Source organism: Pseudoduganella flava (genome assembly GCF_007830495.1).
Lineage (GTDB): Bacteria > Pseudomonadota > Gammaproteobacteria > Burkholderiales > Burkholderiaceae_D > Rugamonas > Rugamonas flava.
The window spans coordinates 1-57473 of sequence record NZ_VLKW01000009.1 but is presented as its reverse complement, the minus strand read 5'-3'; the positions used below and the strand labels follow the sequence as shown (position 1 = coordinate 57473).

The 57473-nt window shown below is 67.7% G+C and carries 47 protein-coding genes and 2 rRNA genes (1 of these 49 running past the window's edge); 26 read left to right on the top strand and 23 right to left on the bottom strand.

Translation table 11 applies throughout. The features are described from left to right. A protein-coding gene (locus IP92_RS21240; protein WP_229418898.1) for a hypothetical protein crosses the window boundary here: on the bottom strand, positions 1-138 show its 5' portion. 378 nt of this gene lie to the left of the window's left edge; only the first 138 of its 516 coding nucleotides appear in the window; it begins with the start codon at positions 136-138; its stop codon lies beyond the left edge, outside the window. 115 nt (positions 139-253) lie between these two features. On the opposite strand from IP92_RS21240, the gene IP92_RS21235 reads away from it, so the two are divergent. The 4 genes from IP92_RS21235 (at position 254) to IP92_RS21220 (ending at position 3974) form a co-directional block, all read left to right on the top strand. Continuing rightward, on the top strand, positions 254-1711 hold the full coding sequence (locus IP92_RS21235; protein WP_145878871.1) for an L-cystine transporter: 1458 nt from the start codon (positions 254-256) through the stop codon (positions 1709-1711). A gap of 88 nt (positions 1712-1799) precedes the next feature. Then, the gene (locus tag IP92_RS21230; RefSeq protein ID WP_145878869.1) at positions 1800-2564 is read left to right on the top strand and encodes a histidine phosphatase family protein; all 765 of its coding nucleotides are present in this window, start codon (positions 1800-1802) and stop codon (positions 2562-2564) included. Between the two features lie 9 nt (positions 2565-2573). Then, positions 2574-3518 (top strand): NAD(P)H-hydrate dehydratase, encoded by a 945-nt coding sequence (locus IP92_RS21225; protein ID WP_145878867.1) that lies wholly within the window; start codon positions 2574-2576, stop codon positions 3516-3518. Positions 3519-3623: 105 nt separating this feature from the next. Beyond that, positions 3624-3974, top strand: a complete 351-nt coding sequence (locus tag IP92_RS21220; RefSeq protein WP_145878865.1) for a hypothetical protein — start codon at positions 3624-3626, stop codon at positions 3972-3974. 90 nt (positions 3975-4064) lie between these two features. Here IP92_RS21220 and IP92_RS21215 read toward each other — a convergent pair whose 3' ends face one another. From IP92_RS21215 to IP92_RS21200, 4 genes are all read right to left on the bottom strand, one after another. Continuing rightward, entirely contained in the window at positions 4065-5480 is a 1416-nt protein-coding gene (locus IP92_RS21215; protein ID WP_145878864.1) for an OmpP1/FadL family transporter, read from the bottom strand. 469 nt (positions 5481-5949) lie between these two features. Further along, positions 5950-9171, bottom strand: a complete 3222-nt coding sequence (locus tag IP92_RS21210; RefSeq protein WP_145878862.1) for an efflux RND transporter permease subunit — start codon at positions 9169-9171, stop codon at positions 5950-5952. A gap of 12 nt (positions 9172-9183) precedes the next feature. Further along, complete coding sequence (locus tag IP92_RS21205; protein ID WP_145878860.1) at positions 9184-10326, bottom strand: efflux RND transporter periplasmic adaptor subunit; 1143 nt, start codon at positions 10324-10326, stop codon at positions 9184-9186. A gap of 321 nt (positions 10327-10647) precedes the next feature. Continuing rightward, positions 10648-11070, bottom strand: coding sequence for a divergent PAP2 family protein (locus tag IP92_RS21200; protein WP_145878858.1), 423 nt, complete (start codon positions 11068-11070; stop codon positions 10648-10650). 126 nt (positions 11071-11196) lie between these two features. On the opposite strand from IP92_RS21200, the gene IP92_RS21195 reads away from it, so the two are divergent. Together IP92_RS21195 and IP92_RS21190 are read left to right on the top strand one after the other, a co-directional pair. Next, positions 11197-12231, top strand: a complete 1035-nt coding sequence (locus IP92_RS21195; protein WP_145878856.1) for a DUF475 domain-containing protein — start codon at positions 11197-11199, stop codon at positions 12229-12231. Between the two features lie 41 nt (positions 12232-12272). Beyond that, the gene (locus tag IP92_RS21190; protein WP_145878854.1) at positions 12273-12641 is read left to right on the top strand and encodes a DUF8785 domain-containing protein; all 369 of its coding nucleotides are present in this window, start codon (positions 12273-12275) and stop codon (positions 12639-12641) included. A gap of 94 nt (positions 12642-12735) precedes the next feature. On the opposite strand, the gene IP92_RS21185 is transcribed toward IP92_RS21190, so the two are convergent. After that, positions 12736-14910, bottom strand: a complete 2175-nt coding sequence (locus IP92_RS21185; protein ID WP_145878851.1) for a hypothetical protein — start codon at positions 14908-14910, stop codon at positions 12736-12738. A gap of 160 nt (positions 14911-15070) precedes the next feature. Here IP92_RS21185 and IP92_RS21180 point away from each other — a divergent pair, with 160 nt between their 5' ends. After that, a complete protein-coding gene (locus IP92_RS21180; RefSeq protein ID WP_145878849.1) occupies positions 15071-15640 on the top strand; it encodes a CPBP family intramembrane glutamic endopeptidase in 570 nt (189 codons plus the stop codon). A gap of 3 nt (positions 15641-15643) precedes the next feature. On the opposite strand, the gene IP92_RS21175 is transcribed toward IP92_RS21180, so the two are convergent. Further along, entirely contained in the window at positions 15644-16639 is a 996-nt protein-coding gene (locus IP92_RS21175) for a serine/threonine protein kinase (RefSeq protein ID WP_145878847.1), read from the bottom strand. A gap of 57 nt (positions 16640-16696) precedes the next feature. On the opposite strand from IP92_RS21175, the gene IP92_RS21170 reads away from it, so the two are divergent. After that, positions 16697-17392, top strand: a complete 696-nt coding sequence (locus IP92_RS21170) for a UPF0149 family protein (RefSeq protein WP_145878845.1) — start codon at positions 16697-16699, stop codon at positions 17390-17392. A 31-nt stretch (positions 17393-17423) separates the two neighbouring features. Here IP92_RS21170 and IP92_RS21165 read toward each other — a convergent pair whose 3' ends face one another. Further along, positions 17424-17960, bottom strand: coding sequence for a DVUA0089 family protein (locus IP92_RS21165; protein ID WP_145878843.1), 537 nt, complete (start codon positions 17958-17960; stop codon positions 17424-17426). Between the two features lie 144 nt (positions 17961-18104). After that, complete coding sequence (gene orn, locus IP92_RS21160) at positions 18105-18701, bottom strand: oligoribonuclease (RefSeq protein WP_199271824.1); 597 nt, start codon at positions 18699-18701, stop codon at positions 18105-18107. A 47-nt stretch (positions 18702-18748) separates the two neighbouring features. Between orn and IP92_RS21155 the strand changes: the two genes are divergently transcribed. From IP92_RS21155 to IP92_RS21090, 14 genes are all read left to right on the top strand, one after another. Beyond that, the gene (locus IP92_RS21155; RefSeq protein ID WP_145878841.1) at positions 18749-20035 is read left to right on the top strand and encodes a M48 family metallopeptidase; all 1287 of its coding nucleotides are present in this window, start codon (positions 18749-18751) and stop codon (positions 20033-20035) included. Next, positions 20032-20376 carry a 4a-hydroxytetrahydrobiopterin dehydratase gene (locus IP92_RS21150; protein ID WP_145878839.1) on the top strand — a complete coding sequence of 115 codons (345 nt, stop codon included), beginning with the start codon at positions 20032-20034 and terminating at the stop codon, positions 20374-20376. Before IP92_RS21155 ends, IP92_RS21150 begins: the two co-directional genes overlap by 4 nt. Further along, complete coding sequence (gene rsgA / locus IP92_RS21145) at positions 20373-21269, top strand: ribosome small subunit-dependent GTPase A (RefSeq protein ID WP_145878837.1); 897 nt, start codon at positions 20373-20375, stop codon at positions 21267-21269. Before IP92_RS21150 ends, rsgA begins: the two co-directional genes overlap by 4 nt. A 1-nt stretch (position 21270) precedes the next feature. Further along, a complete protein-coding gene (locus IP92_RS21140) occupies positions 21271-24111 on the top strand; it encodes an ATP-binding protein (protein ID WP_145878835.1) in 2841 nt (946 codons plus the stop codon). A gap of 85 nt (positions 24112-24196) precedes the next feature. Beyond that, positions 24197-25126: an ornithine carbamoyltransferase gene (gene argF / locus IP92_RS21135; protein ID WP_145878833.1), complete on the top strand. Its 930-nt coding sequence runs from the start codon at positions 24197-24199 to the stop codon at positions 25124-25126. A gap of 11 nt (positions 25127-25137) precedes the next feature. After that, the gene (locus IP92_RS21130) at positions 25138-25533 is read left to right on the top strand and encodes a VOC family protein (RefSeq protein ID WP_145878831.1); all 396 of its coding nucleotides are present in this window, start codon (positions 25138-25140) and stop codon (positions 25531-25533) included. Between the two features lie 20 nt (positions 25534-25553). Continuing rightward, a complete protein-coding gene (locus tag IP92_RS21125; protein ID WP_145878829.1) occupies positions 25554-26786 on the top strand; it encodes an argininosuccinate synthase in 1233 nt (410 codons plus the stop codon). Positions 26787-26915: 129 nt separating this feature from the next. Beyond that, positions 26916-28730 carry a methyl-accepting chemotaxis protein gene (locus IP92_RS21120; protein ID WP_145878827.1) on the top strand — a complete coding sequence of 605 codons (1815 nt, stop codon included), beginning with the start codon at positions 26916-26918 and terminating at the stop codon, positions 28728-28730. 18 nt (positions 28731-28748) lie between these two features. Then, positions 28749-29207, top strand: coding sequence for a chemotaxis protein CheW (locus tag IP92_RS21115; RefSeq protein ID WP_145878825.1), 459 nt, complete (start codon positions 28749-28751; stop codon positions 29205-29207). Then, complete coding sequence (locus tag IP92_RS21110; RefSeq protein WP_145878823.1) at positions 29204-30520, top strand: CheR family methyltransferase; 1317 nt, start codon at positions 29204-29206, stop codon at positions 30518-30520. The genes IP92_RS21115 and IP92_RS21110 overlap by 4 nt, the downstream gene beginning before the upstream one ends. Continuing rightward, positions 30517-31185, top strand: coding sequence for a chemotaxis protein CheW (locus IP92_RS21105; protein WP_145878821.1), 669 nt, complete (start codon positions 30517-30519; stop codon positions 31183-31185). Before IP92_RS21110 ends, IP92_RS21105 begins: the two co-directional genes overlap by 4 nt. After that, positions 31182-33470, top strand: coding sequence for a hybrid sensor histidine kinase/response regulator (locus IP92_RS21100; RefSeq protein ID WP_145878819.1), 2289 nt, complete (start codon positions 31182-31184; stop codon positions 33468-33470). Before IP92_RS21105 ends, IP92_RS21100 begins: the two co-directional genes overlap by 4 nt. Further along, the gene (gene cheB / locus IP92_RS21095; protein ID WP_145878817.1) at positions 33467-34495 is read left to right on the top strand and encodes a chemotaxis-specific protein-glutamate methyltransferase CheB; all 1029 of its coding nucleotides are present in this window, start codon (positions 33467-33469) and stop codon (positions 34493-34495) included. The genes IP92_RS21100 and cheB overlap by 4 nt, the downstream gene beginning before the upstream one ends. A gap of 43 nt (positions 34496-34538) precedes the next feature. Beyond that, positions 34539-35552: a diguanylate cyclase domain-containing protein gene (locus IP92_RS21090; RefSeq protein WP_145878815.1), complete on the top strand. Its 1014-nt coding sequence runs from the start codon at positions 34539-34541 to the stop codon at positions 35550-35552. Positions 35553-35567: 15 nt separating this feature from the next. On the opposite strand, the gene murB is transcribed toward IP92_RS21090, so the two are convergent. Beyond that, positions 35568-36632 carry a UDP-N-acetylmuramate dehydrogenase gene (gene murB, locus IP92_RS21085; RefSeq protein ID WP_145878813.1) on the bottom strand — a complete coding sequence of 355 codons (1065 nt, stop codon included), beginning with the start codon at positions 36630-36632 and terminating at the stop codon, positions 35568-35570. A gap of 133 nt (positions 36633-36765) precedes the next feature. Here murB and IP92_RS21080 point away from each other — a divergent pair, with 133 nt between their 5' ends. Next, positions 36766-37251 carry a YajQ family cyclic di-GMP-binding protein gene (locus IP92_RS21080; RefSeq protein ID WP_145878812.1) on the top strand — a complete coding sequence of 162 codons (486 nt, stop codon included), beginning with the start codon at positions 36766-36768 and terminating at the stop codon, positions 37249-37251. Between the two features lie 31 nt (positions 37252-37282). Next, positions 37283-38563, top strand: a complete 1281-nt coding sequence (locus tag IP92_RS21075; protein ID WP_145878810.1) for a nitronate monooxygenase — start codon at positions 37283-37285, stop codon at positions 38561-38563. A 70-nt stretch (positions 38564-38633) separates the two neighbouring features. Here IP92_RS21075 and IP92_RS21070 read toward each other — a convergent pair whose 3' ends face one another. From IP92_RS21070 to IP92_RS21055, 4 genes are read right to left on the bottom strand one after another with little or no spacing between them, the layout of a single operon-like run. Next, positions 38634-39560 carry an AraC family transcriptional regulator gene (locus IP92_RS21070; protein WP_145878807.1) on the bottom strand — a complete coding sequence of 309 codons (927 nt, stop codon included), beginning with the start codon at positions 39558-39560 and terminating at the stop codon, positions 38634-38636. Further along, entirely contained in the window at positions 39544-40974 is a 1431-nt protein-coding gene (locus IP92_RS21065; RefSeq protein WP_145878806.1) for an aldehyde dehydrogenase family protein, read from the bottom strand. The genes IP92_RS21070 and IP92_RS21065 overlap by 17 nt, the downstream gene beginning before the upstream one ends. A 57-nt stretch (positions 40975-41031) precedes the next feature. Further along, complete coding sequence (locus tag IP92_RS21060; protein WP_145878804.1) at positions 41032-42516, bottom strand: DUF3482 domain-containing protein; 1485 nt, start codon at positions 42514-42516, stop codon at positions 41032-41034. After that, positions 42513-43952 (bottom strand): DUF2868 domain-containing protein, encoded by a 1440-nt coding sequence (locus IP92_RS21055; RefSeq protein ID WP_145878801.1) that lies wholly within the window; start codon positions 43950-43952, stop codon positions 42513-42515. Before IP92_RS21055 ends, IP92_RS21060 begins: the two co-directional genes overlap by 4 nt. Positions 43953-44059: 107 nt before the next feature. Here IP92_RS21055 and IP92_RS21050 point away from each other — a divergent pair, with 107 nt between their 5' ends. Further along, the gene (locus IP92_RS21050; RefSeq protein ID WP_145878800.1) at positions 44060-44533 is read left to right on the top strand and encodes a YbhB/YbcL family Raf kinase inhibitor-like protein; all 474 of its coding nucleotides are present in this window, start codon (positions 44060-44062) and stop codon (positions 44531-44533) included. A 108-nt stretch (positions 44534-44641) separates the two neighbouring features. Here IP92_RS21050 and IP92_RS21045 read toward each other — a convergent pair whose 3' ends face one another. Next, positions 44642-45544: a LysR family transcriptional regulator gene (locus IP92_RS21045; RefSeq protein WP_145878798.1), complete on the bottom strand. Its 903-nt coding sequence runs from the start codon at positions 45542-45544 to the stop codon at positions 44642-44644. A 96-nt stretch (positions 45545-45640) separates the two neighbouring features. On the opposite strand from IP92_RS21045, the gene IP92_RS21040 reads away from it, so the two are divergent. Further along, positions 45641-46516, top strand: coding sequence for an aldo/keto reductase family oxidoreductase (locus IP92_RS21040; protein ID WP_145878796.1), 876 nt, complete (start codon positions 45641-45643; stop codon positions 46514-46516). A gap of 4 nt (positions 46517-46520) precedes the next feature. On the opposite strand, the gene IP92_RS21035 is transcribed toward IP92_RS21040, so the two are convergent. From IP92_RS21035 to IP92_RS21000, 8 genes are all read right to left on the bottom strand, one after another. Then, positions 46521-47273 (bottom strand): DUF2135 domain-containing protein, encoded by a 753-nt coding sequence (locus IP92_RS21035; protein ID WP_145878794.1) that lies wholly within the window; start codon positions 47271-47273, stop codon positions 46521-46523. A gap of 3 nt (positions 47274-47276) precedes the next feature. Beyond that, positions 47277-48065 carry a YfaP family protein gene (locus IP92_RS21030; RefSeq protein WP_145878792.1) on the bottom strand — a complete coding sequence of 263 codons (789 nt, stop codon included), beginning with the start codon at positions 48063-48065 and terminating at the stop codon, positions 47277-47279. Then, complete coding sequence (locus tag IP92_RS21025; RefSeq protein WP_229418897.1) at positions 48062-49759, bottom strand: DUF2300 domain-containing protein; 1698 nt, start codon at positions 49757-49759, stop codon at positions 48062-48064. The genes IP92_RS21030 and IP92_RS21025 overlap by 4 nt, the downstream gene beginning before the upstream one ends. 10 nt (positions 49760-49769) lie before the next feature. Next, a complete protein-coding gene (locus tag IP92_RS21020; protein WP_145878790.1) occupies positions 49770-54272 on the bottom strand; it encodes an alpha-2-macroglobulin family protein in 4503 nt (1500 codons plus the stop codon). An 8-nt stretch (positions 54273-54280) separates the two neighbouring features. Continuing rightward, on the bottom strand, positions 54281-54952 hold the full coding sequence (locus IP92_RS21015; RefSeq protein ID WP_145878788.1) for a DUF1175 domain-containing protein: 672 nt from the start codon (positions 54950-54952) through the stop codon (positions 54281-54283). Further along, the gene (locus IP92_RS21010) at positions 54931-56520 is read right to left on the bottom strand and encodes a DUF2138 family protein (protein ID WP_145878786.1); all 1590 of its coding nucleotides are present in this window, start codon (positions 56518-56520) and stop codon (positions 54931-54933) included. Before IP92_RS21010 ends, IP92_RS21015 begins: the two co-directional genes overlap by 22 nt. Before the next feature lie 445 nt (positions 56521-56965). Next, positions 56966-57078 (bottom strand): 5S ribosomal RNA (gene rrf / locus IP92_RS21005). A gap of 112 nt (positions 57079-57190) precedes the next feature. Further along, a 23S ribosomal RNA gene (locus tag IP92_RS21000) occupies positions 57191-57473 on the bottom strand; the annotation flags it as partial.

The window sequence follows — 57473 nt, the reverse complement described above, 5'->3', positions numbered from 1 at the left end:
CATCGTCTCGCTGGAGGCGACGGTGAGCGCCTCCCAGATCTCCCATGCGGACATGCCGACGAGGGCGACGCCGCAGATGAAGAAGAAGCCGGAGACGGCCAGGTAGCCGGCGCCAAACAGTTTCAGCAAGACTTTCATCGCACTCCATGCATAACGATATGCAGCAATAATCGCAGAATCCGCCACGGGCGGTCGCACGTCTTTCGCGCCGGAGCGGTAGAATCCGGCAAGCAATCATTTTTCAAGCATACCGATGACCCTCCCCGTCCTTGCGAATCTCGCCGCCGCCCTCCTCCTGCTGGCCGTCGTGTACCACCTGCAGCGGCGCCACGCGTCGTTCACCGTGCGCGTGTTCACGGCGCTGGGCCTCGGGGTCGTGCTGGGCGCGGCGCTGCAGGCGCTGTACGGCGCCCACAGCGCCGTCGTCAAGACGACCAGCGAATACCTGGACATCGTCGGCACCGGCTATGTGAAGCTGCTGCAGATGATCGTCATGCCGCTGATCATGGTATCGATCGTCGGCGCGATCCTGAAACTGCGCAGCGCCAATTCGCTCGGCAAGATCAGCGTACTGACGATCGGCACGCTGATGATCACGACGGCCGTCGCCGCGACGATCGGCATCCTGATGGCGAAGCTGTTCGGCCTGTCCGCCGTGGGCCTCACGTCCAGCGCCGCCGAAGTGGCGCGCGGCGCCTACCTGGAAGGCAAGCTGGCCGACGCGCAGGCGATCTCGCTGCCGAACATGATCCTGTCGTTCATTCCCGCCAATCCGTTCCTCGACATGACGGGCGCGCGCAAGACGTCGACGATCGCCGTCGTCATCGTCTCCGTGTTCGTCGGCATCGCCGCGATCGGCATCGCCGACAAGAAGCCGGACCTGTTCGTGTCGTTCGACCATTTCGTCAAGGTCGCCCATGCGATCGTGATGCGCATCGTCACGCTGGTGCTGCGGCTGACGCCCTACGGCGTGCTGGCGCTGATGGCGCAGGTCGTCGCCACGTCGTCGTATGCGGACATCCTGAACCTGATCGGCTTCGTGGCCGCGTCGTACTGCGCGCTGCTGCTGATGTTCGGCGTGCACCTGGCCATCGTGGCCGGCACGGGGCTCAATCCCTTGCGCTTCGCGAAGAAGATCCTGCCCGTGCTGACGTTCGCGTTCACGTCGCGCAGCAGCGCCGGCGCGATTCCGATGAACGTGCAGACGCAGGTGCGGCGCCTGGGCACGCCGGAAGGCATCGCCAACTTCGCCGCGTCGTTCGGCGCGACGATCGGCCAGAACGGCTGCGCCGGCATCTACCCGGCGATGCTGGCCGTGATGATCGCGCCGACGGTCGGCATCGATCCGTTCACGGCGTCGTTCCTGCTGCCGCTGCTGGCGGTGATCACGATCGGCTCCGTCGGCGTGGCCGGCGTCGGCGGCGGCGCCACGTTCGCCGCGCTGATCGTGCTTTCATCGATGAACCTCCCGGTCGCTTTGGCGGGCCTGTTGATCTCGATCGAGCCGCTGATCGACATGGGCCGCACGGCGCTGAACGTGTCAGGCTCGATCACGGCGGGCACGCTGACCGCGCGCGTGCTGGGCGAGACGGATGTCGCCGTGTTCGACAGCGACGCCGAGCCGGATGAAAATGCTGACGACGGCGCCGACGACGGCGCCGACGACAGCGGCAACGCCAACGCCAAAAACCGGGCGCAAGCCACCGCCTGAGCCCCCTGCCACGGCTGGCGCGGATGCATGCGCCACTCATCGCCGGATTCGTCTAGTATTCGCACACCGAATCACGAAGACGGACGCGATGGAACAGAAGTGGCCCCAACAGATCTGGATCGTGCGGCACGGACAAAGTGCCGGCAACGTCGCACGCGATGCGGCCGAGGCCGCGTCGCAGTTTCTGATCGATATTGCCGAGCGGGACATGGACGTGCCGCTGTCCGAGCTGGGCCAGCGGCAGGCGGGTGCGCTCGCGCAATGGTTCTGTTCCCTCCCTCCCGAACAACGTCCCAACGTCGTGCTGTACTCGCCTTATGTGCGGGCCCGCGACACGGCCCTGACGGTCGTCGAGAAGCTCGACCGTGACGAATTGCTGACCGTCGTCGCAGACGAACGGCTCCGTGAAAAGGAATTCGGTATCATCGACCGGCTGACGCCGCTTGGCATCGCCGACAAGTATCCGGAGCTGCACGAACAGCGCCGCCACGTGGGCAAGTTTTATTTCCGGCCGCCGGGCGGCGAAAGCTGGTGCGACGTGATCCTGCGGCTGCGCAGCGTGCTCGATACGATCACGCGCGAATACCGCTCGGAAAGAGTGCTGATCGTTGCGCACCAGGTGATCGTCAACTGCCTGCGCTATCTGCTGGAGCGGATGGACGAGTCCGGGATTCTCGCGATCGACCGGGCCAGCGACGTGCCGAACTGCAGCGTGACGTCGTACCGCTTCGACCCGGCCATGGGCAAGCGCGGCAAGCTGGTGCTGGACCTGGAGAATTTCGTGGCCCCGCTGACGTCGACCGGCACGCCGGTGACGAAGGGCAAGGACCAGCCGGCCGCACCGAAATCGTAAGGACGAGCAATGAGCCAGCCAGTCGACATCACGGCCCGCACGTTGCGCGCCTGGGCGCTGCCCGAACCGTCGTTCGACGACGACAAGGAAGGCCGCGGCAGCATCTTGATCGTCGGCGGCTCGCGCGAGATGCCGGGCGCCGTGATGCTGGCCGCGACGGCCGCCTTGCGCTCCGGCGCGGGCAAGCTGACGATGGCCACGGCGGCCAGCGTGGCCCCGCTGGTCGCGACGGCGATCCCGGAATCGCGCGTGATCGGCCTGGCGGAGACGGCTTCCGGCGGGTTCACGCTGGACGCGGCGCGCCGGCTGGGCGATCTGGCGGCGAAGGTCGATGCCGTGCTGATCGGGCCCGGCATGCAGGACGATGCGGCCACGGCCGAGCTGGTGCATGCATTGCTGCCCCGCTTTGCCGGCAAGCCGATCATCCTGGATGCGGCGGCGATGGGCGCGGTCGGCGCCCAGCAGGAAAACGCGGACGAACCGCACCTGCTGGCGCACGTGCTGGACGAGCCGAAGGACATGGAGCATTTCCGCTTCCGCGAGCCGGTGCTGTTGACGCCGCACGCGGGCGAGCTGTCTCATTTGACGGGGCGCGGCAAGGACGAGATCGCCGCCGCGCCCATCGATGCCGCGCTGGCAGCAGCGCGGCGCTGGAATGCGGTGGTGGCCTTGAAGGGAGCCACCACCGTGCTTGCCGCGCCGGATGGCCGGCTGTGGCAACACCAGGGCGGCAATGTCGGCCTGGCGATTTCGGGGTCCGGCGACGCGCTGGCAGGCATCATTGCCGGCCTGGCGGCGCGTGGCGCCACGTTGGAACAGGCCGCCGCCTGGGGGATCGCGCTGCATGCGTCCGCCGGCGAGCAGCTGTCGATCCGATACGGCGTGCTGGGCTACCTGGCTAGGGAGATTTCGGCCGAAGTACCGGCCCTTTTGCGTACGCTTGCCCCAGCCTGAGGGGACACGCGGCAATTACTATCAGGCACATCTCGAACCGGCAACCATCCTGGCGGTCTAACGATACCTAATGGTTTCGCCATCACCCACTTGAAAGGAGTCGAAATGATTAAGCTGAGTAAAACGTCCGCCCTGATCCTGGCAGCAGTCCTTGGCAGCGCAGCGCTGGCAGGCTGCAAGAACCGTGACGCCGACCATCCGGCCGGCGACACCTCCGGCACGGCGACCACGCCTGCCGCCACGCCGGACACGACCACGACGCCTGCCGCTCCGGCCACCCCGCCGGCCAGCGGCACCAGCGGCGACACGGGCACGACTGGTGGCGCAACCGGCGGTGCAACCGGCACCACCCCGCCGGCCGACAGCACCACGACGCCACCGGCCGGCGCGACCGGTACCACCGGCACCACCGGCGGCGACACGTCCGGCACCACCGGCACCACGCCGAACCGCTGATCGGGCAGTTGAAAAAAAGCCGGCACCTTTCGGGTGCCGGCTTTTTCTTTGCCTACGTTCTCTGGCTGCGCGGCGTTGCGCCGCGGCCGATCAGAACTGGTAGTTGTACGCCATGCCGATCAGCTGGAGGTGCGTCTTCCACGTGCCGCGCGTCGTCTCGCCGTTACCCGTGCAGGTCAGCAGGCCAGGACGGCAGTTGTTCGTGTAGTTGCCGCGCGCATCCTTGAAGTCCAGGTACGAGTAGGCGAAATCGAACGACGACTTCGGCGTCACCTTCCAGTTGAAGCCGAACGACAGCTGGTTGCGGTCCGAATCGGGCAGCGCGGCGTGACGCAGCTCGTCGCTACGCACCGGTGCCTCGTCGTGGGCGATACCGGCACGCAGCATCACCTTCTCGTTCAGCTTGTAGTTCGCGCCGAGCGCCACGCGCACGGTGTTCTTCCACTGCTGGCGGATCACTTCGTCGCCGTTGTCGGTGCCCAGGAACTGGATGTCGATGTTCTTCATGCGCGAGTTGCGCGTCCAGGTCACGTCGAACATGCCGGCCAGCTTGTCGTTGAACTCATGGTAGCCGTTCAGCGACAGCGTCTCCGGAGTACGCAGTTCGACCAGCGCGGCCGAATCCTCGTGGTGCGAAGCGGCTTCGATCACGCGGTTGACGACGGCGTCGCTGGTGACCGTGGAGAAGTCCCAGTCCGCGCCGCCGCGCAGCTTGTGCTTGATCGACGAGCGGTAGGTGATACCGAAGCGGGTGCCCTGCATCGGCTGGAACATGTAGCCCACGTTGAAGCCGTAGCCCCAGTCCTTGCCCTCGACGCTCGCATGAGCGTCGCCGACGCGGGCCAGCGCGGCCGGGTTGCCGCCCAGTGCGACGATCTGGCGGATCAGCGCGGTGCCGGTGCCGGCAGCCTGCGCGGCAGCGATGGAGCCCGGCGTATCGACGCCCTGGCCCAGCGTGGCCTTCATGTACTCGGCGTTCAGACCGAAGCCGAACGAGTGCTGTTCGTTGATCTTCCACGCGACGGACGGGTTCAGCGTGATCGACGTCAGCTTGATGTTGGTGAGCGCGTAGCGGCCCGCCCAGTTCCAGTCATACGACAGGTTGGTACCGTACGGTACGAACATGCCGAAGCCGGCCGTCAACTGGTCGTTGATCTTCTGGCTGTAGTACAGCGACGGCGCGGCGACGGCCTTCGGCACGTAGTCGTCCTGGCTCGTCAGGCCGCCGACCGAGGTACCGGTGAAGCGGCGCGAGCCTTCGTCGTTGTAGGTCGAGTGCGGCACGACGGCGGTGATGCCGCCGACGAGCTGCTTGCCCTCGAGGCGGGACATGCCTGCCGGGTTCGAGAAAATCGTGGAGGCATCAGCCGCCTCGGCGCCATTCGCCTCGGCCGTGCCTTGCGACGACACGCTTTGCGAGCCGAAGCGGTAGCCGGATGCGCCGGCGGTCGCGGACACGGTCGCCATGGCGGCCGCAATGATCAGGGTCAGATATTTTTTGTTCACGGTGGTCTCGCTATCTATTCTTACCATTTTTCGACAAACGCCGCCCTCCTACGGCTGGGGCTGGCGGGCGAAGGATACTACACTCCACAAAATTTTGATACGAACGTTCGATTTCTGCACTGCAACATGTATCAAAACAGTTTTAGTAACAATTCCATTGACGAATCCGGTAGACAAACGGTGATTTTTGGTCGCTAAAAATGCCGACCAAACTGCCGAGCTGGTTGCAAAACAACACCGGGGACTGTCCCTGGTTGTTGAAAACAACAGGGACTGTCCCTGGTTTTTGGAAACATATAAGCCCAGCACCAGCCGACATTCGCCTTGCATTCGGCAAGCACCTTGATTTCGCTGCAAGAAGGAAAAAAATTTCCAAAAACGAGGGACAGTCCCCGAATTTTGGAAACTTTTTTGGTGAGTAATAAAAAAGGGCCGCACGCGGCGGCCCAATGGAGAAAGACGGTTGTGATCAGGCGGCTTCGGCCAGTGGCGGTTGCGGCTTGTTGCCGCGGCCGGTGAGTTTCAGCACCAGCGCCTTGATCAGGCGGTAGACGAGGCGTACGAACATCAGCGTCAGGATCGCTTCGATGAACGTCAGCACGCCGGCCACCGCCGCGTTCCAGCGCTCGGCGCGGCGGCCGAACTTGGCGAACATGCGGTCGCGGGCGATTTCGATGCTGTCGTAGAACGTCGGCACCATCAAGAGCGTCAGCACGGTCGACGTGATCGTGCCGCCGATGATCGACACGGCCAGCGGACGGTAGAACTCGCCGCCCTCGCCGTGGCCGATCGCGACCGGCAGCATGCCGGCGATCAGCGCGAACGTCGTCATCAGGATCGGGCGCAGGCGCATGCGGCCGGCGTACATCAGCGCGTCCTCGCGGCCATAGCCCTCCTCTTCGCGCTTCCTTGCCGCATCCAACAGCAGGATCGCATTCTTCGCGACCAGGCCCATCAGCATGATCACGCCGATCAGGCTCATCAGGTTGATCGTGCCCTTGGTCAGCAGCAGCGCGACGACGACGCCAATCAGCGACAGCGGCAGCGACAGCATCACCGCCACCGGCGCCGTGAACGAGCCGAACTGCATCACGAGGATCAGGTACATCAGGCCGATACCGGCGATCAGCGCGATGCCCATCTGCGTGAACACTTCCTGCATGTCCTTGCCCGAACCGGCCACCGCGAGGCCATAGCCCGGCGGGAAGTCCATCGACTTGGCCAGCTTCATCGCGTCGGCCGTCACTTCGCCCGGCGAACGGCCCTGCACGTTGGCCGACACGCTGATCACGCGCTTGCCGTCCTTGTGCTGGATCTTGGCCGGCCCCTTGCTCATCGTGATCGTGGCGATCTGGTCCAGCGGTACCATCTGGTTGGTGCCGGACACGGCGATCGGCAGCCGCTCGATGTTTTCCGCATTCGTGCGGTCCTCAGGCGCCAGGCGCACGGCCACGTCGCGCGTCTCGCCCGTCGGGTCGACCCAGTCGCCCACTTCGATGCCGGCGAACGCCACGCGCAGCGACGCAGCCGCATCGCCGGCGCCGATGCCCATCGAGTTCGCCAGGCCGCGGTTCAGCTCGATCTGCAGCTCGTCCTTCGGATCCTGCTCGGACAGGCTGACGTCGACGGCGCCCGGCACCTTGCGCAGCTCGTCCATGAACTTGCTGGTGATCTGCATCAGCGTACGCGAATCCTCGCCCATGAACTCGATCTGGACGGGCTTGCGGGCGCCGTTGTTCAGGTCTTCCAGCACCGTGTACTCGGCGCCGACCAGCTGCGCCAGCTTGCCGCGCAGTTCCTGCGCCACTTCGGCGATCGAACGGTCGCGTTCGCCCTTCTTGCCGATGTCGACGTAGACGCGGCCGCCCGTCAGGTTCACGTAGGCGCTCGTGTTCTTCGTTTCCTTCAGCGCATGCGCCAGCTCGGCCGCCTTGACGACCTTCATCCGCGAGTATTCCAGGCTGCTGGACGACGGCGTGCGGATGTCCACGGCGAAGGTACCGAAGTCGGACGTCGGCACGAACGAAGCGCCACCGAATTTCGCCTGCAGCATGATGGCGCCCACGAAGGTGGCGATCGCGATCAGCGCCATCGAACGGCGGTGGTGCAGCGCCCACGCGATGACGTTGCCGTAGCGGTCGGCCTGGTGGTCGAACCAGTGGTTGAACTTCTGCAGCAGCTTCTCGAAGCCCTTGCGCGGCGCGTCATGGTGGCCCGGCGGGTCGCCCCAGTAGGCCGACAGCATCGGGTCCAACGTGAACGAGATCAGCAGCGACACGGCCACGGAGGCGGTCACCGTCAGCGCGAACGGCCGGAACCATTCGCCCGTGATGCCCGGCATGAACGCGACGGGGATGAACACGGCCATGATCGAGAACGTCGTGGCGGCCACGGCCAGGCCGATCTCGTTCGTGCCATTGATCGCGGCCGTGCGGCGGTCGGCACCCATCTGCATGTGGCGGACGATGTTTTCCCGCACCACGATCGCGTCGTCGATCAGCACGCCGATCGCCAGCGACAGGCCCAACAGGGTCATGAAGTTCAGCGTGAAGCCGCACAGCCACACGCCGATGAACGCGGCGATGACGGACGTGGGCAGCGACAGCGCCGTGATCAGCGTGGAACGCCACGAATTGAGGAACGCGTACACGACGAAGATCGTCAGGCCGGCGCCCAGCACGAGCGCTTCGATCACGTTGTTCAGGCTCGACTGGGCGTTGTCGCCGCCGTCGTCCGTGATTTCCAACGTGGTGCCTTTCGGCAGCGTCGGTTCGATCTCCTTGACCATCGCATGGACCAGCTTGCCCACGGCCACCGTCGACGCATCGCGCGAGCGGATGATCGAGATACCCACGTTCGGCTGGTTCGAGCGCATCGACAGGCCGTTCACCTCGGCAAAGCCGTCCTGGATCGTCGCGACCTGGCCCAGGCGCACGAGCTCGTCGCCATTGCGCTTGACGACCACCTGCTGGAAGTCTTCCGGCCGTTCGATGCGGCCCACGAGACGGATGCTCTTCTCGTCCAGCGAGCCGCGCAGCTTGCCGACCGGCGCATTCGTGTTCTGCTTCGAGAGCGCGTTCGTCACGTCGCTGATGGAGACGTTGTACTCGCGCAGCTTCTCGGCCTTCAGCAGCACGGACAGCTCGCGGCGCAGCGCGCCATCCACGTTGACGGTGGCAACGCCATCGACACCGCGGAACTTCTCGGCCAGCACGTCCTCGGCCAGGCGCGAAATCTCCGCATGGCTCTGCGTCTTCGACGACAGCGACAGCTGCATGATCGGCTGCGCGGACGGGTCGATCCGCTGCAGCACGGGTTCGCGCATCTCGAGCGGCAGTTTATAGCGCACGGACGCGATCGCGTTGCGGATGTCGTCCGATGCCTCGATCAGGTTCCGTTCGAACGTGAACTTCAGGAAGATCGTCGCCGAGCCTTCGCTCGCGGTACCGTTGATCTCGGTGACGCCCGTGATGCTCTGCAGCGATTTTTCGATGCGGTTCAGCACTTCGCGCTCGACCGTCTCCGGCGACGCGCCCGGATACGGGATCGACACGACGATGAACGGCACTTCCACGTCCGGGTTCTGGTTGACCCGCAGCTTCTTCAAGGCCAGCAGGCCCAGGCACATGATCGCGATGATCAGCACGACCGTCGCGATGGGCCGCTTGATACTGAAATTGGAGAGGAACATGGCTGGTTTTCCTTAGTTGCCCTTGGCCGTGCCGTTGGCGGACGCGACGTTCTTCGGCGTGACCAGCTGCACCGGCTGGCCGTCGTGCACCGTCGAGCCCGGCGCGCGCAGCACCATGTCGCCGGCGGCGAGGCCGCGGGTGACCTGCCACTGGCCGGTGCGCTCATCGCGCGCGCCGACGGCAAGGTTCACCTTCGACAGCTTGTTGTCCTTCACGCGCCACACGTAGCGGTCGTCGCCCGCCTGCACCATGGCCGACGCCGGCAGCATCAGTGCATTCGTCGATTCGGATTCGACGCGGCCCTCGGCGTACAGGCCGGCCACGCGCGGCTGGATCTGGTCGGAAAACGCGACCAGCACCTCGACCTGGCGGGTGACGGGATTGGCGGCCGGGTCGACGCGCTTGACGACACCCTGGAAATTCTGGCCCGGATAGCCGTTCACGCGGAACAGCACGGGCTGGCCGACCTTGACGACGCCGATCTTGTCGGCCGACACCTTGCCTTCGAAGCGCATGCTGTGCGGGTCGATCACCTTGACCAGCTCCTTGCCGATCTGCGCCGTGTCGCCGTTCGACACCTTGCGGTCGCTGACGATGCCGTCGAACGGCGCGCGCACCTGCGTGCGGTCGAGCTGCTGGCGGGCGCTGACGGCACGCGCCTTGGCGGCGGCCAGTTCGCTCTGCGCCGTGTTCAGCCGCACCTCGGCGTCTTCCAGCGCCTGCATCGACGTCATGCCGGACGCGCGCAGCGTCTTGTTCCGCTCCAGCATGCGCTGCGCCTGGTCGACGACCTGGCGCGCATTGCGCACCGCCTCTTCGCTCGACGACAGGCTGTCGCGGATCGACGTATCGTCCAGGCGCACCAGCAGGTCGCCCTTCTTGACGGGATCGCCGTTCTCCTTCAGCACCTGCAGCACGATCGCGGACACCTCGGCGCGCATGTCGGCGCGGCGCTCCGGCTGGATCGAGCCCGTGATGACGGGGCCGGAAGCAAGCGAATTCGCCTGGACTGTCAGCAGATCTTCCGGTGCGACGAGCAACCTCGTTGTCTTCTTGTCGTCACCTTTTCCGGCCTGGTCGGGCCCTTGCGGTGGCTTGCCGCAGGCGACGAGGCTCGTGGCGACGGCGATAGCTAATAAGGTATTTCGCAACATGAAGATCTCCGAGAGTTTTTGGACTGCGCTGCTGGACTGCTTTGTTGTGTGCTTTGTTGTGTGCTTTGAATGCAGGGTACGGCTGCGTTATTTTTTTTGTACCACCAAGAGTCGCCGAGTATGTCGAGAGGCGGGGGCAGTGTCAATTCGTCCAGCGCCAGACTGCGGGAATATGTGGCTGGACTGCTGAAAAACGTGGATAGACTGCAAAAGGCTGCGCCGGATAAAACTACATCACTGAATTAAACGTTGAACCGCACCGGTCCGGGGCGGACGTCCGGCTGCGTCCGCCCGGGGCTCCAGGCCGGGTTGCCGCCTCTGTCAGCCTCGGCCGAACAGGACGTACACCACGTGTCCTATCGCGATGCCCGTCGCCAGGCCGCCGAGGATTTCAACGACCGTGTGGCCCATCCGTTCGCGCAGCCGTTTGTGGTCAGGCTTGCCCTCGGCGAGCCGGTTGATCGCGGCCGCCTGGCGGCCGACGTGCTGGCGCAGGCTGTTGGCGTCGATGATCACGATGAAGCACAGCGTGACGGCCACCCCGAAGGCCGGGTGGCCGATGCCTTCGCGCAGCGCGATCAACGTCGCCATGCTGGACACCACCGCGCTGTGATTGCTGGGAAAGCCGCCATTACCGACGAGATTGAATGCCCATTTGCGGGCCTTGATGCTGTTGATCAGGAATTTGATCGGGCCGACGGTAATCCAGGTAAGCAGCGGCGTGACGAGATAGGCGAGATCCATGGGTGACTTTCGAATTCCATTTTAGCAATCCTCGATTATCGCAGAAGCCGGCACCGCCCTGAAAGCAGGTACAGTAAAATCGCCCGGTTTCGATAACGATATTTCAACAACAATAAAGGATGGGGTATGAAGCATTTCCGGATATCGATCGTCGTCACCGTCGTGCTGATGGTGCTGGCGGGCTGGTGGGGTTACGCGCACGGCGGGCCGCACGGCCTGCTGAACGCGCTGTGGATCACCGGGGTGCTGGGCGTCATGGAGGTGTCGCTGTCGTTCGATAACGCCGTCGTCAACGCGTCGGTGCTGAAGGACTGGAATGCGTTCTGGCAGAAACTGTTCCTGACGGTGGGGATCCTGGTGGCCGTGTTCGGCATGCGGCTGATCTTCCCGCTGGCGATCGTCGCCGTGGCAACGGGCCTGGACCTGCTGCAGGTGTGGGGCATGGCCACGACGACGCCGGACGAGTACTCCCGCCACCTGATGGACGTGCATGCCGAGGTGGCCGCGTTCGGCGGCGCTTTCCTGCTGCTGGTTTTCCTGAACTTCCTGTTCGACGAGGAAAAGGACGTCCACTGGATCGGCTGGTTCGAGGAAAAGGCCGGCAAGCTGGGCACGGAAAGCCTGTCGATCCTGCTGGCGCTGCTGGCCGTGGCCGTGTGCGTCGAGCTGGTGCCGCCGGCCAAGCGCTTCTCGGTGCTGTACGCGGGCGTGGTCGGCATCGCGATCTACGTGGGCGTCGGCTGGCTGTCGAGCCTGCTGGAAGAAGACGAGGAGGAAGCGGCCAGGCTGGGCAAGGCGATCCAGCGCGGCAGCCTGGGCGGCTTCCTGTACCTGGAAGTGCTCGACGCGTCGTTCTCGTTCGACGGCGTGATCGGCGCGTTCGCGATCACCAACGACGTCGTCATCATCATGCTGGGCCTGGCGATCGGCGCCATGTACGTGCGCTCGCTGACCGTCTACCTGGTGCACAAGGGCACGCTGGACGAGTTCATCTACCTGGAGCACGGCGCCCACTACGCCATCGGCATCCTGGCGCTGATCATGTTCGCCAGCGTGAAGTACGAGATTCCCGAGTGGTTCACGGGGCTGTCCGGCGTGGCGTTCATCGCCGTGTCGCTGTACTCGTCGCTGAAGTACCGCAAGCAGATGGTGATGCAGTAAGATCGCCATATTTCCACTCTGCTCATCTTGCCAAAGACACCATGACCCGACGCTTCTCTCCCGTCCTGCTCCTCATCGGCCTCCTCGTCGTGGCCGCCCTGCTCTTCTGGGGCTGGGTGATGGCGACGCTGCATTTCTCGTATTCGGAAGGCGAACGGGCCGGGTACCTGCAGAAGTTCTCGAAGCGGGGCTGGATCTGCAAGACGTGGGAAGGCGAAATCCTCCTGACGTCGATGCCGGGCGCGATCCCCGAGAAATTCGAGTTCAGCGTGCGCGACGACGCCATCGCCCAGCAGCTGACGGCCGCGATGGGCAAGCGCGTCACCCTGTCGTACGCCCAGCACAAGGGCGTGCCGTCCAACTGCTTCGGCGAGACCGAGTACTACGTCGAGCGGGTGCAGATTCAATAGGGTCAGACCCGCCGGGGCTTTGCCGGGGTTTCGGAGAGCATGCTCTCCGCCGGCACAGCGGCGCAGGCTTGCAAGCCTGCGCTCCTTCCTGACCCTATGCTTCCAGCTTGCGCTGCACGGCGGCCAGGCCGCGCTGCGCCACTTCGTAGCGGCGGGTTTCCTGTTCCAGCAGCGCCTGCTTGGCGCGGGCCAGTTCGGCCGTCGTGTCGGCCGCCTTGCGCTGCAGGTCGGCATGGGCGCGGGCTGCTTCCAGCAGCGCTTTCTGGTGCGCGGCCTTGTCGGCGGCCGCGGCGGCGGCTGCCGTTTCAAGCTGTTCGCGCTCGCGCTGCGCCGCGCTGGCGGCCAGCTCGGCAGTCGCCTTCTCGCGCGCCGCCGTGGCGATCGCGATCTCGGCCGCCATCCGCTCTTCCAGTGCGCGCGCCTTCTCTTGCTCGGCAGCGGCGGCGCTGCGCTGTTGCGCGGCCTGTTGTTCCAGTAGCGTGCGGGCCGCTTCCGCCTGGGCGACGAAGGCACGCTCCGCTTCCAGTTGCGCCTGCACGGCGGCGGCCTTGGCCTGTTCGGTACGGGCACGCTCGCGGTGCACCTCGGACAATTCGACAGCCAGGCGGGCTTGCGCGGCGGCGGCTTGCGCGGCCTCCTCTTTCTGCTGTGCTTCGACTTCGTTCTGTTCGGCCATCACGGCCAATGCGGCAGCTTCCTCCCGCAAGGCGTGGGCACGACGGGATTCGGCGGCCGCATTGCGGGCAAATGCCTCGGCTTGCTCGCGCTCGGCGGCGGCACGGGCTTCGGCGGCTGCCGTGGCGCGTTCTTCCTCGGCCAGGCGCTGCTTCAGCGCGGCGATCGCCTGCTGCTCGGCGGCGGCGCGGGCGCGCTCGGCTGCCAGCAGCCGCTCGGCCTGTTCGGCCTTCTGGCGCGCCAGTTCGTTGGCTGCTTCCAGCGCGGCGGCATGCTCGGCCAGGGTGGCCACTTCGGCCGCTTCCGCATCGTTCTTTTCCTTTGCCAGCGCGGCGGTGCTGCGCGCCAGTTCGGCACGCTCGTCGGCCAGGCGCGCGGCGCGCTGCTGCTCCTCGGCGTCCGCCTGGGCCGCCGCGGCGGCGGCACGGTCGGCCTCTTCGCGCAGGCGCGCCTGTTCCGTCGCCACGCGTTCCGCCTCGATTTTCGCGCGGGTTTCGCATTCGGCTTGCTGCTCCGCCTCGGCCCGCGCCAGCGCAACGGCGTGCAGTTCGCGGTCGGCCGCGATGCGCGCTTCGGTGGCGGCCATGATGCGCGCGTCCGCATCGCGGCGTGCCTGCGCCGTCGTCGCGGCCATCGCTTCCAGGCGCTCGCGGTGCTGCGCCGCTTCACGGATTTCCTTTTCCGTCTGCAGGCGCAGATGCAGCGACATCGCCGCGCTGCGGTCCGATTCGGCCTTGGCCAGCGCGATCGCCTCGCGCTCCTGCTCCAGGTGCGCCAGCGCACGGGCTTCCTCGGCCGCGTGCACTTCGGCGGCGGCGCGCGCAAACGCCGATTCCAGCGCCACCTGGTCGGCGCGCTCGCGCTGGCGGGTCGCTTCCAGCGCCTCGGCTTCGGCTTGCGCCAGCTGCTGCGCCGTCTGGCGCGCCGCGAACGCCTGGCGTTCGCGTTCGCGCGCCAGCGTGGCCATGCGCGCATCCGCGGTGGCGATGCCGATCACTTCCTCTTTCGCCGCCTGCACGGCAGCGACCCGCTCGGCCGCCTGCAAACGGGCTTCGTCGGTCTGCTTTTTCAGTTCCTCGGCGGCGCGGGCCGCCTGCTCGGCCAGGTGCGCTTCCGCTTCCATCTGCTCGGCGGCGCGGCGCCGGCTTTCTTCTTCGGTGCGGGCGCGCAGCTCGGCGGCCTGGCGGATCTGGTTGTCGGCGAGAGCGCGGGCGCGCAGCTCGGCCGTCTCCTGCTTGACGGCTTCCAGCTTCGCCACGCTGGCCTGTGCGGCGGCGCGCAGGCTTTCCAGGCGCTCGCGGTTGGCGGCAATGACTTCCTCGGCCGCCTGCGCATTCTGTAACGCGACAGCCGCGGCGGCCGCATCCATCGCGGCGCGGTCTTCGGCCAGCGAACGGGCGCGTGCCTCGGCGTGGGCGCGGCTCTCGGCGGCGCACGCGGCCTTGGCTTCGGCTTCGACCCGTGCGATCGCCTGCTGGATCGCGCGCATCTCCGCTTCGGCGCGGTCCGGCTTGGCGGCGTCGGCCGCCGGCGGCGTGTCCGCCTCATCGGCGGCGTAGGCGACGTGCAGGGATTGGGCCAGTTGTGCTTGCATGACGGGTCTCGCTGGGCAGGTTGCGGGAATTTCGAGCTGTCATTATCGAACTGGACCATGCAATGGCAAGCGTGAAGCAAAGCCGGTTTATGCCGCCAATTCCCCGGTTGACCATTCCACTATGGCAAAATGACAACCCCACCATTCCAGCGTATGCGCCATGGCCGAACAAACCGTCCGCCTGCACCACCAGCTCGCCACCGGCATCGGCATGACAGCCATCGCCGCCCTGCTCTTGCTGCTGTGGCCGGCCGCGCCGGGCGCACTCACGGGCACGCTCGGCCTGCCCGTTGCGGTCCAGCTGGCGCTTGGCCTCGGCCTCGGCGCACTGTACTGGCTGGCCGCGCTGCTGGACTATCGGCGCCATGCGGGCAGCGAGCGGGTGCGCCGCACCGTCGAGAGTTACCGCCAGCTGGACTTGGCGGGCTGGAACCCGTTCTGGATTGCGCTGGGCGCCGGCATCGGCGAGGAGCTGCTGTTCCGCGGGGCGCTGCAGCCGCACTTGGGCGTATGGCTGACGTCGGCGCTGTTCGCGCTGGCCCATGCGAAGGTGTACGACATGGCGCGGCTGGACCGCACGACGCTGATCCAGGCGACGACGCTCTTCGCCGTCAGCGCGGTGCTGGGCTGGCTGGCCCATTACACGGGCTTGCTCACGGCGATCGCCGTGCACACGCTCGTCGACGTGGCCGGCCTGCTGCTGGTGCGCCGCGCCGCCGCTACCGTGTGACGCCTAGACGGGCCAGAGCGGCGGCTCGTCCATCAGCGCCACCTGCTCGCGCAGTTCCAGGATGCGGTCCTGCCAGTAGCGCTGCGTGTTAAACCACGGGAAGGCGGCGGGGAACGCGGGGTCGTCCCAGCGCCGCGCCAGCCACGCGGCGTAATGCATCAGGCGCAGCGTGCGCAGCGCCTCCACGAGGTACAGCTGGCGCGGGTCGAATTCGCAGAAATCCTCGTAGCCGGCCAGGATGTCCGACAGCTGGCGCACCATCTCACCGCGCTCGCCGGACAGCATCATCCACAGGTCCTGCACCGCCGGGCCGTTGCGCGCATCGTCGAAGTCGACGAAGTGCGGGCCACCGTCGGTCCACAGCACGTTGCCGCCGTGGCAGTCGCCGTGCAGGCGCAGCAGCGGCACGTCGCCGGCCCGCTCGTAGCAGCGGCGCACGCCGTCCAGCGCCTGGTCGGCCACGCTGCGGTAGGCGTCGACCAGCTCCGGCGGCAGGAAGCCTTCGCGCAGCAGGTAGTCGCGCGACGTGGTGCCGAACGTATCGATGTCGAGCGCGCCCCGCTCGGCGAACGGCCGGGTGGCGCCGACCGCGTGGATGCGGCCGATGAAGCGCCCCGTCCAGTCCAGCACGGCGGGATCGGACAGTTCCGGCGCGCGGCCGCCATGGCGCTCGAACACGGCAAAGCGGAATTGCTCGAACGTGTGCAAGGTGCGCCCGCCGATCGCCAGCGGCGGCACGGCGGGAATCTCGCGCTCGGCCAGCTCGGCCACGAAGGCATGCTCCTCGAGGATCGCGGCATCGCTCCAGCGCTGCGGCCGGTAAAATTTCACGACGACGGGCTTGCCGTCCTCGATGCCCACCTGGTAGACGCGGTTCTCGTAGCTGTTCAGCGCCAGCAGGCGGCCGTCGCCGTACAGGCCCGCGCTGGCCAGCGCATCGAGCACGCAGTCGGGGCCCAGCGCGGCAAAGGGGTGGGAGGCGGGAATGGAAGTCGTCATCTCGCCATTGTAAGGCCGGCGGCGTATACTGTCGGATTCCTTTTGAAAGTACGAACCATGCAACTCGATCAGCCTCTCTCCGAAAAAGAATTCGACGAACTCGACCAATTCCTGCTGGGCGACCGCACGCCCGAGGATGCGATGACGCTCGATCACCTGCACGGCTACATGACGGCGATCGCGATCGGGCCGGAAACGATCATGCCGTCCGAATGGATCCCGCGCATCTGGGGCGAGGACGGCAGCCAGGCCCCGAAATACAAGAACGAGAAGGAAGCCAACCGCATCTTCGACCTGATCATGCGCTTCTATAACGAAGTGGTGATCACGTTCGAAGTGGCGCCGAAGGAGTTCGAGCCGCTGTTCGTCGAGCACGAGCATGAAGGCAAAGCGCTGCTGAACGCGGAAGCATGGTGCTGGGGCTTCTGGGAAGGCATGGAACTGCGCGCCGGCTCGTGGGACGAGATCTGGGAGTCCGAGGTCAAGGACCTGATGCGCCCGATCTACCTGCTGGGCGCCGACGAGATCGAGGAAGACGAGCTGCCGGAAGTCGAAGACCCCGTCAAGGCGCACAAGCTGGCGCAAGACATCGAGGCCAACCTGCCGGCGATCCACAAGTTCTGGCTGACGCGCCGCAAGGCACCGGTGGGCACCGTGAAGCGCGAGGAGCCGAAGGTGGGCCGCAACGACGATTGCCCTTGCGGCAGCGGCAAGAAGTACAAGAAGTGCTGCGGCGCCACCGCGGCCGAGTAAGCCACCATCGAACCGCGCGGCGCCGGCTTGCTCACGCGGCGCGGCGCCGCCGGACGAACGCACCGACCGTCAACGCACCTGCCGCCAGCATCGCCCAGGTGGACGGCTCCGGCACGGGCGTCACCGTCCAGCGCACCGAGATGTACGGGCCGATGCCCATGTCCGCCAGCGCAATCGGCGCGTCGTTGTCGTAGCGCCAGCCGTCCGCAATCGACGTGCTGTTCGAGAAATTGTCGTACATCGTGACCGTGAACAGATAGGTCCCCGGCATCAGGTCGTGCAGGCGCAGGCCGGAATCGTACATCGTCTGCCCGGGAGCGATGGAGGGATTGTCGTCGTTCTCGCCCAGCCGCTCGCCATTGCGCCAGACGGCCAGGATCGGATCCAGGTTGCCGCCATCCAGGTAGGAGTCCGTCCAGACGGTCAGGTGCGAGGTTTCCTGCACGACGATACTGTGATAGAACACGTCGTTATGGTAGACGAGGTGGCTATCGACCGAGTCGGCGCTGGCCGCCGCGGCGGCACATGCGCAGACGAGGGTGGCGCACGTTTTGCGTAAATAGTTCATGGCGATCTCCGGTAACTAGGAAAGGAGCCCCGTGGGGGCCGTTACCGGAGTTGCAAGCGTCGTTCCAGCGCCCGCGCCCCCGAATGGTGTCCGGGGGCGGCGGGCCGGCGCTGTCAAGTATGCCGACGCGCGCGGCCGCTGCCTTTACAGTTTGATGAAATGCTCGCGGTAGTACTTCAACTCCTCGATCGACTCGAGGATGTCGGCCAGCGCCGTGTGCTTTTGTGCCTTCTTGAAGCCCGACACCACTTCCGGCTTCCAGCGGCGGCACAATTCCTTCAGCGTCGACACGTCCACGTTCCGGTAGTGGAAGAACGCTTCCAGCTTCGGCATGTAGCGCACCATGAAGCGGCGGTCCTGGCCGATCGTGTTGCCGCACATCGGCGATTTACCGGCCGGCACCCACTGTTTCATGAAGGCGATCAATTCCGCCTCGGCCTGCTCTTCGCTGATCGTCGACGCCTTGACGCGGTCGATCAGGCCGGAGCGCCCGTGCGTGCCCTTGTTCCACGAATCCATCGCGTCCAGCGTGGCGTCGGACTGGTGGATCGCCAGCACCGGGCCTTCGGCCAGCACGTTCAGGTGCATGTCGGTGACGACGATCGCCACTTCGATGATGCGGTCGGTATCCGGTTCCAGGCCCGTCATTTCCATGTCGACCCACACGAGATTCATCTCGTTGGGGCGTTGCGGCTGGGCGGCGGCGGCCGGGGTGACGGGAGTATCGTTCGCTTGTGACATAATTCTCTCTTGGCCAAACTAAACCGCCATTTTCTCACAGGCACAGAATGTATTCACACGCGTTTTCGTTTTTGTTTGTCGCATTTTTAGCGTTGACACTGGCTGTCCGCTTCTGGCTCGCCTCGCGCCACATCCGGCACGTGCTCGCCAATCGCGGCGCCGTGCCGGCCGAATTCGCCGCGACCATTCCCCTGGCGGCGCACCAGAAGGCGGCCGACTACACGGTCGCGCGCACGAAGCTCGGCCTCGTGACGATGTTCGTCAACGCCGCCGTGCTGATCGGCTTCACGTTGCTGGGCGGCCTGGAATGGCTGTCGGTAAAGGTGTTCGGGCTCACGGGCGGCGGCATGACGTATCAACTGGGGCTGCTTGCGGCGTTCGCCGTGGTGTCCGGCGTGATCGACATCCCGTTCGACTACTACAAGCAGTTCGTGCTCGAAGAGCGCTTCGGCTTCAACAAGATGAGCGTCGGCCTGTTCGTCGCGGACATGGGCAAAGGCGTGCTGCTGGCCGTCGCCCTCGGCCTGCCGCTCGCTTGGATCGTGCTGACGCTGATGGCGAAAGCGGGGCCGTTGTGGTGGCTGTACGCATGGTGTGTGTGGAGCGGCTTCCAGCTGCTGATGATGGTGCTGTTCCCCACCGTGATCGCGCCGCTGTTCAACAAGTTCACGCCGCTGGCGGACGAAGCGCTGAAATCGCGCATCGAAGGGCTGATGCGCCGCGTGGGCTTCGCGTCGAAGGGCCTGTTCGTGATGGACGGTTCCAAGCGCAGCGCGCACGGCAACGCGTATTTCTCCGGCTTCGGCGCGGCCAAGCGCATCGTGTTCTTCGACACGCTGCTGTCCCGCCTCGCCCCGCAGGAAATCGAGGCCGTGCTGGCGCACGAGCTGGGCCACTTCAAGCTGAAGCACATCGTCAAGCGCATCGGCCTGATGTTCGCGCTGTCGCTGGCCTTCCTCGCGCTGCTCGGCTGGCTGAAGGACCAGGTGTGGTTCTACACGGGCCTGGGCGTGACGCCGATGATCGGCCAGAACAACGACGCTTTGGCGCTGATCCTGTTCATGCTGGCGCTGCCCGTGTTCACGTTCCTGTTCGGCCCCCTCGCCTCGCTCAGCTCGCGCAAGCACGAGTTCGAGGCCGACGCGTTCGCCGCCCAGCACACCGACGCGCACGACCTGGTGTCCGCGCTGGTCAAGATGTACGAGGATAACGCGTCGACGTTGACGCCCGACCCGCTGCATTCGGCGTTCTACGATTCGCACCCGCCGGCCGCGATTCGGGTGCAGCACCTGAATCGGCACCTGGGCCGGCAACTGGACATGGCCCACGTATGATCGCGAGCGCCGACGAACTGCGCATGCAGCACTGCGCGCATGCGACCACCCAGCTCGACCCCGCCGAGGCCACGCGCCTGCTGGCGCTGCTCGATGGCTGGGCCATCGACGAGGGCCGCCTGACGCGGGCGTTCACCTTCCGCGATTACTACGAGACGATGGCGTTCGTGAACGCACTGGCCTATATCGCCCATTGCGAAGACCATCATCCCGAGCTGGTGATCGGCTACCGCAATTGCGTGGCGCGCTTCGCCACGCACTCGGTGCAGGGGCTGTCGCTGAACGACTTCATCTGCGCGGCGAAGGCCGATGTGCTGGTTCGCGTGGCGGGCCGCCCATGAAGAAGGAACAACGCACCGGCATCATCATCGCGGCCCATGGCCGCCACTACCTGGCCGACGCACAAGGCACCCGCCTGCAATGCGTCACGCGCGGCAAGAAGACCAACGTGGCCGTCGGCGACGTCGTCGACCTGACGCTGACGTCGCCGGACCAGGCCGTGATCGACAAGATCCGCGACCGCCAGACCCTGCTCTACCGCTCCGACCAGTACAAGTCGAAGCTGCTGGCGGCGAACGTCACGCAGCTGTTCATCGTTGTCGCGACGGAGCCGAGCTTCTCGGACGACCTCGTGTCGCGCGCGCTGGTGGCCGCCGAGGCGGCCGGCATCGCCGCGCGGCTGATCCTCAACAAGGTCGACGTCGAGGAGGGTCTGGAGAAGGCGCGCGAACGCCTGAAGGTGTACACGGCGATGGGCTATCCGGTGCACGAGGTGTCCGCCAAGGGGCGGCCGGAGCAGACGGTGGACGAACTGGCGCCGCTGCTGGCGCAGCAGTCGACGATCCTGATCGGCCAGTCCGGCATGGGCAAGTCGTCGCTGATCAACCTCTTGGTGCCGGACGCGGACATCGCCACGCGCGAAATCTCCGCGGCGCTCGACACGGGCAAGCACACGACGACGTTCACGCGCCTGTACCACCTGGACGCCCACGCATCCGTGATCGACTCTCCTGGCTTCCAGGAGTTCGGCCTGTACCACCTGTCCGAGGGCATGCTGGAGCGCGCGTTCCGCGACTTCCAGCCTTATCTCGGCGGCTGCAAGTTCTACAACTGCCGCCACCTGTCCGAACCGCAGTGCGCCGTGCTGGACGCCGTGCGCGCCGGCCACATCGCGAAGATGCGGCACGAGCTGTACGGGCAGCTGCTGCACGAGTCGGCGCAAACCCTTTACTGATATGGACCTGTTCACCAGCGACGACGCCGTGGCGCAATGGGAGATGGCACTGCTGCCGTTGACCGGTGCGGCAAGGCTGCCGGTGCTGGTGCCGCTCGCGTGGCATCTGCGCCAGCGCGACAGCGCGCGCGCCGTGCTGCTCGCCGACGAGGCGCAGGCGCTGCTGGACGAAGCCGGCCTGCCTGCCCGTGAGCGGCGCGCCACGGCCGCCCGCCTGCGCCTGCTGCGCGCCGAGGTGGATTGGCTGCTGGGGGAAATCGACGCGGCGCAGGCGGCGGCCGACGCCGCCGCGGATGCGCTGCATGAAGCCGGCGACGGCATCGGCTGCGCTGACGCGCACTGGCTGCGGGCGTGGATCGCCGTCGACCGCGGCGACCACGCATGCCGCGACCGCGAACTGGAACGCTGCGCCCAGGCGGCGCGCGCCGCCGGCGACGGCGAACGGACCGCGATCGCCGAAGCGGCCAGCGCGCGCTGGGCCGTGCTGCGCGACCTCGATACGGCGCGCGAGCGCTGGGGCGGGCATTTCGATCCGTCGTCCGAACGGGGCGCGGCGCTGGACTGCTGGATCAACGACTTCCTCGGCATCGCCGCCAGCCAGGCCAGCGACTTCGGCGCCGCCGCGCGCCACTACCTGCGCACCTACGAAGCGGCGCTGCAGACGGGCCAGATCCGCACGGCCATCATCACCGCGACGAACATCGGCGAGAAGTTCTCGAACCTGAACGACCACCACGCGGCGCTGGAATGGATGCAGCGCGCGCTCGACATGGCACGGCCGAAAGGCTGGCCGCGCAGCACCGGTGCCGCGCTGCTGCACACGGCCGACACGCTGCGCCGCCTGGGCCGGCTCGATGCGGCCGGCGAATTGCTGCGCGAGGCGCTCGACATCCTGCTGCCGTATGCGAACAGCCGCCTGTACGCGATCGCATTGCAGTATTCGGGCGACCTGTGCCTGGCGCGCACCGACTACGCTGGCGCGCTGGCCGCGTTCGGCCGCCTGGCGGTGCGCGCCGATGTGCTGGACCAGGCGGACTTTCGCATGGTGGCGCGGCGCGGCCAGGCCCACGCGCTGTGCTTCCTGGACCGCCCCGGCGAGGCGCTGCTGCTGGCGCAGCAGGCTGTCGACCTGGCCGGCGGCCACCACAACGTCTATAACCAGGTGGCCGGGCTGCGCGTGCTGGCGCTGATCCACAGCCGCCACGCGCTGCCCGGCCCGGGCGGTATGACGGAGCCTAACCCCACGCTGCACTACCTGCACCGCGCGCTCGACGTGGCCGCGACGATCGACGGCTACATCGTGCCGGGCGACCTGTACGACGCGCTGGCCGACGAGTATGCCCGCGTGGCCGATTACCGCCGTGCCTACGAGATGGCGCGCGCCGCCAGCGAGTCGCGCGAACGCACGCACAGCCAGGAGGCCACCGGCCGGGCGATCGCGATGCAGGTGCACCAGCAAACGGAGCAAGCGCGTGCGGAGGGCCGCCACCACCGCGAGATGGCGATGGCCGAAGCGCGCCGCGCCGGCCTGCTGCAGCAGACCAGTGCCACGCTCGAGCACCTGTCGGCGATCGGCCAGGAAATCACGACGCACCTGGATGCCGCCGCCGTCTACGATGTGCTGAACCGCTACGTGCACGCACTGCTGCCGGCCCATGCGTTCGCGGTGGTGCTGAAGGACGCGGGCGATACGCTGTCGCTGGCGTTCGGCGTGGAGGCCGGCGCCGCGATGGCGCCGTTCACGCTGGCGGCGGATGATCGCTCCGCCGGCAGCGCGCGCTGCGTGCGCGAGCGCGGCGAAGTGGTGGTGGACGACCTGGCGCGCCAGCCGCGCGCGCCGGATGCCTGCCCGGACAGCGCCAGCGCGCTGTTCGTGCCGCTGCTGCTGGGCGAGCGCGTGCTGGGCGCGATGACGGTGCAGGCGAAAGCAAGCGGCGCGTACGGCGAACGCGAGCGGCTGATCTTCCGCACGCTGTGCGCGTACGGCGCGATCGCGCTCGACAATGCGCAAGCCTACAACCAGCTGCAGGAGGCGCAGTCGCAGCTGGTGTCGCAGGAAAAGCTCGCCGCGCTGGGCGCGCTGATGGCCGGCGTCGCCCACGAACTCAATACCCCGATCGGCAACAGCCTCCTGATCGCCAGCACGCTGGAACAGAAGACGGTCGAGCTGGAGGAGACGCTGAACGGACGGGGCCTGCGCCGCTCCGAGCTGACCGCCTACGTCGCCGACGCGCGCAAGGCTTCCGAGCTGGTGATGCGCGGGCTGCACAGCGCCGCCGACCTGGTGGCCAGCTTCAAGCAGGTGGCCGTCGACCGCACGACGGAGCAGCGGCGCCGCTTCCGGCTGCAGCAGGTCACGCATGAAATCGTCGCGACGATGATGAACCGCATCCGTGCCTCCGGCCACCGGATCGCGTTCGACGTGCCGGACACGATCGAGATGGACAGCTATCCGGGCCCGTTCGGCCAGGTGGTCACGAACCTGATCAACAACGCACTGCTGCATGCGTTCGACGGACGCGGCGACCGACCCGGCGACGGCGCCGGCACCATGCACCTGCGCGCCGGCGCGGGGCCGGACGGCAAGGTGACCGTCGTCTTCAGCGACGACGGCTGCGGCATCGCGCCGCAGCACCTGTCGCGTATCTTCGATCCATTCTTCACGACGAAGCTTGGCCAGGGCGGCAGCGGCTTGGGGCTATCGATCAGTTACAACATCGTCACTGGCCTGCTGGGCGGCCAGATCGCCGTCGCCAGCAGCCCGGCCGGCACCGCGTTCACGCTGGAACTGCCGCTGGTCGCCCCGAGCCACGACCCCGACGGGCAGTCGTCGATTTACTAGGTGCGCGGAAAAGCCCTTATAATGATTTGCCAAGCTGGCTACATCCGACAGCCCCGGCACAGGTTGCCGCAAAATCGTTGCGAATATGTCTACACAAAAACCGATCAAGCACTATCTCCAGTTTTCCGACTTCACCCTTGAAGAATACGAATATGTGATCGAGCGGGCGCACGTCATCAAGCGCAAGTTCAAGAACTACGAGATCTACCATCCGCTGATCGATCGCACGCTGGTGATGGTGTTCGAGAAGAACTCCACGCGCACGCGCCTGTCGTTCGAAGCCGGCATGCACCAGCTGGGTGGCGCCGCAATCTACCTGAACACGCGCGATTCGCAGCTGGGCCGCGGCGAGCCCGTCGAGGATGCGGGCCAGGTGATGTCCCGCATGTGCGACATCATCATGGTGCGCACGTTCGGCCAGGACATCATCGAACGCTTCGCGGCAAACTCGCGCGTCCCCGTCATCAACGGGCTGACGAACGAGCACCACCCCTGCCAGGTGTTCGCCGACATCTTCACGTACTACGAGCACCGTGGCCCGATCACCGGCAAGACGGTGGCGTGGATCGGCGATGCCAACAACATGCTGTACTCGTGGCTGCAAGCGGCCGAGGTGTTCGGCTTCCACCTGAACGTGTCGACGCCGAAGGGCTACGACATGGACATGTCGCTCGTGTCGACGGACCGCTACACCTTCTTCGACAACCCGTCCGATGCCTGCGCCGGCGCCCACCTCGTCAACACCGACGTGTGGACCAGCATGGGCTATGAAGAGGAAAACGCGGCGCGCCTGAAGGCGTTCGACGGCTGGATCGTCGACAGCGCGAAGATGGCCCGCGCCGCGCCGGATGCGCTGTTCATGCACTGCCTGCCCGCGCACCGCGGCGAGGAAGTCGCCGCCGACGTCATCGACGGCCCGCAGTCGGTCGTCTGGGACGAGGCGGAAAACCGCCTGCACGTGCAGAAGGCGCTGATCGAATACCTGCTGCTGGGCCGCCTCGACCAGCAAAGCTAAGGAGACTTTTCGTGATCGACCACCTCGGCATCGTCGCTACCGATTATCCGAACAGCCGCGCGTTCTACGAGAAAGCGCTGGCGCCGATCGGTTACACGAAACTGATGGAACTGGGCCCGGAGATCACGGGCGCGTTCCACACGGCCGGCTTCGGGCAGGCCCCGAAGCCCGACTTCTGGGTGTCCAGCGCCCGCCCCGGCCAGGCCTCCAGCGGCACCGTGCACGTGTGCTTCCGTGCCGCGAACCGCGCGCAGGTGGACGCGTTCCATGCAGCCGCGCTGGCGGCCGGCGCGCGCGACAACGGCGCACCGGGCCTGCGGCCGCACTACCACCCCAACTATTACGGCGCCTTCGTGCTGGACCCGGACGGGCACAACATCGAAGCCGTCTGCCACGACCCTGTTTGAATCAAATTGGAAATCTTGAAATGAGCGACATCAAAAAAGTCGTCCTCGCCTACTCGGGCGGTCTGGACACCTCCGTGATCCTGAAGTGGCTGCAGGATAACTACCACTGCGAGATCGTCACGTTCACGGCCGACCTGGGCCAGGGCGAGGAACTGGAGCCGGCGCGCGCCAAGGCGCTGAAGTTCGGCATCAAGCCGGAAAACATCTTCATCGACGACGTGCGCGAGGAATTCGTGCGCGACTTCGTGTTCCCGATGTTCCGCGCGAACACCGTGTACGAAGGCGAGTACCTGCTGGGTACGTCGATCGCCCGTCCGCTGATCGCCAAGCGCCTGATCGAGATCGCCAACCAGACCGGTGCCGACGCGATCTCGCACGGCGCCACCGGCAAGGGCAACGACCAGGTGCGCTTCGAGCTGGGCGCATATGCGCTGAAGCCGGGCGTGAAGGTGATCGCGCCGTGGCGCGAGTGGGACCTGCTGTCGCGCGAAAAACTGCTGAAGTACGCGGAAGACGCCGGCATCGCCATCGACATGAAGCACAAGAACGGCGGCGCGCCGTATTCGATGGACGCCAACCTGCTGCACATCTCGTTCGAAGGCCGCCACCTGGAAAACCCCAGCGCGGAAGCCGAGGAATCGATGTGGCGCTGGACGGTGTCGCCCGAACAGGCGCCGAACGAAGCCGAATACCTGGACATCGAATACGAAAAGGGCGACATCGTCGCGCTGAACGGCAAGCGCATGAGCGCCGCCGAGGTCCTGACGGAGCTGAACCGCCTGGGCGGCAAGCACGGCATCGGCCGCCTCGACCTCGTCGAGAACCGCTATGTCGGCATGAAGTCGCGCGGCTGCTATGAAACGCCGGGCGGCACCATCATGCTGAAGGCCCACCGCGCGATCGAATCGATCACCCTGGACCGCGAAGTGGCGCACCTGAAGGACGACCTGATGCCGCGCTACGCTTCGCTGATCTATAACGGCTACTGGTGGGCGCCGGAGCGCGTGGCGCTGCAGACGCTGATCGACCACACGCAGCAGACCGTGAACGGCTGGGTGCGCGTCAAGCTGTACAAGGGCAACGTGATCGTTGTCGCGCGCGATTCGAAGACCGATTCGCTGTTCGACCAGACGATCGCCACGTTCGACGAGGACGGCGGCGCCTACAACCAGGCCGACGCCGGCGGCTTCATCAAGCTGAACGCGCTGCGCATGCGCATCGCCGCGAACGCCCGGCTGAAGCGCGGCCAATAAACCGCCCCGACGCGGCGCACGGCAGGGCTGCCCTCGGGCAGCCCTTTCTTTATCCGCGCGCCGTGCACGCCGCTTGGGCGGAAAATGTTACATTGCGCACGACGCGAACTCTTCTGAGGCGAAGCCCCGATGATCAATAACCTCTCCATCAAGAACAAGCTGTATGCCGGCTTCGGCGGCATCCTCGCGATCATCCTGATCCTGCTGGTGCTGGCCTACAACAACTTCACGCAACTGCGCATAGCCAACGAGTGGGACCGCCACACGATGCAGGTGCTGCACGCGATCGACGGGCTCTCGCTGTCCATCATGGAAGTCCAGATCGAGGCACGCGGCTATTACCTGACCGGCAGCGAGGCCCGCCTTGCCAACGTGCGCCAGGAGGTCACCGACCTGCCGGCGTCCGTGACCGCGCTGCAGCGGCTCGTGGCCGACAATCCGTCGCAGACGGCGCGCGTGAAACGCCTCGAAGCCATGATCCTGGCCTGGATCCGCGACGTCGTCGAACCGCAGACGGCGCGCCGCCAGCAGCTCGGCAATACGCCGGGCGCCGCCGACGAGATCGGCAAGATGCCGCAATTTCAGCAGGCCAGCCCCGCGGTCACGGCCGTGCACAAGCTGCTGGAGGATGCGCGCAAGGAAGAGGAAACGCTGCTGGCGCAGCGCTCGGAGACCGCGGCCGAGCTGCGGCGCGACATGACGCTGATCTTCCTCGGCGGCGGCGCCGCGTGCGCGCTGCTCAGCATCGTGATCGTCTACGTGCTGACGCGCGCGATCATGGCGCCGCTGACGAATCTCACCAGCGTCGTCGGCCGCATCGCCGGCGGCGACCAGAATGCCCGCGTGGAAGTGAGCACCGGCGACGAACTGGGCCGCGTCGGCGACGAATTCAACCGGATGGCACAGGCCATCCAGGACAACCAGCAGCGCGAACGGGCCAGCACGGACGAGCTGCGCTCGAAGGTCGACTCGCTGCTGACCGTCGTCACGCGGGCGGCGTCCGGCGACCTGACGGGGAAAGTCGAAGTGGGCGGCAACGACGCGATCGGCCAGCTGGGCCACGGCCTGGCCCGCATGTTCGACAACCTGCGCATCCTGCTCAACAATGTGCAGAAGGCAGGCATCCAGGTGACCACGTCGGCCACCGAGATCGCCGCCTCGGCCAAGCAGCAGGAAGCGACCGGCGTCGAGCAGGCGCAGACCAGTGTCGAGGTGCTGTCGACAACCAAGGAAATCTCGTCCAACGCGACGCAGCTGTTGAAGACGATGGAGGACGCCACCGCGGTGGCCGACTACACGACGGCGGCCACCGCCGAGGCGCAGGACAACCTGCGCCGCATGGATGCGACGATGCAGAACATGGTGTCGGCGACCGATTCGATCAACGCCAAGCTGGCGGCGCTGTCGGAAAAGGCGTCGAACATCAACAGCGTGCTGACGACGATCACCAAGGTGGCCGACCAGACCAACATCCTGTCGCTGAACGCGGCGATCGAGGCCGAGAAGGCCGGCGAGGCGGGCCGCGGCTTCTCCGTCGTGGCCACCGAGATCCGCCGGCTGGCCGACCAGACGTCGGTCTCCACCTGGGACATCGAGCAGATGCTCAAGGAGATGCAGTCGGCCGTATCGGCCAGCGTGATGGGCATGGACAAATTCTCGGAAGAGATCCGCCGCAGCGTCGGCGAGGTGCGTGCCGTGACGGACCAGCTGTCCGGCATGATGGACCAGGTGCGCAAGCTGGCGCCGCAGTTCGACGCGGTACTGCAGGGCATGCAGTCGCAGGCCGTCGGCGCCCAGCAGATCACCGAGACGATGATGCAGCTGAACGACGCGACGCAGCAGACCGTCGAGTCGCTGAAGGCCACCAGCGAAGCCGTGCACCAGCTGCAGTACGCCGCCAGCGACCTGCAATCGTCGGTCGCCACGTTCGCGGTCAACGTGTAACCGGGGTGTGAGCGGGCGATGAGGCTCTTGGTCTTTCATATCGGGGCCGACCGCTATGGCCTGCCGCTGGCCGTGATCCGGCGCGTGCTGCCGCTGATGGCGCTGAAGGCGATACCGGGGGCGCCCGATGCGGTGGCCGGCCTGATGAACCTGCACGGCACCGGCATCCCCGTGATCGACGTGGCCCGCCTCGGCGGCGGAGCGCCGGCGGCGCGGCACGTCGATACCCGCATTGTGCTGGCCGATTACACGGCGCCCGATGGCACCCTGCACCCGCTCGGCCTGATGGTCGAACGGGTGCAGGGCGTGCAGCACGTCGACGATGCGGTGCTGGCACCGGCCGGCGTGCTGGCCGCGCCGTTCCTCGACCGCGTGGCGGGCGATGCGCAAGGCATCGTGCAGCTCGTCGAGCCCGACCGCATGCTGCCCGACGCGCTGCGCGCGATCCTGTTCCAGCCGGAGAGGCAAGCGCGATGAACGCGCTGGCACGGCTGCGCGCGGCGACGGGGCTGAACCTGTCGCACGAAGCCGTCGAGCGCGCCGTGCGTGCGCGCATGGCGGCCACCGGCAACGCGGATCGCGAACGATACACGGCGGCGCTCGATGCCGCCGAACTGGCTGCCCTCGTCGAACTGGTCGTCGTGCCCGAATCGTGGCTGTTCCGCGATCCGCAGGCGTTCGCCGTGGCGGCTACGTACGCGCAGCGCCGCCTGGCACGGGGCGGGCGCCAGTTGCTGCGCATGCTGTCCGTGCCATGTGCCGGCGGCGAGGAACCATATTCGCTGGCGATGGCGCTCGCCGATGCGGGGGTGCCGCCCGCCGCGTTCGCGATCGACGGCGTCGACCTGTCCACTGCCTGCATCGCGCGGGCCGAGGAAGGCCTGTACGGCCGCAATGCTTTTCGCGGCAAGGACCTGTCGTTCCGCGAGCGCCACTTCACGCCCGCCGGCGACGACCTGTACCGGATCGATCCCGCCCTGTGCCGGCGCGTGCGCTTCCGCCAGGGCAATCTGCTGACCAGCGAGCTGGCACCACCAGGCAGCTTCGACGTCATCTTCTGCCGCAACCTGCTGATCTATTTCGACGGGCCGACGACGGCCGCCGCGATCGCCCGGCTGGCCACGCTGCTGGCCGACGACGGTGTGCTGCTGGCCGGTTACGCCGAAGTGCCGGCCTTCACCCGCAACGGTTTCACGGCCCTGCCCTACCGCCAGGCGTTCGCGCTGCGCAAGGCCGGTGCGCCGCCGGATGGGCCGTACGACGGCCTGCCGCTGCCCGTCGGCGACGTGGCGCCAGCGGTGCGGCGCCGCGTCGCGGCGGCGCGGCCCGCACCGCCGCCTCCGCCCTCCCCGGCACCGCCGCCACCCGCTGCCGCGCCGCGGCCGCGCGCCGTGCCATCGGCAAGCGTGCCTGCCGCCGCCCCGGCCGTGGCACCGATGGCAGCCCCGGTGGCAGCGCCGGCCCCCGCCGGCACGCTGGACGACGCGCGCCGCCTTGCCGACGGCGGCCGGCCTACGGAGGCGCAGGCGATCTGCCGCGACCTGCTGGCGCGGCAGCCGGAGAATGCCGAGGCGTGGTTCCTGCTTGGGCTGCTGGCCGGCGACGGCGCGCCGGACCAGGCCGAGACGGCGCTGCGCCGCTGCATCTACCTGGCGCCGGATCATTACGATGCGCTGTGTCACCTGGCGCTGCTGGCCGGGCGGCGCGGCGATGCCGGCGGGCAGGCGAGCCTGCAGGCGCGCGCGGCGCGCGTCTGGCGCCGGCGTCATTCCGATAGGGCCCGATCATGAATCAAAGCACACCTGCCGACGGCTGCTGGAGCCGGATCGGTGTTACCGGCGACGGCAGCTGCGAGCTGCTCACCGAGCACGTCCACTGCCGCAACTGCGGCCATTACGGCACCGCCGCGCAGCGCAACCTGGGCCGCGAGGTCGACGACGCCTACCTGCGCGAATGGGCCGAGCATTTCCGCGCGCCGGAAAGCGCGGCCGAGCAGGCTGGCGCCTCGGCGGTGGCGTTTCGCATCGGCGCCGAATGGCTGGCCCTGCCGACGGGGATGCTGGTGCGCGTCGCCCCCCACGTGCTGCCCCACCGCGTGCCGCACCGCGGGTCCCGCGGCCTGCGCGGCATCGTCAACATCGGCGGCCAGCTGCATCCCTGCATCGCGCTGGCCGACCTGCTGGGCATCGACGTCGACGGCGGCAGCGAGCGGGTGGGCCGTCACACGTTCGCCCGGCTGCTGCTGGTGCGCTGGGAAGAGCGCGCCTACGCGCTGCCGGTGGCGGACCTGCACGGCATCGTGCGCTATGCCCCGGCCCGCGTGCAACCGCCCGCCGCGACGATCAACAAGGGCGTGCAGCGCTTCCTGTCAGGCGTCGTGACGGAGCACGATATGCGGATCGGCCTGCTGGACGCCGGCCTGGTCGGCCACCAGCTGGCGAGGGCGCTGCGATGAGCGAGCCGGAAGACCTGTCGCAGTTCTCGATGCTGGAGCTGTTCCGCATGGAGGCCGAGGGCCAGACGCAGGCGCTGACGGATGGCCTGCTGGCCGTCGAGCGGCACGAGGACCCGGCCGCGCTGGAGGCGATGATGCGGGCCGCCCATTCGATCAAGGGCGCCGCCGCGATCGTCGGGCTGGACCTGATCGTGCAGCTGGCGCATGGCATGGAGGATGCATTCATCGCCGCCCAGCACGGCCTGCTGCGCCTGACGCCGAACCGCGTCGACGTGCTGCTGGCCGGGGTCGACCTGATCGTGCAGTGCGCCAACCTGAAGGAGAGCGAGCTGCAGGGCTGGCTGGGCGCCAACGCCGACACAATCGCGTTGACGATGGAAACCATCCGCGCGATCGCCTACCTGCCCGAACCGGCCGCCCCTGCACCCTCTCCAGCACCCTCTCCAGCACCCGCGCCCGCGCTCTCCCCCGCTGCGGCACCGGTGACCGCGGCGGTACCCGACCCTGTCCCGGCCGCGGCTGCCGTCGCGCACGTGCCGGAAACGGCGCCGGCGGACGGTGCGCCGCGCGCCGCCCGGGCCACGCCGCAATCGGACCGCCTGCTGTCGCTGGCCGGTGAAGCCCGCGTCGGTGCGCACCAGATGCAGCCGCTGATCCAGGCGCTGCAGCGCCACAAGCGCCAGCAGGCGGCGTTGTTCGATGCGCTGGACGACCTGCATGAGGCGATCGGCCGCAGCGGCGATCCGATGCTGCGCGAGAAGGCGGCCAATGTGCTGCAACGCAGCCAGCCGCTGCGCCAGTTCACGCCGCCCCACATCGCCGACATGGAGCAGTACGAACTGCGCCAGCTGAACGTGGCGCAAAGCCTGGTGGACGAGGTGCTGGCACTGCGGATGCGGCCGTTCCGCGACGGCGTGCACCACTTCCCCCGCATGGTGCGCGACCTCGCGCGCAGTCTCGGCAAGGAGGCCCGGCTGGAGATCCGCGGCGAGGAGACGCTGGTCGACCGCGACATCCTGGCCCGCATCGAAAGCCCGCTGAACCACATGCTGCGCAACTCGGTCGACCACGGCATCGAGGCGCCGGCGGCACGCGAGCAGGCCGGCAAGCCGCGCTGCGGCACGATCGTGCTGGAGGCGCGCCACCGCGGCGGCATGCTGAACATCGACATCCGCGACGACGGCACCGGCGTCGATCCGGAGCGCATCCGCGCCGCCGTCGTCGCGCGGCGCATGGCCACGCAGGCGATGGCGGACGCGATGTCGCACGCGGAACTGATGCAGTTCCTGTTCCTGCCCGCGTTCAGCCTGAAGGGCGAGGTCACGCAGGTTTCCGGCCGCGGCGTGGGGCTCGACATCGTGCACGACGCGATCCGCGAGCAGAACGGCACCGTGCGGCTGGAGTCCGAGCCGGGCAGCGGCTTCCATACGCTGATCACGCTGCCGCTGACGCAGTCGATCGTGCGCGCCCTCGTCGTCGACGTGGGCGGCGAAGCGTATGCGGTCCCGATCGTCAAGGTGGAGCGGGTACTGAAAGTTCCCCAGGCCGCCGTCCACACGCTGGAGAACAAGCAGTTCTTCGAACTCGATGGCCAGCACGTGGGGCTGGTGCCGGCGGCGCAGGTGCTGGAACTGGGCGAGATGCCCCGGCAGGACGTGCTGCCGGTGATCGTCGTCGGCCATTATGGGCTGGTGGTGGACGCGATCCGCGGCGAGCACAGTCTGGCGGTGCACAGCCTCGAACCGGTGTTCGGCAAGCTGCGCGACGTGGCCGCCGCCGCGCTCCTGAACGATGGCGAACCGGTGCTGATCCTGGACGTGCCGGACCTGTTGATGTCGATCGACAAACTACTGGCCGAAGGCGGCCTGCAGCAACTGGCGCGCCCCGATGGCGGGGCACGGCGTAGAATGAAGCGCATCCTCGTCGTCGACGACTCGCTGACGGTACGCGAGATGGAAAGAAAGCTGTTGACGGGCCGCGGCTTCGAGGTCGATGTGGCCGTCGACGGCATGGACGGCTGGAACGCGGTGCGCTCGGGCGAATACGACCTGGTCGTCACCGACGTCGACATGCCGCGCCTGGACGGCATCGAACTCGTCAACCTGATCAAGAAGGACCTGCACTTGCATACGCTGCCCGTGATGATCGTCTCGTACAAGGACCGCCCGGAAGACCGGGCCCGCGGCCTTGCAGCCGGTGCCGACTACTACCTGACGAAGGGCAGCTTCCACGACGAGACGTTGCTCGACGCCGTCCGGGACCTGATCGGGGACGCCGCCAAATGAAGATCGGCATCGCCAACGACGTCGCGATGGCGGCGGAAGCGCTGCGCCGGGTGATTGCCGCCACCAAGCTGCACCAGGTGGTGTGGATCGCGCGCACCGGGCTCGAAGCCGTGCGCATGTGCGCGGAGAACCGGCCGGACCTGGTGCTGATGGACCTGAACATGCCCGAGCTGGACGGCGTCGAGGCGACCCGCCGCATCATGGCCGAGTCGCCGTGCGCGATCCTGATCGTCACCGGCCGGCCGCAGGACAGCGTCAACCAGGTGTTCCGCGCGCTCGGCGCCGGCGCGCTGGACGTGACGGCCACGCCGATGCTGATGCCCGGCCACAACGAGGGCGGTGCCCAGCTGCTGGCCAAGCTGCGCACGCTGGACAAGTTGATCCGCCACAGCGGCGGCTCGCAGGCGATGCAGCCGCGCACGTTCGGCCCGACCGAAGAGCGCTCTGCGACGGGGGTGCGCACGCTGGTCGCGATCGGCGCCTCGACGGGAGGGCCGCTGGCCGTCTCCAACATCCTGGCCGGCTGGCGCGCGCCACCGCATTGCGCGATCGTCGTCGTGCAGCACATCGACGCGAACTTCGCCGACCACTTCGCCAAATGGCTGAGCGACCAGGTGACGATGCCGGTGCGTCCCATCGAGGACGGCGACGAGCTGATGGGCGGCACCGTGATGATTGCAAAGAGCAACGACCACCTGGTACTGGATGAAACACACCACTTGGGTTACGATGCGGTGCCGAGGGATTACGCGTACCGGCCATCCGTCGACGTTTTCTTCCGCTGCGTGGCGCAGCACTGGCGCGAAGAGGCGATCGGCGTCCTGCTGACCGGCATGGGCCGGGACGGCGCCGAGGGGCTGCTGGCCCTGCGGCGCGCCGGCAAGACGACGGTGGCGCAGGACCAGGCGTCGAGCGCCGTGTACGGCATGCCGCGCGCAGCGGCGGAGCTCGACGCGGCGCAGCTCATCCTGCCGCTCGAGAAGATCGGCCCCTTCCTGCGCAGCACCACTGGTGGCAGGTCCTGACCGCCGCCAGTGCCGACAGACCCTCCAACCATAGGAAAGCCCGATGTCCCAGGCCGGCACCGCACCGGAAATCGCCCTCACTGCCTTCAAAGTGCGTGTCCTGCTCGTCGACGACCAGCTGATGGTTGTCGAGGCGGTGCGCCGCATGCTCGCGGACCAGCCCGACATCGAGTTCCATTTCGTGACCGACCCGGCCCAGGCGGTCGACATCGCCCTGCGCATGCAACCCACGGTGATCCTGCAGGACCTCGTGATGCCTGGCTGGGACGGCTTCGAGCTGATCCGCCGCTACCGCGCCCAGGCATCGCTGGCGCACGTGCCCGTCATCGTGCTGTCCTCCAAGGAAGAGCCCACGTCGAAAGCGCACGGCTTCGCGGTGGGCGCGAACGACTACCTGGTCAAACTGCCGGACCGCGTGGAACTGCTGGCGCGCGTGCGCTACCACTCCAACGCGTGCATCAGCCTGCTGCAGCGCGACGAAGCGTTCCATTTCCTGCGCGAAAGTCAGAAGAACCTGGCGATCGCGAACATCGAGCTGCAGAAGCTGGCCGCGTTGGACAGCCTGACGGGCATCGCCAACCGCCGCCGCTTCGACGAGGCCGTGCAGCACGAATGGCAGCGCGGCCAGCGCGAACGCCGCCCGTTGTCGCTGCTGCTGGGCGACATCGACTGCTTCAAGATGTACAACGACACGTTCGGCCACCTGGCCGGCGACCTGTGCCTGAAGAAGGCGGCCGCCGTGCTGACGGCCTGCCTGAAGCGCCCGGCCGACCTGGCCGCCCGCTACGGTGGCGAGGAATTCGCGATCGTGCTGCCGGATACGGAAGCGGCCGGCGCCCGCGTCGTGGCCGAGGAGTGCGTGCGCAGCCTGGCGGAGCTGAGGCTGGAGAACCCGCAGGCGTCGCACGGCTTCGTCACGATGTCCGTCGGCGTGGCCACGCTGATTCCCGCGCCGGGCATCAGCCCGGCCGACTTGCTCGAAGGGGCCGACCGCGCGCTGTACGCCGCGAAGGAACAGGGCCGCAACCGCTCCGTCAGCGCCGCGCAGCTGGCCTGACCCAGGCTGGCCCAATCAGACGAAGACCGGTTCCGGTTCCAGCAGCACGCCGAAGCGTTCCTGCACGTCCGCCTGGATAGCCCGGGCGAGGCGCTGCACGTCCGCGCCCGTGGCGCCGCCCTGGTTGACGAGGACCAGCGCCTGCTTCGGGTAGACGCCGGCCGCCCCGAGGCTTTTACCTTTCCAGCCGCACTGGTCGATCAGCCAGCCGGCGGCCAACTTCTCGCTGCCGTCTTCCTGGCGGTGATGGACCAGCGCCGGATAGCGCTCCAGCAGAGCGGCGCATTGCGCCGCGCTGACGACGGGATTCTTGAAGAAGCTGCCCGCATTGCCGATGACCTGCGGGTCGGGCAGCTTGCGCCGGCGGATCGCGATGACTGCATCGGCCACCTGGCGTGCCGTGGGCACGGCGGCGCCCTGCCCCGCCACGGTATTTGTCAACCCGCTGGCCAGCTCATTGGCCAACTCGTTGGCAAGTTCGGCGTAGCGCAGGTTCGGCCGCCACGCGCGCGGCAGCGCGAACGTCACGTCGACGATGATCAGGCCCCGCTCCGGGTGCTGCTTGAACACGCTGTCGCGATAGCCGAAGCGGCAGTCGGCGGCCCGCATCGTCACCATCTCGCCGGAAGCGGGGTCGAACGCCGTCAGGCTGTGGAACACGTCTTTCGTTTCCAGGCCATAGGCGCCGATATTCTGGATCGGCGCGGCGCCGACGGTGCCGGGGATCAGCGCCAGGTTTTCCAGCCCGCCGAGGCCCTGCGCCAGCGTCCATTCGACGAAGGCATGCCAGTTCTCGCCCGCCTGGGCGCGCACCAGCACATGCTCCCCGCCGCCCGGCAGGATCTCGCGGCCGCTGGTGGCCATGTGCAGCACGAGGCCGTCGAAGTCGCCCGTCAGCAGCAGGTTGCTGCCGCCGCCCAGCACGAGCCGGGGCAGCGCGGCCAGGGGGGGATCGGCCAGCACGGCCGCCAGCTGGGCGGGCGCGGTGATGCGGGCATAGTGGCGGGCCCGCGCGTCGATCCCGAAGGTGTTCAGGGTGCGCAGGGAAAAATCGTGCGAAATGACTAGATCGGAATGCATGGCAGGCTGAGTATTTTGCTCGATTATAGAGTGAAAGGAACAAAAACGACCGAGCGTTCGCCTCGTTGTCCGTTAAAATGTCGCATCTTTCGCGGGGCCACCGCGAGCAACAGGAATTTCGAAAGGAACAATCATGCCATCGTTTGACGTCGTATCCGAAGCTGACATGATCGAGGTGCGCAACGCCGTCGACCAGTCCAACAAGGAGATCTCCACGCGCTTCGACTTCAAGGGCAGCGATGCGCGCGTCGAGCAGAAGGAACATGAGCTGACCGCGTTCGCCGACTCCGAGTTCCAGCTGAGCCAAGTGAAGGACGTGTTGACCAACAAGCTGGCCAAGCGCAAGGTGGATGTACGCTTCCTGGACGAAGGCAAGATCGAGAAGATCGGCGGCGACAAGGTCAAGCAGGTGATCAAGGTGAAGAACGGCATCGAGACCGAGACGGCCAAGAAGATCACCAAGATCATCAAGGAAAGCAAGATGAAGGTGCAGGCCAGCATCCAGGGCGACTCCGTGCGCGTGCAAGGCGCCAAGCGCGACGACCTGCAGGCCGCGATGGCGCTGCTGCGCAAGGAAGTGGCCGATACGCCGCTCGAATTCAACAACTTCCGCGACTGAGCCCGCGGCGCCGGTAGTCCAGAGGATAGCAATGAAACGTGTTGATGATTTCCGCCTGCGGTTCGGCGACAAAGAGTACGTGCCCATCATGATCGGCGGCATGGGGGTGGACATCTCCACCTCCGAGCTCGCGCTGGAAGCGGCGCGCCTGGGCGGTATTGGCCACATTTCCGACGCGATGGTGGAAGACGTTTCCGACCGCCGCTTCGACACCACCTTCGTCAAGGACAAGACGAAGCTCTACAAGTTCAACATCAATAACATGGACAAGGCGGTGGTGCAGTTCGACCTGAACCGCCTGGCCGAAGCGCAGCGCCTGCACATCGGCAAGACCATGGAGCAGAAGAAGGGCCCGGGCCTCATCTTCGTGAACTGCATGGAGAAGCTGACGATGAACGGCCCGCGCGAAACGCTGCGCGTGCGCCTGAACGCGGCGCTGGACGCGGGCATCGACGGCATCACGCTGTCCGCCGGCCTGCACTTCAACTCGTTCGGCCTGATGGCCGACCACCCGCGCTTCCGCGACGCGAAGCTGGGCATCATCGTCTCCTCGGTGCGCGCGCTGCAGATCTTCCTGCGCAAGAACGCGAAGCTGGACCGCCTGCCCGACTACGTGATCGTCGAAGGCCCGTTGGCCGGCGGCCACCTGGGCTTCGGCCTGGACGACTGGCAGGACTACGACCTGCACACGATCGTCGCCGAAATCCTGGCCTACCTGAAGCAGGAACAGCTCGATATTCCCGTCATCGCCGCCGGCGGCATCTTCACGGGCAGCGATGCCGTCTCGTTCCTCGAGATGGGCGCGGCCGGCGTGCAGGTCGCCACGCGCTTCACGATCACGAAGGAATGCGGGCTGCCGGACAAGGTGAAGCAGGAATACGCGAAAGCATCCGAAGAGGACGTGATCGTCAACGGCATCTCGCCGACGGGCTACCCGATGCGCATGCTGCGCAACACTCCGGCGATCGGCACCAATACCCGCCCCGGCTGCGAATCGTACGGCTATCTGCTGGACGCTACCGGCAACTGCTCCTACATCAACTCGTACAACCGCGAAGTGGTCGCGAACGGCGGCAGCGACAAGGGTATCAAGGTGATGGACAAGACGTGCCTGTGCACGCACATGCGCAACTTCAATTGCTGGACCTGCGGCCATTACACCTACCGCCTGAAGGACACGACGCACAAGCTGGCCAACGGCGAGTACCAGCTGCTGTCCGCCGAACACGTGTTCCGCGACTACCAGTTCAGCACCGACAACCAGATCGCGCTGCCGCCGCGCGAGGACGTGCCGGCGGCCGAACCGGCGTAAGCGCTCACCGCCAACGACTGCACGGCGCGTTCCGCAAGGAGCGCGCCGTTTTTTCATGCCGGCCGTACGCTTACACCTCCGGCATCTGGTCCCGCAGCAGCGCCGCATCGCGCAGCGGCGGCGCACCGAACTGCCGGCGGTACTCGCGCGAGAACTGCGACGGGCTTTCGTAGCCCACGCGATACGCCACCGTGGCGGCCTCCAGCCCGCTCGTCAGCAGCAGCTTGCGCGCCTCCAGCAACCGCACCTGCTTCTGGTACTGCAGGGGGCTCATCACCGTCACCTGCTTGAAGCGCCGGTGCAGCACGGACGTCGACAGCCGCACCTCGCGGGCCAGCGCATCGATCGACAGCGGCTCGTCGTAATGCTCGCGGATCCAGCGGATCGCCCGCCCGACCGGCTGCTCGTCGGTCCCGCCCAGCACCGTCTGCGCCAGCACGCCGCCGGAGGGCGCCGTCAGCAGGCGATAGGTCAGCTCCTGCTTCAGGATGCGCGCCAGCACGGGCACGTCGCGCGGGCTCTCCAGCAATCGCAGCAGGCGCCCGAACACATCGAGCAGCGCGTCGTCCGCCTGCTCCACGTAGACGGCGCTGCGTCCCTCGGCTGCGGGCGGCACCGGCGGGCGCATCTCCAGCAGGAACGCGGCCAGTTCCTTCGTATCCAGGCCGACGCGGATGCCCAGGTACGGTGCGGCGGCCGTGGCGGCCGTCACCTGCCCCGCCACCGGCAGCTCGACGCCGGACAGCACATAGCTGCCCGGGCCGTACGCCAGCACTTCCTGCCCCACCAGCGTGCGCTTCTCGCCCTGCAGCAGCAGGCACATCGAAGGTTCCAGCATCGCGCACTGCGTGGGCGTGGGGGCGGCCAGGCGGATGAACGACAGCCACGGGATGGCCGTGCGCACGTCGCGCTGCGTCAGCGGCACGCCATCGAAATGGCGCAGCGCGGCGGCGCGCAAGGCCGCCAGCGCGGCCGGAAGATCAGAGAGCTTGTTCATGGCCCATCAATGCCTTCGGTTCCAGGTACTGTTCGAAGCCGTGGATGCCGAACTCGCGGCCCAGGCCCGATTGCCTGAAACCGCCGAACGGCGCTTCGGGTTCATCATACAACCCATTGATGAACACGCGCCCGGCGATGACGCGCCGGGCCACCCGGTTGGCGCGCGCCAGGTCGCCCGAGAACACGTAGGCGTGCAGGCCGTAGGGAGTATCGTTGGCGATCGCGATGGCCTCATCCTCGTCGCGGTACGGGATCACGCACAGCACCGGGCCGAAGATTTCCTCGCGGGCGATCGTCATGTCGTTGCGCACATTGCCGAACACGGTGGGCCGCACGAACCAGCCCTGCTGCAAGCCGTCCGGCCGTCCCTCCCCGCCCGCCAGCAGCGTGGCGCCCTCCTCGATCCCCTTGCGGATGTAGCCCTGCACGCGCTCGAACTGGCGCTGGTTCACGAGCGGGCCGATACGGGTGGCCGGATCGCGCGGGTCGCCCACGTGCAATGCCCCCATCGCCTGCGCCGCCATCCGCTGGGCCTCCTCCAGGCGCGCGGCCGGCACCAGCAGGCGCGTGCCCGCGAGGCATGCCTGCCCGCTGTTCATCGTCGCCGCGCCGATCGCCAGCGGGATCGCCTTGGCGAAGTCGGCGTCGTCCAGCAGCAAGGTCGGCGACTTGCCGCCCAGCTCCAGCGTGACGCGCTTCATCGTGTCGACGGCGCCACGCGCGATCGTCTTGCCCACCGCGGTCGAGCCGGTAAACGAGATCTTCGCGATGTCCGGGTGCCGCGTGATTTCCGCACCGACGGTGTCGCCGCGGCCGGTGACGATGTTGAACAGGCCCGGTGGCAGGTCCGCCTCGTGCAGCACCCGCGTCAGCAGCGCCGTCTGCGCGGCGGAGAGTTCGGCGGGCTTGATCACGCCCGTGCTGCCGGCGGCCAGCGCCATCGCCAGCTTGTTGCAGATGAAGCTGTAGTTCGCATTCCACGGCGTGATCAGGCCGACGACGCCCAGCGGCTCCATCACGACGTTGGCGATGCCGATCCGGCGCTCGAACGCATAGCTGCCAAGGATGCGCCGGGCGGATGCGAATGCGTTGGCGGCGCGGCGCACCGTGCCCGTGCTTGTGGCGACGGGGCCGCCGTATTCGGCCACCATCGTGTCGACCAGCTCGCGCTCGTGCGCCAGCACCGCGTCGTGCAGCCGCTGCAACCATGCCATGCGCTGCTCGCGCGTGCCGGCCCGGTGCCGGTCATACGCCGCAACGGCGGCCGCGATGGCGGCGCGGGCATCCGTTTCGTCGGCGAGGCGCACGTGCGTCGCGTCCGCCCCGGTGACCGGGTCCTGCAGCGTCATCACCTCGCTGCCGTGCGACGTGACGAATTGCCCGTTGATGTAGATGGTGTCGATGGTGTGCATGATGTCCTCCTGAACGTTGCGTTCATGGTAGGACGGCAGCACGGCCGGGCGGTAGAACTATCCTGACAGGGTATTGCCTGATCCTGCCGCGGCGGCCGGCAGCACCGTGCCCGGATACAGCCGCCCCAGCACCTGCAGCGTCACATTCGTCAGCAGCGCGCTGGCGGGGGCGATGTCGCCGTCCTCCTGCTCGCGCAACGTGCGCCACAGGCGCGCCAGGTCCGCCTCGCGCAGCGCGACGGCTTGCTCGACCTCGTCCTGCCAGAATGCCGGTGCCTCGCTCTCGACGAAATTGCCGCGCCCGCGGCCGAAGTGGGCGACGGCCAGGTAGCGCAGCACGCTGGTGACGAACAAGGTGCGCAGGAACTCGTCGGACAGCGTGATCGACGGGTGCTTGCGGTCCGTGCTGGCGTTGAAGCCCCAGGCGGCGCCGGCGAACGTCAGCGCGCCGATCACGCCACCCAAGAGTGCCCCCGTGCCGAGCGTCAGGCCCCCGGCGGCCAGGTCGGCCGACAGCCCCGTCGCGGCGCCGGACACGATCGCGCCCAGCAGCGCCGCCTGGCCTTTCTCGACGGGCGCCTTGACGACGAAGTTGTTGCTGACGCGCGCATTGATCGTCGGCGCCGCGCTGGCGTTCAGGCGGTGCAGCGCCAGCAGGCTGACGGTAGTCTGCCCGATCGCCAGGTTCAGGCGCGCGACCAGCGTGTTCATGGCCCGTTCCTGCCGGCGGCGGTCGTCGCCCTTGCCGATGCCGACCAGCTTCAGCGCGGAACTCAGCATGCCCTGCTCGCCCGTCTCGACGGCCTGGCGGTCGCGCGCCCCGTCCAGCAGCTGTTGCGCGATCACGGCCATCGATTGCTGGAAACGGCGCGTGTTCTGCGTTTCCCACGCCCCGAACAGGCGGCCGTAGGCTTCCCGTTTCGCATCCGGCACGAGCTTGTCCAGCGCATCGTAGAACACGCGCTCGTGCACCCAGCAGCGCGCGAACGCGTCGAGCGGCAGCACGTCGCGCACGGCCGGGTACTGGCGCATATGCTCGCGCCAGCGCAGCTGCTCGGCCTGTTCGTCATGCGCCGGCCGCGGTGGCCCCATCTGGTTCAGCAGCACCAGCACAGGCTTGTCCAGCCAGGCCAGGATGCGCATCTCGGACGGCAGGTAGCCCCCATCCTCGGGCCGCTCGGCGGAGTTCACGAGATAGAGCACCACGTCGGCTTCGTCGCGCGCGGCGCGCAGCGCCTGCTGGCTGAGCCAGAACGGCCGGTCGCGGTAGCGGTCAACCACCTCGCGCAGGAACCAGCCGATCGGATTGCCCGACTGCGCCAGCCGCTTCATCAGCCGCACCGAGTCGCCGAAGCCCGGCGTATCCCACAGCATCAGGCGGTCGCCCTGCTCGGTGGCCTGCAAGGTATGCGCCTCGGACAGCGCGGTGACGTGCGCCGCGTCGCGCACCTCGCCCACGTCCATGCCCAGCAGCGTGCGGGCCAGGGTCGTCTTGCCGTTGTTCGTATGCGAGATCAAGGTCAGCTGGATCGTGTCGCTCATGGCTGCGCTCCTTCACCGGCCGGCGCCAGCAGGTTGACGACCGTCGGCTCGGCGCCGTGGAACACACAGAACTCGCGCCACAGCTCGACGCGCTCGCGCACGCGCTGCGGGTCCGGCGTGCGTACGCTGAACGCGGATTCGTCGAGCAGCACGACGGTACGCTGCGGCAGCGCACGGACCACCTGGGCGATGAACGCGCCATGGTTTTCCTTCTCGGGCGTGGCGGCCAGGCCGAACAGCAGTGCCGTCGACGTGATGGCCGGGTCGCGCAGGTCCAGGTCGCGCAGCGCGGCCGCGGGATCGCTGCCGTAGGCGACCGGCGCGAACAGGCGCACGCGCGCCCGTTCGCCGAGCAGCTGGGCGGCCACCGCTTCCAGGCCGCGGCTGCGCGCCTCGTCCACCGTGAAGCTGTATGGCAGCACGCGCAGCACGCCCGGCTCGCCGCCGGCCGCGTCGCCCAGCTGGCGGAAGTACGGCTCGTCCAGGTCGAGCGGGAAGCGGCGCGCCAGCAGCGCCGCGCGGGCCGCCGCGATCCCGGCAAAGAGAAGGCGCGGCAGCACGACCAGCAGCACCAGCGTGGCCGCGTACAGGTGCACCCAGCGCGCTCCTTCCGCGGCGGGCGGCTGGCCGCCGGCGGCGAAGTGCAGTGCCTGCACGTCGGCCAGGGTGAAGCCCTGCAGCTTGAACACCGTCAGCGCGGGCCAGAACAGCGTCGACAGCAGCGCATGCAGCTGCTGCGCATCGAGGAAGGTGCTTTCCCAGCCGGCGCCGTACTGCGCCAGCATGCCGCGCGCGTACAGCGACAGCACGGCGCCGACGGCGAACAGCACCGCGGCCAGGTGCATCGTGCGCGCCAGCCGAGCGCCGTTCAGCGGCGCGGAGAGCCGTGCCCAGTCGGCCATGAACGCATACAGCCCGGCCGACAGCGCATGCGGCATCTTGCGCGGCAGCGCCGCCTTGCCGACGGACAGGCGCCGGATCCACGCGGCGCGCAGCCGTGTCGTCCCCGCCTTAGGAATGCACAGCCACACCAGCATCACCAGGTAGACGAGCAGGTTCCACGCGACGATGCCCAGCAACGGTGCCGACAGCAGGTCGACGCGGTGCGGATCGGCGATGCGGTCGAGCGCCGCGCCCAGCACCAGCGCCAGCAGCGGCAGCAGCCAGGCCACGGCGGCCAGGCCGGGCGTGCGTTTCGCGAACGCGGCAAAGGCGGCATGGCGCTGCGCCAGCTTCTTGACGATCTGCTCGGCGCGCTGCTGCAGGAAGTGCTCGGACGAGGCGGCGGCGCCGCTCTCGGCCGCCTGCCACTGCGCCAGCTCGCGCGCCGTGCGGTTCGCGTAGCGGCGGTCGTCGTCGCTGAGGATTTCACGTTTCTGGTCGGTGGTCTCGATGGCGCGTACCAGTACCACGTTGCGGGCCGACTGTTCGTTCATGGACGTCCTTTATTGTTGAACAGGCATTGTACCGCCCCGTGCGCGTGCCGACGCGCCGCCATGGGTGTAAGCTGGTGCTCCGAAGTCCATCGACAGCAGGAGGCACCATGGCGCTGACTCTTTCATCGATCTTCGTGGACGGCGGCGCGATCCCGGCCACCTTCACGTGCGACGGCGCGGACACGTCGCCACCGCTGGCCTGGGCGGAACTGCCGGCCGGGACGAAAAGCCTGGCGCTGATCGTCGACGATCCGGACGCGCCCGACCCGGCCGCGCCGCAGCGCACGTGGGTGCACTGGGTGCTCTACAACATCCCGCCCGCAGCGGGCCGGCTGGCCGAAGGCGGCAGCCGCCAACTGCCGGCCGGCACGCGCTGCGGCAAGAACGACTGGGGCAAGGCGGGCTACGGCGGCCCCTGCCCGCCGATCGGCAAGCACCGCTACTTCTTCAAGTTGTATGCACTGGACGCGCAACTGCCCGACCTGGGTTCCACGACCAAGGCCGAGCTGGAACATGCGATGCAGGGTCACGTGCTGGGGCAGGCGCAGCTGGTCGGCTGCTACCAGCGCCAGCATGCCTGACGCATCGCCTTCGGCGCTGCTGGCGCTGGCCGGTCTTGCGGCGGCCGGCGTTCCGGCGGGCCGCTTCCATTCCCGGCCGCGTCGAGCGGGCATGCACGCCGGACCGGCTCAGCCGCCGTCGTGCCGGATAAAATCGACGAACGCCCGCAGCGGCGCCGGCAGCAGGCGCCGGCCGGGGTAGTACAGGTAAGGCCCGGAAAAGCGCGGCCACCATGGCTCCAGCACGGGTTCGAGCTCGCCACGCTCGAAATATGGCCGCAGCCAATCCTCGAACAGGTAGACGAGGCCCGTGCCGGCCACCGCCGCGTCGGTCGCCAGGTCCAGCGCGCCGCCGACCTGCACCAGCAACGGGCCTTGCGGGTCGAGGCTGACCGTTTCGCCGTCCCGCTCGAACACCCACGGGATCATCGCACCGCTGGCGAAGCGGGCGCGCATGCACGCGTGCCCCAGCAGTTCGCGGGGATGGCGCGGACGGCCGTGGCGCTCCAGGTAGCCCGGCGCGGCGCCGGCGGCCATGCGCTGCGTGCGCGGGCCGATCGGCACCGCGACCATGTCCAGTTCCAGCCTTTCCTCGTAGCGGATACCGGCATCGCAGCCGGCGGCCAGCACGTCGACAAAGCTCTCGTCGGCGATCACTTCGAGCCGGATCTCCGGGTACTGCGCCAGGAAGCGCGGCACGATCCGCGGCAGGACGAGCCGCGCGGCGCTCATCGGCACGTTCAGGCGCAGCGTGCCCGATGGCGTGTCGCGAAAACCGTTGATGACGTCGAGCGCGCTGTCGACTTCGTCCAGCATGGGGGCGAGGCGCTCGTACAGGCTCTTGCCGGCATCGGTCGGCACGACGCTGCGCGTGGTGCGGTTCAGCAGGCGCACGCCCAGCCGCGTTTCGAGGCGGCGCACCGCATCGCTGAGGCGCGACGCGCTGCTGCCGGCGGCACGCGCCGCTTCCCTGAAACCACCCGCGCGCGCGACGGCGACGAAGGCGGCAAGATCGCCGAGGTCTGCTTTCATTGTTCGATTTTCCGTACAACCTGTGCCGACTATACCGGATTGTGCGACAGCCCGCGCGGCCTTATCGTGACTGCACGTTCAAACAGGGAGAAGATCATGACCAGTATCGACAAGGCCGGACGCTACGCGCTCGGCGACCGCACCGTCCGCCGCCTCGGCTATGGCGCCATGCAGCTCGCGGGCCCCGGCGTGTTCGGCCCGCCGAAGGACCCGGCGGCCGCGCTGGCCGTGCTGCGCGCGGCGGTGGAGCTGGGCGTCGACCACATCGACACGTCCGATTTCTATGGCCCGCACGTGACGAACCAGTTGATCCGCGAGGCGCTGCACCCATACGGCGACGAGCTGACGATCGTCACGAAGATCGGCGCGCGGCGCGATGCTCAAGGCGGCTGGCTGCCCGCCTTCACGCCGGAGGAGCTGCGCGAGGCCGTGCACGACAACCTGCGCAACCTGGGCCTCGACGCGCTGCACGTCGTGAACCTGCGCGCGATGTTCGACGTGCACGGGCCGGCCGAAGGCTCGCTGGCCGAGCAAGTGACCGTGCTGGCCGACTTGCGCCGGGAAGGCCTGATCCGCCACGTTGGCCTCAGCAACGTGACGTACAACCAGGTCGAGGAAGCGCGCGCCATCGTGCCGATCGCCTGCGTGCAGAACATGTACAACATCGCGCACCGCGCCGACGATACGCTGGTCGACGGGCTGCAGGGCGACGGCATCGCCTACGTGCCGTTCTTCCCGCTGGGTGGCTTCTCGCCGCTGCAATCGGAAACGCTGTCGGCGGCGGCAACCGAACTGGGTGCGACGCCGATGCAGGTGGCGATCGCCTGGCTGCTGCAGCGCGCGCCGAACATCCTGCTGATCCCGGGCACGTCGTCGGTGGCGCACCTGCGCGAGAACGTGGCGGCGGCCAGCCTGCAACTGCCCGAGGCCGTGGTACGTACGCTCGACGCAGCGGGCAGCGCCGCCGCCTGAACCGTCACGGATACACGAACGACTTCACGAGCGTCAGCTCGCCCGGCGCGCGCAGCGGCACGCGCAGGATCTGCTGCTTCTCGCGCGGCGTGTTTTCATTCGTGATGATGGCGACCTGCGCGACCGTCAGCGCATCGCGCTCGGCGCCGCTGCCGTAGTAGTTCACGTAGACGTGGTAGTTGCCCTTCGGCGGCGCGGCGCTCGAGAAGATCTCGGGGCCGTAGCCCGTCGTCACGTCGACGTCGAGCGCTCCGCCGTTCGGCATCACGCGGCTGCCGTACCACGCGTGGCCGCCATCCGGCGCCACCACGTGCAGGTCGAGGTCCGTGCCCGCGCTGTCCCACGACAGCACCACGCGCAGGCGGGACTGCGTCTTGCCCGCGTAGCCGTCGAAGAACTGCGTACGCGCCCTGCCCGTACCGTCCGGCGCGCGCACCTCGATGCTGTTCGAGCCGCTGCCAAAGCCATACGGGCGGGCGAACGTGCCGTTCTCCTGCACCTCCAGCGGCATCGGGATGCCGTTGACGATCAAGGTCGCCGGCTTGCCCTTCCCCGCATTGGCGATGCGGCCGCGGATCTGCGCCGTCTCGCTCTGGCCCGGCTGCAGGTTGACGCTGTTCGCGGGGTAGTTCACGCCCTGCGTGTAGCGCTCGCGCGCACCGGCAGAGTTGCGCCAGCCGTTCTTCGGCGCGTCGATCGTGACCTGGGCCTGGGCCAGCGCCGGCACGGCGCACAGGAAGAAGCAAAGCTTGTTCATGGTTCAGAAGGTGAAGGTTTTCACGAGTGTCAGCTCGCCGATGCTGCGCAGCGGCACCACGAATTCCTCGCGCCGCTCGCGCGGCGTGTTTTCATGGAAGACCAGCGTGATGCGCGTCGTGATGATCGGCTGCTGCCGGGTCGATTCGTCGAAGTGGTAGCCCGAGCTGCCGAAGTTGCCCCAGTAATTGATCCACACCTGGTAGACGCCCCGCTGCGGCGCCGTCATCATGAAATTCTCCGGGCCGGGGCCGTCGACCGTGTCGCCATCGAGCCCGCCGCCATTGGTCAGCGCGGGGTGCGCCCAGAACGCGTGCTGGCCGTCCGGCGTGACGACGTGCAGGTCGACTTCGGCCTGGTTGTCGTCCCATGCCGCGATGACGCGGATGACCGGTTGCGGCCGGGTGCGGTCCGCTTCGTAGAACTGTACCCGCTTGACGCTCTTGCCGTCCGCGCCGCGTACTTCGACGCTGTTCGAGCCGGAGCCGAACGAATAGGCGCGCGCGTAGCGGCCGTCGGCATCCGTGTAGAGCGGTGTCGGGTTGCCGTTGACGACCAGCTTCGGAAACGGCCGCTTGTCGCTCGCCTGCGCCAGGTGGCCCGTGATCATGCGGCGGTTGCGCTGCGCGCCCCGGTCGATCAGCGAATACGGATAGTTCTTTGCCAGTTCCTGCGACTTGTCCGTCAGGCCGGCGCGGTTCCAGCCGCCCGTCGGCGCCGTCATCGTCCGGTCCTGCGCCTGTGCCAGCACGGACAGCAGCAGGGCCGCGGCAAGCAGAATGTATCTTGTCATAACGTCTCCGGGTTCATGTCGGCCAGCCGGCGCGCCAGACGCTCGACATAGTCTTCGTCCTGCCCGCGCGGGTGCAGCCGCAGGCCGATGTGCAGGTATTCGTGGGCCAGCGTGATGCGGTCTTCGCGCGTCGCCAGCGGGCGCATGAAGATGCGGTTGCGCGACTGTTCCGAATACGGCGCGCCGACGGCCAGCGCGCACACGGCCGGCAGCTGCGCCGGCTGCTCGTAGCCGGCCTCCGCCCGCAGCACTCTTTCCCAGCGCGGCAACGCGCGCGCCAGCCACGCTTCGTTGTTCGCCAGCCGGTTGCAGCGCGTGCCGCTGTTGCCGGCAATGCCAAGCGCGCCGCGCGGCCAGGCCGCGGCCAGCACCTCGTCGAAGCGGCGCCCCTGCCGGGCCTGTGCGACGGCCTGCGTCCACGCCAGCGTATCCGGGCCCGGCACGTCGCGGTGATAGCGCACGGTGGCGCCCTCGATCACCAGCTGGTCGGTCCAGCGTGCCACCGCCAGCGCGGCCGTGCTGGCCGGGTTCGGGCTGACGCGCTGCGTCGCGCTGCTATCAGCGATGCGCTGACAGCCGGCGGCGCGCTGCGCGTTCTGCTGCAGGTAGGTGCGCGCCGCCACGGCCAGCGCCTTGGCTGCTTCCGGCTCCTGCGTGCCGCCTTCGCGGTCCACCACGCGCGCCACGTATTCGTTGACGCCGAAGCGGCCGCGCACGTGCGGCCGGCCCGCGTCGTCACGCGCGAGCAGCATGTCGCCGTTGCCCTGCAGTGCAAGGCTGTTGCCGTTCTCGAACTGCACGACGTGGCGGCCATGCAGCGGGCCGCTCGCGGCCGGGCCGGCAGGGCCGCGCACGGCCCGCACCGGATAGCGGGCAAAGAACTCGACCTCGACGCAGCCGCTGTCGCGCGCCGGTGCAGTAGGGAGCGAAGCTGGCAGCGCGGCGGCCAACTGCGGTGCCCATTGCCGGAAGATGCCGGCGCTGGTGCCCGTCCCCGCGAACCACACGGGGGTGCCATCGGCCAGCCAGCCTGCCGCGCCACCAAGCCGTTGCGCGGCGCCGCCCCGCTGCGGCGTTTCATGCCACGAGAACGTCTTCACGCGCAGGCCGCTGCCAAACCAGCGCACCGTGTCGGCGCCGCGGCCGTCCAGCACCACGCGCAGCAGCGCGCCTTCCGCGACGGCCCGGCTTTCGGCCGGCACGCTGGCCAGGGCGCGCAGCAAGCTGGCCAGGCGCACCGTCCGCTCCGGCGTCAGGTTCGCGGGGGACGCCAGCCAGGCGAGCTCGCCGGCCGGTTCCGCACCGAGCCGGCCGCTCCAGTAGGCGCGCCACGGCGCCGCGCCGATCCGCAGGCGGTGCGGTGCGAAGAACGGGCCGCACGACTGCGCCAGCGCGGCATCGCGCGCGATCGTCTTGCCGGCCGTGCAGCAGTACACCTCTTCCGGATCACGACCGCCGCAGCGGTAGTCCGGCATCGGCGTGCGCGTATCCACTGCATAGACGTAGACGAACAGCTTCCACAGGCTGCCGAGCGGCACGTCGCGCGCGCCGTCGAAGGGGCGCGGCGGCGGGTCGCCATCGTGCAGCTGGGTCGCCTGTACGCGCCCGTCGCGCCACCACGCCACGTCGAGCGTGGCAGCGGCCGCGCACAGCGGCGCGGCGAGCAAACCGGTGAGCAGGAGCGCGCGCATCATGGCCTGCGGATCACTCGACCTTCAGCGTGCGTGTCTTGCCGCCGGCCTCGAAGGCCTTCTGCTCCGGCTGATAGACGTGGTGGTAGCGCGCCGGCGGCAGCACGTAACTGCCCTTCTGGGCGAAGCGCAGCAGATGGCGCACGACGACTTCGCCGTCGAGGGGATCGACCGGCACCGCATAGCCGTCCGGCCGGTCGACCTGGCGTGCCCGTTCCAGCGGCTGCGGCTGGGACAGCGCGAGCAAGATGCCCCAGGTGGTCGGTTCCACGTTCGCACCCGGCGGCAGCGGCACCTCGACGAGGCCGTAGCGGTGCCGGCCGCCAGCCGCGGGTTTCAGGCGGATCTCGTCCAGGTACAGTTCATCGGTGCGCAGCGCTTCGCCAGCCTTCACGGGCTCCGTCTCGTAGCCCGCCTTGACCCGCTTCATGCGCAGGATGCGGCGTTCGACGGTGACAGGTAGCGCCGCCGTCTCGGCGGCGCGGCTGTCGTACTGCAGCACGGCGACCGTGCCGGCCGGCGCCGCCGCGGCCAGCTGCAGTTCGGACGGCAGCGCCTTCGGGTCCATCCAGCGCCACAGCGCCTGCCCGGCGGCCGTCTCGACCTTGCGCCACGGCCCTTGCGGCGCCAGCGCTGGCGCCTTGCCGAACGGGTCGCCGCCCAGCTTCTTCTGCAGCCACAGCAAGGTGAGCGCGCGATCGAGCGTGGGCGCATCGGCCCGCACCGACGCCAGCACCGCATCGAGCTGGCTTGCCGGCGCTTCGCCCGCCAGCACCAGCAATGCCTGGGCCACCGGCGCCGGGGTATCGCGCAGCGCCTTCCACGCCAGCGCGAACTGCTCCTGCAGCGGCGGCGTGGGGACGATGCCGTTGGCGTTCGCGACCACCGCGACCAGGCCCAGGGCCAAGGCCTGGCTGGCGCCATCGTCCGCCCCCAGCAGCAGGCTGCCGGCGCCGGGCTGCCCGGCCTTCGGCTGCGGCAACGCGCGGGTGACGTCATCCACCAGGCCGGAGGCCAGCGTCTTCGTCGGCAGGCCCATCTCGTGCGCCATCCACAGTACCAGCGCACGGTGGCCGATGCTGTCCTTGACGCCGATGTCGCCATACACCTTCAGCAGGTTGTCCCAGTGCTCGGGCGGCAGTTCGATCTTCAGCGCGCGCGCCGCATACCAGTCGGCGAAGTAGGCATAGGCCGTCATCAGCGCGCTGTCCTGCGTGCCGTTGCCCCACCAGCCGAACACCGCGTCCGGCCCGGCCATCGACACGAGGCGCAGGCGCTGGTTCTGCAGGTTCGCCAGCAGCCTGTCGCGCAGGCCCGCCGCATCGGGCGGCAGCGCGCCGGCCGCCATCGTCAGCGGAATGATGCGGCTGGCGGTCTGCTCGACGCCGCCGTACGGATAGTCGATCAGGTCGTCGGCGATGCGGGCGAAATGGCTGGCGGCGCCTTGGGCGAACGACACGCGCACGTTGCGCGCATCGGCCGGCAGCTTGATTGGCGTGGCGGCGCCGGCAAGCGGCACCGTCTGCGCTCGCGGGCTGTTCCACGCGGCCGGTTGCACCTGCAAGGCCGTGTCGAGCGCATCGACGACCTTGCCGCCCTGGCGCACTTCGAGGCGCAGAACGCCGGCGCCCGGCGGCGTGAACTCGACATAGTTGATGCCCGGTGCAGCATCGAGCTTCGCGGTTTTCGTGCCGCCCGCGCCCGTCAGCGCCACTTCCAGCGCCTGCTTCGTGCCGCTCTGGTTGAACACGGCGACCGACGTGCGCGGCGCGTCGCCGGCGCGCATCCAGCCCGGTGCCGTCCACTTCGCGTAGAACGCCTTGTCGGAGCGCAGCCACGCGGTGCGCTGGCCCACGCGCCCTTGCGTATCCATCGCTCGGCCCGTGATGCGCCAGCGCGTCAGCGCATCCGGCATCGTGAACGTGACGCGCGCGCGGCCGGCCGCATCGGTATGCAACGCTGGCGCCCACAGCGCCGTGTCGACGTTGTCGCGGCGCGGCCGCTCCAGCACCTTCACGCCGCGCTCGTTGTAGTTGTGCCGCGCCGGCACGCCGGATGTACGGCCCTGCGCCATGTCGTAGCTGATGAACGACAGGCTGGCCGTCGTGCGCACGTTGTTGCGGCGCGCGTGGTAGAAGAAGTCGGCGATGTCCGGCGCGATCTCCGGTTGCAGCACATAGATCATCTCGTCGACGACGCCAAGCGCGACCAGGGTGGAGACCGGCTTGCCGTCCAAGCTGGCGGTCACGTCCAGCGTCACCTTCTCGCCCGGCTGGTACACCTGTTTGTCGGTGGCGAAGGCCAGCGCGATGCGCGGTTCGATCACCTGCAGGCCGGCGTTCTCGAACACGAACTCGCCGTTGCGTACGTGCGCGACGGAGAACGTGATGTTCGGGCCATGCTCTTCCTGCACGGGGATGCGCACGCGCCACTGGTTCGGCGCGACGCGCGCGGCCTGGAACCATGGCGCGCCGCCTTGCAACAGGCCGTGATGCTCGACCTTGTCGCGCTCGAGCGTCAGCAACGCCTGGTCGGCAGGGCCGGAAAACGTGACCAGCGCTTCGGCCGTTTCGCCCGGCCGGTAGCTGGCGCGGTCCAGCACGATCTCGATGCTGCCCGGCGTCGTCTTGATGCCGGCACCGCTGACCCAGTGGCTCGTCGCCGCGACGAGATTGCCCCGTTCATCGCGCAGGTTCAGCTGGTACGAGCCGGAGCCGGGGAACCGCACGTCCCAACTGGTGGCCGTCGGATTGAACGGACCATCCGTCTTCTTCTGCGTCTCGAGCTGCACCATCTCCCAGCGCACCGGCCTGGCGGCGGTGCCGCCCTGGCCCTGCGCCGTCAGCGCGAAGCGCACCGTCTGGCCCGGGTCGGAAAACTGCCGCGGCGCCTTCAGCTGGTAAGTCGTGGCCGACCGGGCGATCAGCAGTTCGCGGGTGGCCTTGACGCGGTACGCCGCGCCATCGGTGGCCAGTACGGTCAGGATGTAGCGCGACGGATCGGCCGCCGGCGGCAGCGAGAACTCGGCATTGCCGCTGCCGTCCGTCTTCAATTCCTCGGTCTGAAGCGAGACGGGGAACAGGCCGCTGTAACGCAGCTCGCCCTCGACCAGCGTGTTCTGCTGGCCGCGCAGCGACAGCGTCAACGTCGCGTTCTTGACCGGTTTGCCGTCCGCATAGCGCAGCGCGATCGTGCCGGTGACCTTCTCGCCCGTCTTGAATTCCGGCTGCGCCGGCTGCACGCTGATCTCGAAGTGCGGCTTGATGTACTCGGCCACGCGGAATGCCGCGCCATAGGTGCCGCCCTGGTAGGTGAAGCGCAGCTCGTAGCCGCCGGCACTGGCCTGCTCGGGCAGCTGGAAGCGCGTTTCGCTGCCCGTTTCCGGCGACAGCTGCAAGGTCTGCGTCAGCAGCGGCGTGCCGTTCGGATCGTAGACGGTCAGGCCGATCGGCGCCGCCGCGGCCGGGCGCGATGCGCGGGCCGACGTGAATTCGCGGCCGAGGAACTTGACGTTGACCTCGTCGCCGGGACGGTACAGTGGCCGGTCCGTGACGGCGTACAGCTTCGTGTTGTAGATCTCGCTGTCGTAATAAAAATTCTCCGACACGAAGACGCCGCCCTGCTTGTCCTCGCCCAGCACATAGGTGTGTTCGGGGCTGCTCCGTTCCAGCGATGCGACGCCGTCGGCGCCGGTGGCACCCGACTGCAGCACGCCGGTGCCGTCGGTCCACACGAGGTTTGTGCCCGGCACGGCGGCACTGTTGTCGCGCCGCGTGCTCCACACGAGCATCTGGCCCGCCGACACCTTGGTGACCGCCACCGTGTCGGACACGAAGACAAGCGTGGTGGCGCGGTGCTCGCCGATGATCGCCTCGACCAGGTACAGCCCGGGCTTGCGTTTGCCGATCGGGATCATCAGGTTGCCCGGGCCCGTCTTGATGAATTCACTGCTGGAGCCGGCCAGCTCGACGCCCTTCGGCGGCTCGATCGGCTTGGCCTGCCAGATCGGATAGCGGAAGCTGTCCACCATCTCGAAGCCCTTCAACGGCTTGTATTGCGGGTTGTTCTGGAAGACGGTCGGACGGCGGATCGCTTCGCTCGTCGCCAGCTTCGGCTGCTCGGCCGTCACGGCCTTGCGGGCGTCGACCGAGAACAGCTTGCGCCAGATGAGGCGCGACTGCTTCCACCAGCTGTCCCACAGGTAGCGCAACGTGTTCGCCAAGCCCTCGCCCTGGTAATTGCCCTCGACCTGCACGCGGTGCAGGTTGCGCTGCTTCTTCAGGAACTCCAGCGGCGCGGGGACCCGGTAGACGACGATGTCCGCTCCCGAATACGCCTCGAGGTTCATGCGCGCCATGTCGCGGCCCGGCACTTCCAGGCGCACCTTCGCTTCGTCCTTTGAGCCGAAGCCCGCGTCGGCGAGCAGGAAGAACGGCTCGCCGCGCAGAGGTGTGTAGTTGCTGGCGTCCTGTGCGAGCGCCGTCCTGCCCAGCACGACCAGGCAGAACACCAGCATGCACAGCTTCAGGACAGAAAGGAAAGCCGGAACACGCCGGCGAAGTTGGGGTTGTCGACCGTCGGTTGCCACCGGGTGTCCTTCCACATCGTTAGTTGTTGAATATCGACGGTCCGCAGACCGTTGTCGTCGGGTTTGACGGTGCCCGTGTGGTACGCGATGCGCATGCCCATCCACACCATCAGGTGCTGCTCGTCGCCCTGGTCGAAGAACAGCAGGTCGCCAGGCAGCGCCTGGCCAAGTTCGCGGGCGACGAAGCGGCTGTTGTTCTGCACGAGCGCCAGCGCGGTGACGAAGTGCCCCACCTTGCCGTCGGCTTGCACCCAGCGGTTGCGCAGCCCGGCCTGTTCGGGCGTCAGGCCGAGCTCCGGCGGCAGCCGGCGGTCCGTGCCGATGCCGTTCGCGCGCAGCCACTTTGCGTCGTGGACGGCGAGCGCCTCGTTGACGGCAAAGCGCACCAGCCCCGCGCAGTCGCGGTGCTGCCAGCGCGGCGTCGGCCCCTGCTCGAGCTGCGCGCTGATAATGCGCACCATCCACGCCTGGAACGCCCTGCTCTGCGCCTGCGACAGGCGCACCTGTGCGGTGGCCGCGCCTTTCAGGGCGAACGCCGGCGGCACCGCCGCTGCCAACAGCGCAGCCAGCAGCCGGCGGCGCATGGTCAGCGGGAGAGCGGTTGCCATTCGAGCGGCGCCCAGGCGATACCGGAAGCCGGCTGGCCCTTCAGCACCATCCGGTAAGGCGGGTATTTTTTCAGCGCATTCAGCCGCGGCACCAGGTGCGCGTCCGCCGCGGCCCGCAGCACCGGTTCCTGGTTCGGCGGCAAGCTGCCGAACGCCTCCGTCTCGATCAGCTGGGCCAGCGAAGCGGGTGCGATCACGCCTACCGTATGCGCCGCATCGGTGAGCCGGTCAGCGACGGCCGGCGCCTGCTTGCGCCGCACGGCCAGCACGCGGTCGACAAGCTGCCCGTCGGCCGAGTAGACGACGAGGTTGCCGGCCGCCGCCAGGGTCGGTGCCGCATCGCCCTGGCTGGTCGCGATCGTGCGCTGCCAGCGCGTGGCATCGCCGGCCTTGGTGGCGCGCGGGGCGTCGCCGCGGCCGCCGACCGTGGCAGTGAACAAGTCGCCAAGCAGCGCGTCCGCATTGGCGGCTGCCGGCGCGCGCGTCGCAACGAAGACGGGCGTGTGCAGCCGAGAATCGCCGTACCAGCACGCCGCGGCCGGACCGCTCATCTGCGCGGCGAGCGGCTGCAGAGATGTCTTGGCATCGATGCGCTTCAGCACGGGCTGCATCGCGGTCCAGTCGGCCGGCACGACAAAGCAGGCGCTCGGGTTATGCGGCAGGACGGCCCACAGTGCGCTGGCATCGTAGGCACCCTTGCCGAGCTTGGCCCCGTCCAGCAAGGCTTGCGAGCGCCAGGCGCCCTTGCTGAAGTCGAAGCGCAGCGCCTGCACGCCGCCGAAGAAAGGCTGGTAGCCGAACGACAGGAAGTCGGCCTTCACGGCGATGCTGTGGCCGCCGACGGCATCGCGGCCGAGATGGAACTGGTCGTGGAACCGGTGCTGGCGGGCCGCATCCTTCGTCAGCAGGTCGGCCACGACTTTCTCCGCCTTGTCGTCGATCTTCGTGCCGTCGGAGCCGCCCAGCAGCATGCCGGGGTCGGACAGGATGACGAGACGGTCGCCGCGCGCCGCGAAGAGCAGCGTGCGCGCGTATGCGTACTCCAGCGCGAAGACGGAGACATCGGCGCCGTCAACCGCCAGCGTGCCGGCGAGACGCATCTGCGCGTCCTTCAGGGCCACCTTGCCCGCCTCTTCGATCAACCGGGTGAGCTGGCTGCGCGAAACGGCGATCGCAAAGTGTTTCAGCGAGCCGTCGGCATCGCGCCACAAGGCCACGTCGGCGGGCTGATCCAGCACCATGCGGATCAGCTGGTCGCCCCACCCCAGTTCGTGTTCGTAGGCGATGCGCCGCAGGCTGCCCTTGAGGCCGAGGCGGTCTTCATTCTGCTCGTAATAAAACAGGAAGTCCTCGCGCAGCACGTCGCGCGCCAACGGGATCGTCAACAGGTCGCGCGGCAATGTGGACAGGCTTTTGGTCACGATCAGCGCGTCGGGACTGGAAAGGTCCAGCCGCAGATTGTTGGCAGCGCCCATCCAGTGGCCCCATCCGAACGTCCGGTACGCCACCAAGGCGGCAGCAACGACCGCGATGCCGGCACCGGCTTTTATCAACGTTTTCTTTTCCATCGCACGCCCGTGGGTAAATACTTGCTATTTTTAGATACTAATTTTATCACACTTTAATTGCACGTAAGGAACTTTGTTCATTGGAATTTTTCTGGTACGGGATGATGTCGAATGCGGGACGCAGGTCGACGCGGGGAGATGGGAACTCCATCGGAATGGAAAGCGGCCCGCGAGAGCGAAGCAAAAGCATACTCGGCTGAGCGTGTGCGTCATTGCGGCGGCACAAATGAAAAAAGCCCACCAGGCGAAGCCAAGAGAAACTGGCCGAGCGGTAGGCTTCATGTGTTGGGCACAAAATGAAAAAAGCCCGCTACGATCACGTAGCGGGCTCTCTTCGGTAGCGAGGTCGGGCAGTGCCCGGCCGAGCACCCCGCGGTGCCAGCATCGCGAAGCTCAAAGCAAAAAGCCCCACTGACACATGTCAGTGGGGCTTTTCTAAATAACAGCCTGACGATAACCTACTTTCACACTGGTTGCAGCACTATCATCGGCGCAAAGTCGTTTCACGGTCCTGTTCGGGATGGGAAGGGGTGGGACCGACTTGCTATGGTCATCAGGCATGACTTGTACGCAGCCTCGTTCCCTGTTGGGCAACGCGACTACTCAATCCGGAAGAAGTAAAGTTGGGGTACTCATCAAGAGTAAATGCAGATATAACCGTCAAGGTTATAGGGACAAGCCGTACGGGCAATTAGTATCAGTTAGCTTAATGCATTACTGCACTTCCACACCTGACCTATCAACGTCCTGGTCTCGAACGACCCTTCAAGGAGCTCAAGGCTCCGGGAAATCTCATCTTAAGGCAAGTTTCCCGCTTAGATGCTTTCAGCGGTTATCTCTTCCGAACTTAGCTACCCGGCAATGCCACTGGCGTGACAACCGGTACACCAGAGGTTCGTCCACTCCGGTCCTCTCGTACTAGGAGCAGCCCCCTTCAAATTTCCAACGCCCAC

Bases quoted from the DNA above. Each gene is read 5' to 3' on its own strand.
- IP92_RS21190 (WP_145878854.1), top strand. From the start codon at position 12,273: ATGACCCGACGCTTCTCTCCCGTCCTGCTCCTCATCGGCCTCCTCGTC.
- IP92_RS21010 (WP_145878786.1), bottom strand. From the start codon at position 56,520: ATGGAAAAGAAAACGTTGATAAAAGCCGGTGCCGGCATCGCGGTCGTT.
- cheB (WP_145878817.1), top strand. From the start codon at position 33,467: ATGAAGATCGGCATCGCCAACGACGTCGCGATGGCGGCGGAAGCGCTG.
- IP92_RS21185 (WP_145878851.1), bottom strand. From the start codon at position 14,910: ATGCAAGCACAACTGGCCCAATCCCTGCACGTCGCCTACGCCGCCGAT.
- IP92_RS21195 (WP_145878856.1), top strand. From the start codon at position 11,197: ATGAAGCATTTCCGGATATCGATCGTCGTCACCGTCGTGCTGATGGTG.
- IP92_RS21155 (WP_145878841.1), top strand. From the start codon at position 18,749: ATGTATTCACACGCGTTTTCGTTTTTGTTTGTCGCATTTTTAGCGTTG.
- IP92_RS21205 (WP_145878860.1), bottom strand. From the start codon at position 10,326: ATGTTGCGAAATACCTTATTAGCTATCGCCGTCGCCACGAGCCTCGTC.
- IP92_RS21165 (WP_145878843.1), bottom strand. From the start codon at position 17,960: ATGAACTATTTACGCAAAACGTGCGCCACCCTCGTCTGCGCATGTGCC.
- argF (WP_145878833.1), top strand. From the start codon at position 24,197: ATGTCTACACAAAAACCGATCAAGCACTATCTCCAGTTTTCCGACTTC.
- IP92_RS21045 (WP_145878798.1), bottom strand. From the start codon at position 45,544: ATGAAAGCAGACCTCGGCGATCTTGCCGCCTTCGTCGCCGTCGCGCGC.
- IP92_RS21030 (WP_145878792.1), bottom strand. From the start codon at position 48,065: ATGACAAGATACATTCTGCTTGCCGCGGCCCTGCTGCTGTCCGTGCTG.
- IP92_RS21035 (WP_145878794.1), bottom strand. From the start codon at position 47,273: ATGAACAAGCTTTGCTTCTTCCTGTGCGCCGTGCCGGCGCTGGCCCAG.
- IP92_RS21060 (WP_145878804.1), bottom strand. From the start codon at position 42,516: ATGAGCGACACGATCCAGCTGACCTTGATCTCGCATACGAACAACGGC.
- murB (WP_145878813.1), bottom strand. From the start codon at position 36,632: ATGCATTCCGATCTAGTCATTTCGCACGATTTTTCCCTGCGCACCCTG.
- IP92_RS21040 (WP_145878796.1), top strand. From the start codon at position 45,641: ATGACCAGTATCGACAAGGCCGGACGCTACGCGCTCGGCGACCGCACC.
- IP92_RS21180 (WP_145878849.1), top strand. From the start codon at position 15,071: ATGGCCGAACAAACCGTCCGCCTGCACCACCAGCTCGCCACCGGCATC.
- IP92_RS21070 (WP_145878807.1), bottom strand. From the start codon at position 39,560: ATGAACAAGCTCTCTGATCTTCCGGCCGCGCTGGCGGCCTTGCGCGCC.
- IP92_RS21015 (WP_145878788.1), bottom strand. From the start codon at position 54,952: ATGGCAACCGCTCTCCCGCTGACCATGCGCCGCCGGCTGCTGGCTGCG.
- IP92_RS21075 (WP_145878810.1), top strand. From the start codon at position 37,283: ATGAAACGTGTTGATGATTTCCGCCTGCGGTTCGGCGACAAAGAGTAC.
- IP92_RS21125 (WP_145878829.1), top strand. From the start codon at position 25,554: ATGAGCGACATCAAAAAAGTCGTCCTCGCCTACTCGGGCGGTCTGGAC.
- IP92_RS21230 (WP_145878869.1), top strand. From the start codon at position 1,800: ATGGAACAGAAGTGGCCCCAACAGATCTGGATCGTGCGGCACGGACAA.
- IP92_RS21120 (WP_145878827.1), top strand. From the start codon at position 26,916: ATGATCAATAACCTCTCCATCAAGAACAAGCTGTATGCCGGCTTCGGC.
- orn (WP_199271824.1), bottom strand. From the start codon at position 18,701: ATGTCACAAGCGAACGATACTCCCGTCACCCCGGCCGCCGCCGCCCAG.
- IP92_RS21140 (WP_145878835.1), top strand. From the start codon at position 21,271: ATGGACCTGTTCACCAGCGACGACGCCGTGGCGCAATGGGAGATGGCA.
- IP92_RS21055 (WP_145878801.1), bottom strand. From the start codon at position 43,952: ATGAACGAACAGTCGGCCCGCAACGTGGTACTGGTACGCGCCATCGAG.
- IP92_RS21110 (WP_145878823.1), top strand. From the start codon at position 29,204: ATGAACGCGCTGGCACGGCTGCGCGCGGCGACGGGGCTGAACCTGTCG.
- IP92_RS21150 (WP_145878839.1), top strand. From the start codon at position 20,032: ATGATCGCGAGCGCCGACGAACTGCGCATGCAGCACTGCGCGCATGCG.
- IP92_RS21100 (WP_145878819.1), top strand. From the start codon at position 31,182: ATGAGCGAGCCGGAAGACCTGTCGCAGTTCTCGATGCTGGAGCTGTTC.
- IP92_RS21170 (WP_145878845.1), top strand. From the start codon at position 16,697: ATGCAACTCGATCAGCCTCTCTCCGAAAAAGAATTCGACGAACTCGAC.
- IP92_RS21225 (WP_145878867.1), top strand. From the start codon at position 2,574: ATGAGCCAGCCAGTCGACATCACGGCCCGCACGTTGCGCGCCTGGGCG.
- IP92_RS21175 (WP_145878847.1), bottom strand. From the start codon at position 16,639: ATGACGACTTCCATTCCCGCCTCCCACCCCTTTGCCGCGCTGGGCCCC.
- IP92_RS21210 (WP_145878862.1), bottom strand. From the start codon at position 9,171: ATGTTCCTCTCCAATTTCAGTATCAAGCGGCCCATCGCGACGGTCGTG.
- IP92_RS21200 (WP_145878858.1), bottom strand. From the start codon at position 11,070: ATGGATCTCGCCTATCTCGTCACGCCGCTGCTTACCTGGATTACCGTC.
- IP92_RS21020 (WP_145878790.1), bottom strand. From the start codon at position 54,272: ATGCTGGTGTTCTGCCTGGTCGTGCTGGGCAGGACGGCGCTCGCACAG.
- IP92_RS21065 (WP_145878806.1), bottom strand. From the start codon at position 40,974: ATGCACACCATCGACACCATCTACATCAACGGGCAATTCGTCACGTCG.
- IP92_RS21050 (WP_145878800.1), top strand. From the start codon at position 44,060: ATGGCGCTGACTCTTTCATCGATCTTCGTGGACGGCGGCGCGATCCCG.
- IP92_RS21235 (WP_145878871.1), top strand. From the start codon at position 254: ATGACCCTCCCCGTCCTTGCGAATCTCGCCGCCGCCCTCCTCCTGCTG.
- rsgA (WP_145878837.1), top strand. From the start codon at position 20,373: ATGAAGAAGGAACAACGCACCGGCATCATCATCGCGGCCCATGGCCGC.
- IP92_RS21105 (WP_145878821.1), top strand. From the start codon at position 30,517: ATGAATCAAAGCACACCTGCCGACGGCTGCTGGAGCCGGATCGGTGTT.
- IP92_RS21025 (WP_229418897.1), bottom strand. From the start codon at position 49,759: ATGATGCGCGCGCTCCTGCTCACCGGTTTGCTCGCCGCGCCGCTGTGC.
- IP92_RS21080 (WP_145878812.1), top strand. From the start codon at position 36,766: ATGCCATCGTTTGACGTCGTATCCGAAGCTGACATGATCGAGGTGCGC.
- IP92_RS21090 (WP_145878815.1), top strand. From the start codon at position 34,539: ATGTCCCAGGCCGGCACCGCACCGGAAATCGCCCTCACTGCCTTCAAA.
- IP92_RS21220 (WP_145878865.1), top strand. From the start codon at position 3,624: ATGATTAAGCTGAGTAAAACGTCCGCCCTGATCCTGGCAGCAGTCCTT.
- IP92_RS21115 (WP_145878825.1), top strand. From the start codon at position 28,749: ATGAGGCTCTTGGTCTTTCATATCGGGGCCGACCGCTATGGCCTGCCG.